We start from the raw sequence: 55825 nt of genomic DNA on the forward strand, positions 1-55825 counted from the left end.
CATTCTACTCGAATTCGCCGTCCGTGCAACCTTTATTTTCGTCTAACTTCTTGTTTAATAAGGAGTTTTCAGATCAGACCGCGCCGGAAGTGGTGCGCATTATAGGCCCCCACGAAATCAGGTCAAGGGCTTATTTCAGGTTTATTCGAAGTTTCCGCCCTTCTCCCCGCCAGGCGCGGAATTCGGCGCATTACCGGCGGGATCCGCAGCATCAGCAGCAACCCGCCCATGACGGCATAAACCGCCCATTCTTCGAGGTCGGCCCGCACGACCCACAACATATGCAGCAAGCCGAGCGGCAGAATCAGGTAGATGAAGCGATGCAGCTTCTTCCAGGATTTGCCGAGGCGCCGCTGGCTGTAGCGATTGGAGGTGACCGCCAATAGCAGCAGCCCGAACAGGGCGATAGCGCCGACGATGATGTAGGGCCGCTTGCGCAACTCGACGGCCAGTTGCGACCAGTCCAGGCCGAGGATGAAAACCGCGTACGCAATCAGGTGCAGCACGCCATAGGCGAAGCACCAGAGACCGAGCTGACGACGCACGGCCATCCACCCGGACCAGCCGCTGAGTTTCTGCAGCGGCGTCATGCTCAATGTAATGAGCAACAGGATCAGCGTTCCCAACCCCAAGCGTTCGACCAGCACCTTGCCCGGATCCGGCCCCAAGGCGAAGAGCCAGGCCTGGTACAACCAATAGAGCGGCCAGACCGCAACCAACAGGAACACGCAAAGCCGCCATACCGGGTGCCGCATCAATAATTCTTCCGTAGATCGAGGTTGCTATAAAGGCTGGCGACTTCATCGGAGTAACCGTTGAACATCTGAGTCTCGCGAACGTTGGGACTGAACAGCCCACTGGGCAGCCGTCGCTCACGGGCCTGGGTCCAGCGAGGATGGTCGACGGTCGGGTTGACGTTGGCGTAGAAGCCATACTCCTGTGCAGCGATGCTTTGCCAGGTGGTCTGCGGCTGCTCGCTGACCAGGCTGATGCGCACGATGGACTTGATACTCTTGAAGCCATACTTCCATGGCACCACCAACCGCAACGGAGCGCCGTTCTGGTTGGGTAGTTCGCGGCCGTACATACCCACGGCAAGAATGGCCAGCGGATGCATCGCTTCATCAAGCCGCAACCCTTCCACGTAGGGCCAGTCGATCAGGCCGAAACGCGAGCGCTGCCCCGGCATGCTGTCGGGATCCTCGAGGGTTTCGAAGCGAATGAATTTCGCGGCGGAGGTAGGCTCCACCTTATCGAGCAACGCGGAGATGGGGAAACCGATCCAGGGAATCACCATCGACCAGGCCTCCACACAGCGCAGGCGATAGATGCGCTCCTCCAACTGATAGGGCTTGATGAAGTCTTCCAGCGCATAGCGACCCGGCTTGCCGACTTCACCGTCGATCACCACGGACCAGGGTTCGGTTTTCAGGCTGCCAGCATTCGCGGCGGGGTCCGACTTGTCGGGGCCGAACTCATAGAAGTTGTTGTAGTGGGTGGCATCCCGAAAGGGTGTCAGCGCTTCGTCCTTGACGGTCACCGCCTCCCACTTGGTGGCAGCGATGCGCTCGCTCAGCCAGGCCGGCGCCTGCCCGACCTCGACATCCGCGTAGCGCTCGGCAACCGATGCCTGTGCCCACGCAGGCACACTGCCCAGCGCCACACCGGCGGCGGCAGCGGACATGAAGGTACGACGGGAGAGGTAGATGGACTCGGGAGTGACATCCGACTCTTTGCATTCGGATGACGGGGGGAGCTTGATCAGCATGGTGACTCCGCAGTATCGGGACAGGCTTGCCCAATAGACTACGGAGTCTGCAGGAAATTACATCACTCGTTGGTCTGGCGACGACGCAGACGCAGCAGGTACTGGATCGGCCCCGAAGCCGCGTAGGCGAGGAAGATCAGCAGCAGGATGCGCGGTGGATCGCTGAACACCACGGCGAACACCAGTACCACGGCAAGAATCGCCACGAACGGCACACGGCCTTTCAGGTCGAGGTTCTTGAAGCTGTTGTACTTGATATTGCTGACCATCAGCATGCCGGCCGCGGCAACCAGGATCGCCACCACGAAGGACATGTTGGAGCCCTTGATGCCGAAGTCACTGAACGCCCACACCGTACCAGCCACCACGCCGGCAGCGGCCGGGCTGGCAAGACCGATGAAGTAGCGTTTGTCGACGCTGCCTATCTGGGTATTGAAGCGCGCCAGACGCAACGCAGCGCCCGCTACATAGATGAAGGCGACCATCCAGCCGACCTTGCCCATGCTGCCAAGTGCCCACTCGAAAGCCAGCAACGCCGGTGCCACACCGAAGGCGACCATGTCGGACAGCGAGTCGTATTCGGCACCGAAGGCGCTCTGGGTATTGGTCAGACGCGCGACGCGACCGTCGAGACCGTCCAGCACCATGGCCACGAACACCGCGGCGGCGGCCACGTAGAAGTTGCCGTTCATCGCGTTGATGATGGCGTAGAAGCCGGCGAACAGGTTCGCGGTCGTGAACAGATTGGGCAACAGGTAGATGCCGCGGTGGCGAACCTTGCGCCCCTCGTCGTCGTGCCCTTCCTCAATATGTTCGTCGATGGGCAGTAAGCTTTCATCGTCCTTGGACGATTTTGGCTCTTGCGGACGCTCGCTCATGAACAACACCTTGTCGCGGATTTGAATTTTCGACCGAGTCGCCGGGCAAGCGTTCGCCCTAACGTCGGCATTGGCGTCCGGGCTTTATACCAGAAGCCTGCCCCATAACGAAAAAACGCGGCCAGGGCCGCGTTCTTTCTTGATCGAATCCGACTCAGTTCTTGGACTTGTCGACGATCTTGTTGGCACCGATCCACGGCATCATCGAGCGCAGTTGCTCACCGATGATTTCGATACCGTGGGCAGCGTTGTTACGGCGCTTGGCGGTCATCGATGGGTAGTTGGTGGCGCCCTCGCTGATGAACATCTTGGCGTACTCGCCGTCCTGAATGCGCTTGAGTGCATTGCGCATGGCCTGACGGGATTCGGCGTTGATGACTTCAGGGCCGGTCACATACTCGCCGTACTCGGCGTTGTTGGAGATCGAGTAGTTCATGTTGGCGATACCGCCTTCGTACATGAGGTCAACGATCAGTTTCAGTTCGTGCAGGCACTCGAAGTAGGCCATTTCCGGCGCGTAGCCAGCTTCGACCAGCGTTTCGAAACCGGCCTTGACCAGCTCGACGGTGCCGCCACACAGAACGGCCTGCTCGCCGAACAGGTCGGTTTCGGTCTCGTCCTTGAAGGTGGTTTCGATGATGCCGGTACGACCACCGCCAACGCCCGAAGCGTAGGACAGGGCGACGTTCTTGGCGTTGCCGGAAGCGTCCTGGTAAACAGCGATCAGGTCAGGGATACCGCCGCCCTTGACGAACTCGGTACGCACGGTATGACCCGGCGCTTTCGGCGCGATCATGATCACGTCGAGGTCAGCGCGCGGAACGACCTGGTTGTAGTGGATAGCGAAGCCGTGGGAGAAGGCCAGCGTGGCGCCTTTATTGATGTTCGGCTCGATTTCGTTCTTGTACAGCTGGGACTGGAACTCGTCCGGAGTCAGGATCATGACCAGGTCGGCGCCGGCAACGGCGGCAGCAACGTCGGTCACTTTCAGGCCATGGGCCTCAGCCTTGGCAACGGTGGCCGAGCCTTTACGCAGACCGACAGTGACGTCCACACCGGAGTCCTTCAGGTTGCACGCCTGAGCGTGGCCCTGGGAGCCGTAACCGATGATGGCGACTTTCTTGCCCTGGATGATGGAGAGGTCACAATCTTTGTCGTAATAAACTTTCATGTTCTTGGCTCTTTTGAATCGAAAGGGATGGGGTGCTAGCACCGCGACGGAGCCACCTTAAGTGATCCGCCCCATTGCGTAAAATGATATATTTGCAACACAACATGCCGATATATGAAACATCAATGGATAGCCACGCACTCAAGCTCTTTCTCTCTCTGGCAGACAACCTGCACTTCGGCAAAACCAGCCGCGAGCAGCACGTCAGCGCCTCCGCGCTAAGCCGCAGCATCAAGCAACTCGAGGAGGAACTCGGCGCCCCTCTGTTCGTGCGCGACAACCGCTCGGTTCGACTGACCCGCGAGGGGCAGCAGTTCCGCGAGTACGCCAGCGATGTGATGAACGGCTGGCAGGCCATTCGTCAGACCTTAAAGCAGGATCAGCTGGTCCTGCATGGGGAGCTGTCCCTGTATTGCTCGGTGACGGCGAGCTACAGTTTTCTCTACGACATCCTGAGCAGCTTCCGCCAGGCCTACCCGCGCATCGAGATGAAGCTGCACACCGGCGACCCGGCCAAGGCCGTCGAGCGCGTGCAACTGGGGCTGGAAGACCTTGCCATCGGCGCCCTCCCCGACAGCGTGCCAGCCGGCATCGTGTTCCAGTCGATTACCCGCTCGGAGTTGCGCTTCATCGGTCCGCAGTCCCCTCAACTGTTGAGCGAAGAGCAACTGAGACGACCCGGTGCGCAAAGCTGGGAAGACGTGCCAATGATTCTCTCGGAAGAAGGCCTTGCCCGCACCCGCACCGACAGGTGGTTGAAGAGCCACAACATCAAGCCGCGGATCTATGCCCAGGTCAGCGGCAACGAAGCCATCGTCAGCATGGTGAGCCTGGGCTTCGGCATCGGCGTGGTCCCGCAGATCGTGCTGGACAACAGCCCATTGGCCGCACGCATCCGCATCTACGATATTCAGCCCCCGCTGACCGCTTACGACATCGGCCTGTTCGCGCTGGAAAAGCGCCTCAAGGATCCGCTGATCGCCGCCTTCTGGAACCGCCAACGGTAAATTCCAGGCAAAAAAAACCCCGCACGTGGCGGGGCATTTTCAATGCTGCGATCAGATGCTCAGTACCTTGTCGCCACGGGCGATACCGGTGACGCCGCTGCGCACTGTCTCCAGGATCAGCGCGGTGCCGATGGCCTGGATGAAGCTGTCCAGCTTGTCGCTGGTACCGGCGAGCTGGATGGTATAGACGCTCGGTGTCACATCGACGATCTGCCCACGGAAGATGTCGGTGGTGCGTTTCACCTCGGCGCGCTGGGCGCCAGTGGCCTTGACCTTGACCAGCATCAGTTCGCGCTCGATGTGAGCGTTTTCCGACAGGTCCACCAGCTTGACCACTTCGATCAGCTTGTTGAGGTTCTTGGTGATCTGCTCGATCACGTCATCATGGCCAATGGTGGTCAACGTCAGACGCGACAGGGTCGGGTCTTCGGTCGGTGCCACGGTCAGGCTTTCGATGTTGTAGTTGCGTTGGGAGAACAGGCCGACCACACGCGACAGCGCTCCCGGTTCGTTTTCCAGCAGCAGGGAAATGATATGACGCATGTCAGGTACGCTCCGTCTTGCTCAGCCACATGTCGCGCATCGCCCCACCCCGAATCTGCATCGGATAGACGTGCTCGCTGGTATCCACGGCGATGTCGAGGAACACCAGACGGTCCTTCATCGCAAAGGCCTCTTCCATCTTCGGTTTGAGGTCTTTCAGGTCGGTGATGCGGATGCCCACGTGCCCGTAGGACTCGGCCAGCTTGACGAAGTCAGGTAGCGATTCCATGTAGGAGTGCGAGTAACGGCTGCTGTACTGCATGTCCTGCCATTGGCGAACCATGCCCAGCGCGCCATTGTTGAGGTTGACGATCTTCACCGGCAGGTCGTACTGCAGGCAGGTCGACAGCTCCTGAATGTTCATCTGGATGCTGCCCTCACCGGTGACGCAGGCCACGTCGCTGTCCGGGAAGTTCAGCTTGACGCCCATGGCCGCCGGGAAGCCGAAGCCCATGGTGCCCAGACCGCCGGAGTTGATCCAGCGGTTCGGCTTGTTGAAGCGGTAGTACTGCGCGGCGAACATCTGGTGCTGGCCGACATCGGAACTGACGAAAGCATCACCTCTGGTGACTTCGCACAGGGTCTCGATCACGGTCTGCGGCTTGATGATGCTGCCGTCACCCTCGTTGTAAGGGAACAGGCGACCACCGCCGCGCCATTCTTCGATCTGCTTCCACCAGGTGGCTTGCGATTCGCCGTCCGGACGCTGCTCGATTTCCTTGAGTGCGGCGACCATCTCGCTCAGCACGCTGTCGACCGGGCCAACGATCGGAATATCGGCCTTGACCGTCTTGGAGATCGACGCCGGGTCGATGTCGATATGAATGATCTTGGCGTTCGGGCAGAACTTGGCGGCGGTTTCACCATTGATGACCCGGTCATCGAAGCGCGCACCGACTGCCAAGATGACATCGGCGTGGTGCATGGCCAGGTTGGCGGTGTAGCTGCCGTGCATGCCCAGCATGCCGACGAACTGACGGTCGTCGCCCGGGTAGGCACCAAGACCCATCAAGGTGTTGGTGACTGGAACGTTCAGCGCGCGGGCCAGCTCGGTCAGTTGTGCCGAAGCACCACCGAGGATTACGCCGCCACCGGAATAGATGATCGGGCGCTTGGCCGCGATGAGCATTTCCGCCGCTTTGCGGATCTGCCCCGAGTGGCCACGAACCGCCGGGCTGTAGGAACGCAGCTTGACCTTCTTCGGGTAGCTGTATTCGAACTTCTGGGTCGGATCGCCCATGTCCTTAGGAATGTCCACGACCACAGGGCCCGGACGACCGGATTCGGCGAGGTAGAACGCCTTCTTGATCACTTCGGGGATTTCCGAAGGATGCTTGATGATGAAGCTGTGCTTCACGATCGGGCGGGAGATGCCGACCATGTCGACTTCCTGGAAGGCATCGGTGCCAACCACGGTACTGGCCACCTGACCGGAAATGATCACCATCGGGATCGAGTCCATGTAGGCGGTGGCGATACCGGTAACGGCATTGGTCGCACCAGGGCCGGAGGTCACCAGCACGACACCGGCCTTGCCGGTGGCGCGGGCATAGCCGTCCGCCATATGGGTCGCCGCCTGCTCGTGGCGAACCAGGATGTGGGTCACTTCCGGTTCTTTGAACAAGGCATCGTAGATGTGCAGGAGGGCACCACCCGGATACCCATAGATGTACTTCACGCCTTCGTCACGCAACGAGCGGACGACCATTTCAGCGCCGGATAAAAGCTCCACGTTGTTCACCTCTATAACGCCAGAAAACCGCCCTTTTGCAGGTACGGCCCGAGTAGGTTTACTGCCAGCAGAGCATGAGCGACTGTGGTCGCCGACTACGTCAGCTACAACTGAGCAAGTATTGGGAACATCCCTGGTGTGCTTCGGGACTTCCCACCCAGCGCGAGGTAACGCGTTGCGGGTGTAACGAAAGGTCGGCGCGGGTAGCACCTCATGTCTACTGAGCTGAAGCAAGCTTGCGGCTTACCCCACTACAGAGAGCATTCGATTGTTGTTATTCGAAGACGGCAAGTCAAGTGGTCCGTGATGGAATATGCATTTGGCAGGCATATCCACCCTCGACGGAGAAATACAGCGCCCTGTGCCGTGAAAAACCCGTGCCGATGTGAAGCGGCGCAGGATGAACGGGCAACCGATTTGGTTATAGTAATCGGCAGAGACTCCGCGCTGTCGCCAAGAGCGTGCACACTGACCCTGAAATCCCGTTCCGGCCCTGCAAGGTTCGGCAAAACTGCCCTAAAAGGAATTCCCATGCGCCGCATGATCCTCACCACCAGCCTGGCGCTCGCCCTGAGCACAACCGCCATGGCCGGCCAGGTATACAAGTGGGTCGACGCCCAGGGCGTCACCCATTTCAGTGAACAACCGCCGCAGGACCAACAAGCTACCACCGTCAACAAGGCCGCACCGCCACCACCGTCCACGGAGTCGAAGCCAGCGCCGACCTTCAAGGACATCGCCGACCCGGAACAGGCAGCCGCCGACGCCAAGGTCAAGAAGGAAGTGGCCGAACAGCAAGTGCAACTGCGCAAGTACTGCGAGACCCAGCGCAACAACCTCGCGCAGCTGGAGAACAACCCGCGGGTGCGTGTGGAAGATGGTGGAGAAGTGCGCCGTCTCGGCGAGGACGAGCGTCAGAAGCGTATTGCCGACAGCAAGAAGGCGATCGCCGAGAATTGCAAGTAACGAGAAAGGCTGCGGGCTTCAGCCCGCAGTGATCAACCGGTCGAAGTCGCCCAGTGCCTGGAGCAATTCGGCCGCCGCGCGATTGCTCGCGCCGTAGACGTGCTCGGCCATGGGCAGAATGCCAGATACGGCGGGCAGATCGGCACCAGCTTCGATGATGGCCTTCATGCGTGGCAGGAAGATCCATTGCAGCCACTGAGCGAAGTCCAGCGTGTCCACGCAGAACGGCTCCTGACTGGCGAGTGCCTCTTCACTCGGCGGCGTTGCGTCCCACCAGCCCTGTACCCGCAACGCGCGCTCGACCAGCAACAGCTGGTCGGCGATTTGGGTTATCGGGGCAGCCGTCACAGATTGACCCGCGCTCGCTCACGAGCCTGTGCCGCACCTGCTGCGTCACCCTGCTGCTCACGAGACTTGGCGATCAGATCCCACAGGCTGGCCTGCAGAGCCGGACGACCACTGGAGTAGCTCAGACCACGACGGGCGAACTGCTCGGCCTGGGCAGCATCGCCCTGGGCCAGACGAACCTCCGCCAGACGATAGAGCACCTGCGGTTCGCGCGGGGCGATGCGCTGTGCACGCTCGAGGCTGGAAGCCGCGCCGTTGAGGTCGCCGCCAGTCTGCTGCTGCTGGGCGCTGGTCAGCAGCGCCAGCACCGGACCATCGAGCTGCTCATCGGCAGCCAGACCGCCACTGTTGCCTCGCGGAATGCCACTGGGAATCGAAGGCTGCTGAGGCTGGGACTGCGGCGCACTGCCGTAGCCTGGCGAGCCCAGCGGTTCGCTGCTCAGTGGCGGCTCGTCGAAGGTCAGACCGCCACCACTGGCGGGCGCCCCCGCTGGTGCGGCATAGGTATCGATTGGCGCCGACGGATTGCCGCCGCCTGGCACCATGACCACCACACCGGAATCATCCGACGACGGCTGAGCCTGTTGCTGCGGCTGCACGGGCGCATTGCCGTAGCCATTGCCCGGGCGGTCTTCCTGCTCGTAGGCAGACGTACCGGAATCCACGACCGGAATGGAACCACGCGGTACGCTGGCACAACCTCCCAGCACTACCGAGGCAGTCAAAACGGGAATCAACCACTTACTCACGTCAAACCTCTCTTATTCCAACCAGCCTTTTACCCAGTCCATCACCGAGTCGACGGGGGCCTGGATACCACAACCTGGCCCGGGAGCCGGCTCGCTGCCGCGAATATACGGCATCTGTACGGCACCCGGACAATTCTCTGCCGAGCCCTGCCCGGTCGCCGCATCCACCCATGCCTGCACCACGTTGTCCGGCATCGGCATGTCCAGCGGCAGCGGATCGGCCCGGCGCATGAAGCCGGTCCAGGCCTGCAACGCACCGGTCGCACCGGTAAACGGAGTCGGCCCGTTGTCGTCACGGCCCATCCACACCACGGCCAGCAGATCCTGACTGAAACCGGCGAACCAGCTGTCCCGTGAATCGTTACTGGTACCGGTCTTGCCGGCCAGCGTCAGCGAACTCGGCAACTGGCTGTAAACCGAGCGACCGGTACCTTCACGCATGGTGCGCTGCATGGCGTTCTGCAGCAGGTAGATGGAACCGGCGTCGAAACGCTGCTGAATCTGATACGGGTAGCGTTTGAGCGGCTCGCCTTCGGCGGTCAGCACGCTGCGGATACCGCGCAACGGCGTATTGAAGCCACCACTGGCGAGGGTCTGGTACATGCCCGTCACTTCCATGGGCGTCAGCGCACCGGCCCCCAGCAACATCGACGGGTAAGCTGGCCACTGTCGCGACACCCCAAGGCGCTCAAGGGTTTTGAGCACGTTCGGCACACCCAGTTCCAAGCCTAATTTGGCGGTGGACAGGTTGTAGGAGTGGGCCAGCCCCTGATACAGGTAAATGCTGCCGTGAGCCTTGCGGTCGTAGTTCTGCGGTTTCCATACCTGACCATCCTGGCCCTTCACCGAGAACGGCTCATCCAGCACCCGACTGGTCAGGGTGTACTGGCTGGGGCGCTCGAGGGCGGTCAGGTAGATGGCCGGTTTGATCAGCGAGCCAATAGGACGCACCGCATCCAGCGCACGGTTGAAGCCGGCGAAGCGCGGCTGGCGGCTGCCGATCAGCGCCTGAATTTCCCCGGTTTCCGGATTGGTGACCACCATGCCCGCCTCGACCTGATCGGACCCCTTGCGCCCGGCCTGGCGTTTGAAGGTTTCAGCCAGGGCCTCCTCGGCCTTTAGCTGCAGGATCGGGTCGAAACTGGTGAAGATGCGCAGGCCTTCTTCGGTCAAATCCTCGTCGTGGTAATCCTGACGCAGCTGGCGCTTGACCAGGTCGAGGAAGGCCGGGAACGAACCATTGGCCATGCTGCCACGCTGGGTGACGCCAAGCGGACGCTCCTTGGCGGCAGCGGCTTCTTCCGGTGACACCACACCCTGCTCGGCCAGAAGGTCGAGAATCATGTTACGACGCGCCAGCGCCCGCTCGGGGTTGCGGCGCGGGTTATAGAAGGTAGGCCCCTTGACCATGCCCACCAGCAGCGCGACCTGGTCGAGCTTGAGTTCGGACAGCGGCTGGCTGAAGAAATACTGGCTGGCCAGCCCGAAACCGTGCACGGCACGCTGGCCGTCCTGGCCGAGGAACACCTCGTTGAGGTAGGCCTCGAGAATCTCGCGCTTGTCGTAATGCAGCTCCAGCAGCACCGCCATCATGGCTTCGGTGATCTTGCGGGTCAGGCTGCGCTCGTTGGTCAGGTAGAAGTTCTTCACCAACTGCTGGGTCAGGGTACTGCCGCCCTGGCGCAGTTGGCCGGCGGATGCGTTGACCCACACCGCACGGGCGATGCCCTTGGGCGATACACCGAAATGGTCGAAGAAGTCACGGTCCTCGACAGCCACCAGGGTTTCCACCAGATAGGCAGGCACCTGATCGAGCTTGATCAGCACGCGGTCTTCCTGATGCGCCGGGTACAGGCCGCCGATCAGCATCGGCTCCAGACGCGCCACGGCCAGGTCCTTGCCGTCGGCCTTGGTCAGCGAGGCGACGTAATCGCCCGAGAAGCGCACGTTGACCTGTTGCGCCTGCTCGACGCTCTCGTAGAACTGGAAGCCACGCGAGTGCAGGGAAATGTTGTTACCCGACACGGCAACGGCACCCGGACCATTGGCCGTGCTTTCGCGGCGGTATCCGAGGGCGTCCATCTCCTTGAGAAGGTCATCCTTGGCCAGTTTCTGGCCGACGAACAGTTCGAGCGGCCTGGCGTAGACCTTGGCCGGAACGGTCCAGCGCTTGCCGGAGAATTTCTCCTGGACGATGGCATCGAGGTAAACCGCAAAACCGGCGAACAGCACCAAGCCGACCAGGCCAAGCTTTACAGCCCAGCCCAGCAAGGGGCGCATGCCACGGGGGCGGCGTTTGGAACGGGAGCGGGAAGATCGGGTACGAGTCATGGCGCGGCATTATACGCACTTTGCGAAGCGTCGGCAGGCACTGCAGAGAGGCTGTTCACGTTTCGCTACAACCCTGTGGGCGGCGCGGAAAGGCGATTGTCCCCTGGCGATTTGCACCCCCGCGGAGAGGGGTCATAATGCGCGCCTGTCATCTTTCCATACACGCCAAGGATCACCCGTGAGCCAAGCCCTGATTACCGCCTTGCAGAACCCGGCCCTTTATCCGCATCCGGTGGACGGTTTCAGTGTCATCGAGACCCATATTTCCTGGGTCGTGCTGACCGGCCCCTATGCTTACAAGATCAAGAAGCCAGTGAACTTCGGCTTTCTCGACTTCACCTCCCTGGCGTCACGCGAGCACTTCTGCCAGGAAGAGCTGCGCCTCAATCAGCGCCTGACCCGGGATTTGTATCTGGAGGTATTGCCGATCGGCGGCAGTGTCGAAGCTCCGCGCCTGGATGGCGAAGGTTCGGCTATCGAATACGCCCTGAAAATGCGCCAGTTCCCCCAGGAACAATTGCTGGCCCAGGTGCAGGCACGGGGCGAACTGAACGAAACGCATATCGATGCTCTAGCCAAGCAGATCGCCGATTTCCATCTGCACACCCCAACGGTCGCGTCCGATCACTCGCTGTGCAATGCCACCGCCATCGTCGCCCCTCTGCGCCAGAACTTCGAGCAGATTCGCCCGATGCTCAGCGACAAGGCAGACCTGCAGCAGCTGGACGCTCTGGAAGCCTGGGCTGAAACCAGCCTCGAGCGACTGTGGCCGGATCTGGAAGCCAGAGCCCGAGACGGTTTCATCCGCGAATGCCACGGTGACATCCACCTCGGTAACGCCACCCTGCTGGATGGCCAGGCCACGCTGTTCGACTGCATCGAGTTCAACGAACCCTTCCGCCTGACCGACATCGCCCTGGATACCGCCTTCCTGGTCATGGACCTGGAGGATCGCGGCCTCAAGTGCCTGGCACGCCGCCTGCTCAACGGCTGGCTGGAGCACACGGGCGATTACGGCTCACTGAAGGTGTTCAATCTCTACAAGGCGCACCGCGCCCTGGTACGTGCCAAGGTCGCGCTGTTCCGCCTTGGCCAGGAACAGGATGCCGTGCAACGGGCGGTGATCCTGCGCCAGTACCGCGGTTACGCCAGCCTGGCGGAAAGCTACAGTGCCATTCCGGTTCGTTTCCTGGCCATCACCCGCGGCGTTTCCGCGGTCGGCAAGAGTCAGGTTGCGCTGCGCCTGGTCGAGGCACTCGGCGCAATACGCATCCGTTCTGACGTCGAGCGCAAGCGCCTGCTGGGCGAACAGCAGGTGAATGCGGGCGACCCGTTGAATGCCGGCATCTATAGCGACGAAGCCAGCAAGTCGGTGTACGAGCGCCTGAATGAACTGGCCGATCTGGCCCTGCACGCGGGTTACCCGGTAGTGCTCGACGCCACCTACCTCAAGCGTGCGCAGCGCCAGGCAGCTCTGGGTATCGCCGAAGAGACCGGGGTCCCCTTTCTGATTGCCGACTGTCAGGCGCCCGATTCGGTCATCAACAGCTGGCTTTTGCAACGTCAGCAACAGGGCGATGATCCTTCCGACGCCACGCTGCAGGTGATCGAAGCACAACGCGCCGGGCAGGACGCCCTCGACGAAAGCGAGCTGACGCATAGCAAACGTGTGGATACCCACGACAGCGCCAGCCTCAACGAACTGGTCAGTACCATTCGCCAGCGCTTCCCAAACCTGTAAAGCGGGCAAGCAGGGCGGCCAGGCCGCTCTATACTGGCAGTGAGCCCCCTCCCGGATCACTGCCATCATGAGCCAACCACGCCAGCTGGACACCCCGCTCTACCGCCTGTTGCACAACGATGATGTCGCCGCGTTCAATGCGCAGCGTCCACAAGGCGCCGGCATCGATCTGAGCGGCGGCGACTTCCGCGGCCTCGACCTGCGAACCCTGGACGCCGAAGGCATCGATTTCCGCGATGCCTACTTTCGCGGTGCCGACCTGCGCGGGGTCGACTTGCGCACCGCACAGCTGGAGGGCGCCAGCATCGCCCATGCGCAGATATCCGGCGCCTACTTCCCGGCCGAACTGAGCGCTGACGAAATCCTCATGTCGATGAATTTCGGTACACGCCTGCGCTATCGCACCCACCCCAACCACCTGTAGCAGTGTGTAACGCTCCATCCGGGCGTCGCTGCTCAAGGCCGCTACACTTTCTCCCAATGCAGCGGCCAGCCAGCATCCACCTGCAAAACGGCCGCGAAAAGGAGATTCCGTGAACGACGAATTGCAGCACCTCAAGAATCTGGGCAAGACCTCGTCGCAGTGGCTTCACGCGGTGGGCATCCACAACGTCAGCGACCTGCGCCGACACGGCGCGGTCGACGCCTACCGGGCCGTCCGGGCACGGGGATTCAGGGCCTCCAAGGTCCTGCTCTACGCCATCGAGGGTGCACTGCTGGACATTCACTGGAGCGAGCTGCCGCCAACGCGCAAGGAAAGTCTCAACCTGCAGCTCGAAGAAGCGGCCAACGACGACCGGATCTAGTCCACACGGATTACCCGTCACAGAACGCCTGACACCACGGATAACGGGGGCTCGGCCGCGATTGCCCGGAGGCAGAACACGCCTTGGTTCACAACCTCCAGCGAGATCGATTTACCTGGAGCGCGGCGGAGATTATCGTTTCAGGGATTTTCGTGCGCATTCGGCATGAGCAGCTCAAGGAACCATCATGTATCTACTCGGGGAACAACCGGCCTACGCCGACCAACTGATCAGCCGATTGCAGAGCATCCCCGGGCAACTACTCGATGGGCTCAGCCCATGCGGCGCTGCGCTGCACGTGGAGCGCAGCGAGAACCTGGCCGCCCAATTGCCTGGCAATCAGCTGTTCATCATCGACAACGGCCTGCTGCATGCGCTGGTCGACGAGCGCCCGCTGTTCTATCTGCAGGAAGGCGATCTGGTCGGCCTGCGCCAGGGCATCGACCTGCCGACATGCCGCTACACCAGCGATGAACCGATCACCCTGATTCCCTATTCGCGTAGCGAGGTGTTCAAGCACATCTACGCCAGCGAATCTCGTCAGGAACTGTTCATCCAGTACCTGGTGGGCCACACCGCCCTGCTTTCCGACGCCCTGGCACGCATCAAGCAGCCGGAAGTACGCCCCGCCACCGGTTTCAAGCACTTCAGCAAAGGCGACTCGCTGATCCATCAGGGGGACGACGCCGATCACGTGTTCATCATCATCGAAGGACATGCCGAAGCCTTCGTCGATGGCGTGAAGGTGGGCGACGTGCAGAAAGACGAGATCTTCGGCGCCATGGCCGTGTTCACCCATGAAAAACGCAGCGCTACCGTGGTGGCCAGCGAGGCCTGCACGGTGATGGTGATCCCCAAGGATCAGTTCCTCAACCTGATGGAGAGCAACCCGCGTATCGCCCACAGCCTGGTGGAGAGCATGGCGCGGCGCATCGACCTGCTCAACAAGGAAGTCACCGGGCTGCGTCAGCCTGGTTGAGCCGACAGGCCGCCACCGGACCCCGGCCATGTGCCGGGGTTCGTCGTTTCAACGGGCAGCTGAACGCTATGGCCGCGATGAATGAAAATAATTTCCAAATAGCTGTTGACTATGAAATGAGAATTGCTATTATTTGCATCAGCTGGTCGCGAGATCAGCCGATAACCTAAAGAGACCTTAGGTCGGACTCTTCAGATTATCTCCTCATCAGGCTAATCACGGTTATTGACCCGGCTCTTTGCCGGGTCTTTTTTTGCCTGCAGGAAATGCTTCTGCCACGTTTCCCTCGCCGAGCAGTGGACGTCCGTCGCCTCGTTGATCTGCATCAGAGCAGTTCTCCCAGTTGCGGCTAGACTGTCCGCACCTCACTGGGAGTCACCCTCATGGATATCCGGATACGTGCGCTGAAAGGCCCTCTCGGCATTCACTGGCAAGTGAGTCTCGGCAGGCATCAGGTGAGTTTTCGCAGCGAAGCCGAGGCACGCCAGTTCGTGGCAACGCTCGAAGCCAGGGTGCAGGCACCCCACGCGCTGCCGGAAAGGCAACGCATGGCAGGCTGATCCTCGGGTCAGCCGAGAGGGTGCCCGGCGCGCTTCTCCGCCCAGCGGGTGAAGCGCGAAGCCAGCACCGCCAGCACACCGCAAGAGAAGATGACCAGCGCCATCGGTACGGCGCTGCCGTCATGCAGCACGCCAACCATGGACGCGGCAGTCGCCGCGATGGTGAATTGCAGGCTGCCCATCAGTGCCGACGCGCTTCCCGCATGACGCCCCTGCCCCGCCATGGCGCAGGCGGAGGTGTTCGGCAGCAGGATGCCCAGCGACGCGATGCAGCCGAACAATGGCACCATCAGTGGCCAAAGCGAATGGGTATGCACCCACGACAACAGCAGCAACAGCATGCCGCAGCCCAAATAGAACCAGACGATGCGCCTGGCCCAGTAGGCCGGCCCCTGGCGTGACACCAGCCACGCGTTGACCTGCGCCGCCAGGATGAAGCCAGCGGCGTTGGTGCCGAACAACCAACCGTAGTGTTCCGGCGCAATGCCATACAGCTGGATGAACACGAAGGGCGAACCGGCGATGTACGCGAACATACCCGCAATCGCCAGCCCTCCCGTCAGGGCATGGCCGATAAAGGGCAGATCGGCGAACAGCCGGCGATATTCACCGATCGCCCCGCGCAGCGGAGCCGGCTCGACGTCGGGGTTCAGGGTTTCCGGCAGCCAGCGGTACAGGGCAACCAGGCAAGCCGCGCTGAACAGCGTCAGGCAAACGAATATCGACGGCCAGCCGAACAGGTTGAGCAACAGCCCACCCGCCACGGGCGCGAGGATCGGCGCCAGCCCCATCACCAGCATCAGTTGCGAGAACACCTTGGCCGAGCTGATCGGGTCACACAGGTCGCGCACCACGGCGCGCGACACCACCATCCCGGCACAACCACCCAGAGCCTGCACGAAGCGCGCGACGATCAGCCACTCGAGGCTCGGCGCCACGGCACAGGCCAGCGACGCCAGGGTGAACAGCGACACCCCGACGAGCAGCGGAATGCGTCGCCCGAACCGGTCGGCCAGCGGGCCATAGAGCAATTGCCCGATGGCCAGCCCGGCGAAGTAGGACGCCAGGGAGAGCTGGACGTGCTCGGTGTCGGTATCGAAGGCCAGCGCCAGGGCGGGGAAACTGGGCAGATAGAAGTCGATGGCCAGCGGGCCGAAGGCACTCAGTGCCCCAAGAATCAGTAACAGGCGAAGCGTCATGTGCACGGTACTCGACGAGTGTCTCCAGCCTTGGCTGGGTCAACGGGCGGAGCGCTGGAGGCCCCTGAAAGAGTGGATGCCGACAATTACATACAAGTTCGTCTGTAAAACAAACCTTAAGGCGAAAAAATAATTACACTCGCCATTCCCGAACCGATTTGATTCCTGTCGTATGCGTCGAACCAAAGAACAAGCAGAGCAGACCCGCACCACCATTCTGGCCTCCGCCGAGATACTGTTTCTGGAAAAGGGTGTCGCCCACACCAGCCTGGAGCATATCGCCAAGCATGCGGGGGTGACCCGTGGCGCGGTGTATTGGCACTTCCAGAATAAGGCCCACCTTTTTCACGACATGCTCAGCCAGGTCCGCCTGCCCCCTGAGCAACTGGCCAGGCACCTGCAGGAGAGTCAGTCAGGCGACGGCCTGCAGTCACTGCGCGAGCTTTGCGTGGCGGGTATCGCCGGTATAGCCCTGGACGAGCAGAAGCGGCGCATCTTCACGGTACTGCTGCACCGCTGCGAGTTCACCGAAGAACTGCGCGAGGCCGAAGAGCGTCATGAAGCGTTCATCAACCAGTTCATCGACCTCTGCGAGGCGATCTTCGCTCACCCGACCGCGCAACCTCGCCTGCGCCCCGGCATGACCCCACGCCTCGCGGCGCGCACCATCCACGCGCTGATCGTCGGCATGCTCAGCGACTGGCTGCGCGACAACACCCTGTTCGACCCGCAGAGCGACGGGCCGGTGATGATCGACGGACTGTTCCGCGGCCTGATCAGCGACTGGTCTTAGCCGCGGGTACCGCCTCTGCCTTGTAGCCTTCATTGATGATCGCTTCGAGCACCTGATCGACCGGATGCGAGGTCTGCACCCTGACCTCGCCTGCGGCCAGATCCACCTGCACCTGGGCCGACGCATCGATCGCCTGTACGGCACCGGTGATGGCCCGCTCGCAATGTGCGCATGTCATGCCGTCTACCTTGAATATCTGCATCGTCATCTCCTCTGCCCGCCTGGGCAATCAGTGGATTGCTGAAAAAAGTATCGAGCTTGCCACAAGGTCAAGGTCAACCCTCGACCTTGTTGAACCCGCCAACCTCGGCCAAGCTCAGCAAAACTCCATAGCCATCTGGTCTGACCATGTCCCGCCTACTCTTCTCACTGTTTCTCGCTTTGCCCCTGCCCGCCCTCGCCCAGGTACTGCCCTCGCATACCACCATGGGCGATGGCTACGCCGTGCTGATCATCTCCCGCGAGCGCCTGGAAGTGGCATCGCCGTGCGAGTTCGGCGTCTACCTGCAGGACCAACTGGCCGCACGGCTGTTCCAGGGCCAATCGGTGTCCTTCAACCTGCCGCCCGGCGATGTGTCGGTGCGTCTGGGCATGATCGGCACCGAAAGCTGCCAGGCGGGCATCACCCCGCTCGACAGTCAGCGGCTGAACCTGACTGCCGGCGAAATTCGCCGCTACCGCATCGGCCTCAGCCCATCCGGCCCCTACCTGACACCTGCACCGCCAAGCCAGTGACGCCTAATCGCTCCGGGGCTTGACCTTACCCATTGGTCAAGGTTGATCCTGTGCCTTGCCATCAGGATCAACCGGAGATGACCATGCCCACGCCGCCCACCCTCGACCTGCCGATCAGCGGCATGACCTGTGCCAGCTGCGTCGGTCGGGTCGAGCGCGCCCTGCGAGGGGCACCGCAAGTCGATGCAGTCAGCGTCAACCTGGCCAGCGAGCGCGCTCGTGTCGAGGCGCCTGTCGAGCAGTTGCCGGCGTTGATAGCGGCGGTACGCCAGGCGGGCTACGAAGTGCCCAGTGAAAGCCTCGATCTGGCCATCTCCGGCATGACCTGTGCCAGTTGCGCGGGCCGCGTCGAGCGCGTGCTGCGCAGACAGCCTGGCGTGCTGGCGGTCAACGTCAACCTGGCGACCGAGCAGGCCCGCGTGCAGGTGGTCACGGGGGTCGATACCCAGGCGCTGCTGGCTGCGGTGTCGACTGCCGGCTACTCGGCCAGCCCCATGGATGCACCGCAAGTGACGGGTGACGCCAACGATCGCCGCCTGCGGGCCGAGCGCTGGCGACTGGCCCTGGCATTGCTGCTGGCCACGCCGCTGGTCCTGCCGATGCTGCTGGCGCCCTTCGGCGTACACCTGATGCTGCCGGCCTGGGCACAGTTCCTGTTGGCCACACCGGTGCAGTTCGTCCTCGGCGCGCGTTTCTACCGAGCCGCGTGGAGCGCCCTGCGCAGCGGCTCCGGCAATATGGATCAGCTGGTCGCCCTGGGCACCAGCGCCGGTTACGGACTGAGCCTCTACCAATGGGCGATCACCCCGGCGGGGCACACGCCACACCTGTATTTCGAAGCCTCCGCGGTGATCATCGCCTTGATCCTGCTCGGCAAATACCTGGAAAGCCGCGCCAAGCGTCAGACCACCAGCGCCATCCGGGCCCTGCAGGCGTTGCGCCCCGATGAGGCCACGCGCCTGCAGGGCGGCATCGAGCAACGCGTGGCCGTCAGTGCGCTGAGTCTGGGCGACCGGGTACTGGTCAGGCCGGGCGAGCGCTTTCCGGTCGACGGCAAGGTGCTCGAGGGCGACAGCCACGCCGACGAGGCACTGATCAGTGGTGAGAGCCTGCCGCAAGCCAAGGCACCGGGCGACTCGGTGACCGCTGGCGCGATCAATGGCGAGGGCCGTCTGCTGATCGAGACCACCGCCCTGGGGGCAGAAACCGTGCTGTCGCGGATCATCCGCCTGGTCGAGGACGCCCAGGCCGCCAAGGCACCGATCCAGAAACTGGTGGACAGGGTCAGCCAGGTCTTCGTGCCGGTGGTGCTGTTGATCGCGCTGCTGACCCTGATCGTCTGGCTGAGCCTGGGTGCAGGCCTGGAAAACGCGCTGCTCAATGCCGTGGCCGTGCTGGTGATCGCCTGCCCCTGCGCCCTCGGCCTGGCAACGCCCACGGCAATCATGGCCGGCACCGGGGTGGCGGCCCGGCACGGCATCCTGATCAAGGATGCCGAAGCCCTGGAGATAGCCCACGACGTGAAGGTGGTGGCGTTCGACAAGACCGGTACCCTGACCTCCGGCGCACCACGTATCGCCCACCTGCAAACCGTCGACATCGATGCCGACCAGGCACTGCGCCTGGCCGGTGCGCTACAGCAAGGCAGCGAGCACCCTCTGGCCAGGGCGGTGTTGCAGGCCTGCCAGGAGGCTACCCTCATCCTTGCGCCAGTCGCCGCCAGCCAGGCCTTGGCCGGTCGCGGCATTGCCGGCCTGGTCGAGGGCCGATCGCTGCAGTTGGGCAATCGTCGCCTGCTACAGGAAAGCGGCGCCAGCGAGCCGGACGATCTGGCCAAAGCGGCTCAGGCCTGGGAAGTCGAGGGGCGTACCTTGTCGTGGCTGATCGAGCCGGGCTCCCCAGCGCGGGTGCTGGCGCTGTTCGCCTTCGGCGACACCTTGAAAGAAGGCGCCCGTGAAGCGGTCGCCGCGCTGGGCAGCCGGCATATCGTCAGCCACCTGATCAGCGGCGACAATCAGGGCAGTGCACAGGCTGTCGCCAGGCAATTGGGCATCGGTTCGGTTCACGCTCAGGTTCTGCCTGCGGACAAGGCGCGTATCGTCAGTGAGCTGAAAGCCGCTGGTGTCGTGGCCATGGTCGGTGACGGCATCAACGACGCCCCTGCCCTGGCTGCGGCGGATGTCGGCATCGCCATGGGCGGCGGCACCGATGTGGCGATGCAGGCGGCCGGCATCACCCTGATGCGCGGCGACCCACGGCTGGTACCCGCCGCCCTGGATATCGCCCGGCGCACCTACGCGAAGATCCGCCAGAATCTGTTCTGGGCCTTCATCTACAACCTGGTGGGCATTCCCCTGGCCGCCTTCGGGTTGCTCGACCCGATGCTCGCCGGCGCCGCCATGGCGCTGTCGAGCGTGAGCGTCGTGAGCAATGCCCTGCTGCTGAAAACCTGGCGGCCCAACCACCTCGAGGAGTAATGCGATGAATATCGGACAGGCGGCCAAGCACACCGGGCTCAGCGCCAAGATGATCCGTTACTACGAAGCCATCGGCCTGCTGCCCAGTGCGGGGCGCAGCGAAAGTGGCTACCGCCAGTACGACGACGGGGATCTGCAGCGCCTGCGCTTCATACGCCGGGCGCGTGACCTGGGCTTCTCGTTGGCCGAGTCGGGCAAGCTGCTGGCCCTGTGGCACGACCGTGAACGGGCCAGTGCCGACGTCAAAGCCCTGGCCGTGGAGCACATCGATGCGCTCAACGGCAAGATCGCCGAGCTCGAAGCCCTGCGCGATACCCTGCAGACCCTGGTCGACCACTGCCAGGGCGACCACCGTCCCGACTGCCCGATTCTCGATGATCTGCAGGCCGGTAACGGCTGTTGTCAGGCAGCCGGATTGCCCAAGGCCAGACGCTGAAGCGCCGTGCAATCGGCGACGAAGTGATCGCTCAACTCCGGCCAGGGGTTGGTCGGCAGGTTGACCAGCACGGTAGCGCTACCGGCGGCACGGCCACAGGCCAGATCATGGCGATGGTCGCCGACCATGACCATGTCCTGGGGCGCCACCTGCCAGCGGTCGGCCAGGTGCAGCAGGCCGCCAGGGTCGGGTTTCGGCGGCGCCTCGTCACGTCCGAGGATGTCGGCCGGCGCGAAGCAGTCGTCCACGCCGATGGCCTGCAAAGTCAGCAGCGCCAGCTCGCGAGCGTTGCGCGTCAGGATGCCGAGGCGCAGCCCACGTGCGTGCAGGCCGCGCACCAGCGCCACGGCCCCTGCCGCAGGCCGTGCGGCGATGGCCAGCTCGCGTTCGTGCTCGAGCAGCCAGGCGTGCTTGGCCCGCGAAACATCCGGGGGAAGCGCGGCCAGGTGATGCAGGATGTCGTCCTCGGCCGGGATATCCAGCGCCACGCGAATAGCGGCGAAATCATGCACGGCGATGGTCAGGGTGCCGTCCATATCGAAAACCCAATGGGTGTAGCGCTGCAGGCTCATCGCCCCTCCGGCAACTGCAGAATCGAAACCGCAGCATACCTGCTCAGTACATGATGATCACCGTCACGTTATCCGTGTAGGTGCCGACCGGTACGTTGGCCTGGGCAGGGTCGATGATGCCCAGGAACGGCACGCTCTGCTGCAGGCCGTTACCGACCATGGGTTGCGTCTGGGTGGTGGTCCAGACGGTGGTGGTATTGGGGAAATACAGGTTGTAGTTGAGCCGATTGCTGCCGCTGGCCATGCGCCGCCAGGGAGCCTGAAAGTTCTGGCCGTTGTCGAAACCCACGGTATAGCCCTCGGTATTGGTGCAGGTGACACCGATGTTGCGCGTCACCGGCGCGAACTGGCTGACCAGCGCCTGGGTACCGAAATCCATCACCAGTTCGCTGTTGTTGATCACGCAGGTCTTGGTGACCACCAGGGTCACGGTGACCGATACGTTGGCACCTGCGCCCCAGGGGCTTGGCGGGTTGCACGCCAGCACGCCGCAGGAAGGCCTAGCGGCACCTGGGCTGAGCGCCCAGTTGGAGCAGATGCCCGCCACGAAAACGCCCGTACACACCGCGTACTGCCAGTTCAGGTTCAGCGTCGCGGTGTAGGTGCCTGCCGCCACGTTGGCACCGGTGGCGGTGCGATAGTAGAGAGGAAGCGTCCCGGTGCTGCCGCCCAACCCCAGAAGCGTGGCATTGGTCAGTTGAACCTGCTGGCCGGTCTGCAGCCTGTTGCTGTAGCCGATGTCGGTGAACACCTGCAACGGGATCTGCTGCGAACCACTGACCAGCACGGGATTGTTGAGCAGCGTGACGCGGATGAAGTTGGTACCCAGCAGGGTCAGCGTTCCAGTGCATTGCACACCGCCGCTACCTGCCGAGCTCTGCGGCGTACTGATCAGACTCAGCGAATTGCTCGTGCCAAGGCTCACCGCGGCACCCGGCGTGGTGCAGACCGCCCAGGCGGCCCCAGGTAGCAGAGCAGCAAGAAGTAGCAGTGCACGGATAGCGCTCATCGCTCGTTCCTCAACGACATGTCAGTGGTCCCACCAGGGACATTTCCTCATCGAGGCTCTCCAATTCGAACCCCGCGGCGCACTGACCGCCATCGGGCAGCGCCACCTGCAGGCGATTGCTTTTCTGCAGCCCCTCGAAATACACCAGGCCATCCCAGCCAACGGTGGCCTGTCGGTCACGCCCCTCCAGGGTCACCTGGCTGCCACGGGGCAGCACCTCACCGCGGCTGTCGATCAGCACGATGCTGGCGGCCACCACCCGACGCAGCTCGAAGTCGAGCATCGCACCGCTGCCCTCGTGCACCGCGATGCTGCGCTCGACCTCCGGGGTGCGGATATTGGCTGGCAGCCCCAGTGAATCGATGGCGTACTGGCCCGGGTAGTAGGAAGGCACCCAGGGCACCAGCAGATGCCCCCGGGAATTGGTTTCGCCGAGCAGTTGGTGCTCGAAACTCACCGGCACCCCGGCATAGCCATCGGTGCTGACCAGCACGAAGGCGTCGTCGATGCGGTTGCTGGCATACACCCCGCCGCCCATCGCCACCACCGAGCCGCTGACATCGCCCCAGTAGGTGCGCCGCCCGCCATCGTCGTAGACGCCTGCCTGGTACTGGGCATGCCGCGCACGCCAGGTCATGTCGGCCTGAGCGTAGCGGTCGCCATTGCCAGCGGCATAGGCCAGGTTGTAGCCCACCCCGCCTTCACTGGGTGCACTGCGACCGAAGTTGCTGCGCTGCCGATAGCCACCCTCGCGATCACGCTCCAGGCCTACGCTGAAGGTCGAGCGCAGGTCGAAGGGGATCATCCATTGCAGCAGCGCGGAATAGCCGGGTTCACCGATTTCACGGTTGAGCGACAGGAACAGGTTGCTGTTGCCAGGCAGCCCGCGCGACCAGGACAGGTTGACCAGGCGGCTGCGGGTACCGTCATGCATCTGGCTGGCAAAATAGCCGATGCCGATATTGCCGATGCGTCGGGGGTTCAGCGACAGGGTCACCTGGTCGGTGGTCTTCGCCAGCCCCGAAATCCCACGGCTGCTCTGCAGCGCGCTGATCACGCTGAGGTCGGCATAGGCTTCGTCGCGCTGCACGCGCTGCATGGCAAGGCCGAACAACGGCGAGTAATAGCTGTAGCCCAAGCTCAGTTGCTGGCCGCGCTGGCCATCGTGCGCGCTGTAGGAAACCGAGGTTCCCAGGGTGCCCCAGGTGCCTACCGCGAAGGTGCCGCCCACACCGCCCAGGCGCAGGTCATCAGCGCTTTCAGCATGGCTTTCCAGAGTGAAACCATCGCCCACGCCATAGCGGAACGTGCCACTGGCGGCCTGGCTGCCGTAGGCGAAGTTCTCCACACCGTAGTCCTGGCGCAGCTTGCCGACGGACAGCGAGTAATCGTAGAGCCCCTTTTGCAGCAGGGTATTGGTCACGTAGAACGGCACGTCGGTGGCCACCTGGCGCCCCAGTGCATCGGTGGCCACCACGGTCGCGGTGCCGGCGCCGCTGATGAAGGGCACGCTGCTGATGGTGAAGGGGCCGGGGTTGAGCATTTCGCTGCTGACCCGACTGTTGTTGATCAGCAGATCCACCGAGGTCGGTACCGCGGCATCGCCGCTGAAGCTCGGCAACGGGTAGGTGATCAGGTCCGGGCGCAGACCGAAATTGCGCGATAGCTGCACCCCGCCAATGCGCACCGCGCGATTCCAGGTCAGCGCGCCGGTGATCAGGTCACCGGCCTCGTAGCTGAGCATCCGCTGCTGGTCGTTGTAGCGCCAGAAGGTGTCGTAGCGAATATAGCCATCACCCTGGGCACGGTTGCCTGCGAAGGCATGCCGGTATACGCCGCTGTTGCTGAGCCGCCCCATGCTGCCGAACACCCGCTGTTCCAGCCAACCGTTGAGCAGGCGCGAGCCCTCGTCACTGTCGCTGTAATAGAAGTCGTAGTTGAGCAGCGCTCCGAACGAGCTCTGGGCCGCCACCCCTTCATAAACCTGGGTCTGCCCCACCGTCTGGTCGGGCAGCCAATCGCTGGGCAGGGTCAGTTTCAACTGCTGGAATTCCTGCTGGTAGTCGCTCTGCAGCCCCGGGATAACGGCCAGATCCTGCAACCCGCTGGCGTCCTCGGCCAACGGCACACCGACAGCGCGCAATTCGTCGCTGTCGACCAGATAACGGCCGGCGCGATAAGTCACCGGCACGATCCGCTCGGTCGACAGTTCATTGACCACCAGCTCCAGATAAAGAACGTACTCATCGGGCATCTGTTGTGCCTGCCCCGCCTGCCCCGCCAGTAGCAGCAAGACGCCGAGCCAATGAGCCAGGGCAGCGCGCATCCCTGAGGGCATCGTTCAACGACCACCGAACCGCATGCTCACTGCCCGGGTATCGACAGGGGCTCTTTGCGCTCATTGATCATGGCCTCCAGCACCGCGCCATCAGCGCCCACCCCCGGTGGCAACGGCCAGCGCATCTGCGCGCCGGGCAACACGTAGCCGAGCAGGCCCTCGGCCACCACCTGCTGCTTGCCACCGCTAGCGAACTTCACCGCCGACAATCGCGCATGGGCAGTGCCGTCGTTGCGCAGTTGCAGGAAGCGTGTGCCGCCTTGCTGCTGAATCCGGTACCTGAGTTTTGGCGCCAGGCTCTGCACGCTCTTGCCAGCCTGCTCGGTGGCGCTCTCCGGCGCTGCGCCGCTGCCGAATACGAACAGGGGAATCGAATAGCGCATCTGAAACTTCACACCCAGCTGCGGATCGGGAGCCGCATTGCTGTCGAGCATCTCGTCGATCAGCACCCGGTAGGCTCGCTGCACCCCGACCTGCGGCGCCTGCATGACCATCAGGCGGATCATCTGCCGCTTGCCCGGAGCGATGGTCACCACCGGTGGGCTACCGACCACCTCACGCTGCGCGTCGAGGCGATCCTCGAAGTCCGACTGTTTCCAGTCCATCACCCGTATCTGCAGATTGACCGGTGCCTGGCCGCGGTTTTCCAGCCACAACGCCACCGCTTTCTGCTCGGCCTCGATCACCGGGTTGATCGGCCAGATCAACACCGAACTGGCTGCCCCCACATGGCCCGCGAACATCAGTAGTAGAACTAAAGCCCCTGCCCTGGCATGAAGAAAATCGAGGTGCTGCCATGCCGCACGGGCCATGTGGATCTCCCTGTTCAATAACTCACGGTAACGGTCACCACGTCGCTGTAAACACCTGCGCTGGGCATCGGCGTAACGCTGAACAGCCGGGCATAGACCGGATAACTCTGAGTACCCCCAGCAGAGGGAAACGTCGCGCTGAGAGCCGTGGCACCGTTGTTGCCGTCCCCCCAGACATTGCTGAAGGCACTGTCCTTGTATAGTTGATAACGCAGAAGTTCGCCGCCTTTGGCCAGAAAACGCCCGTCTGTCACGCTGCTGGCGTTGGCCCCGGCACCAATGCCGATGGTCAGCGCGATGCCCGGCGTGCACTGCAGCACGATGCTGCCGCTGCCGGGTGTACTGGTGCGGTTCACCGGGCTGCCAAGGCTGCCGAGCGGCCCGAAGTTGATGTTGCCGTAGCTGGCCACATCGCTGCCGCCGCTACCGAGCAGGCAACCGGCGGTGATCACCGCACGAACCTGAAATTGCCGGTCGACGCGTAGCTCGTTGGTTCCGGTATCGGCGCGCGCATCCAGTGCAGCGAGCAGCATCGCGAGCGGCCAGGCACGTCGCAGCGACGTCACCATTTCACCGTGACGGTAACCGTATCGCGGTAGATGCCCGCCGCCGGGGAACGCTGCGCCGGAACCCGGCCATACACCGGCAGCCATTGATCCTGGCCAGTACCGGTGCGGCTGATGCCCACCGTGTTGTCCCAGACGGTCTGGTAGCTCGCCGAGGTGTAGAGGTTGTAGGCGATCTGCGCACTCGGCCCCTGCAGGCGCCGGGCATTGACGTTGCCACTGCCACCTGCGCTGATCAGCACCTGATAGGGCGTATTGCTCAGGCAATTGACCCGCAGCGCGCCGTTACCCGGCTGGCCGACCACGTCGAGCTGGCTGCGCAGAATGGAGTGGGTGCCGAGGTCGAAGGTGCCGAACTGACCAAGATCGTTCGCTGCGGTGCTGCCCGCGCTGCAGGCCGGCAGTATCTCGGCGAACAGACCGATGGTCGCGGTCTTGCTGGCAGCGCAGAGCAAACCGGGGGCGAGCGCAAGCAGCGCCACGAATTGAACGGGCCGGTAGCCGTACATGGCAATTCCCTGACAGAAAGCGGGGGGTTGGCAGGCGACCGGACGAACCGCCTGCTGGCGTTTACCAGGCCACCGTCACCTGTACGGTATCGGTATAGGTACCCACCGACGGCACGGCCGCACGGGGCGGCACCTGGCCATACACGACGATCTCCTGGACCTCGCCATTGCCGGTCGAATCCAGGGTATCGCCGCCGTTGCTGCCGTCGCCCCAGGGCGTGGTACGGCCAGCATCCTGGAACAGGTTGTAGGCGATCAGATCGGTGCCGTTGCTCATGTTGCGCTGACCGCCAGCGGGGTTGCCGCCACTGTCGAGGGTCACGCTGTAATCGGTGCCGTTGTTGCACGTCACGCTGAACGAGCCACCGCCGCCAGAACCCACGGACTGCGCCTCCAGCGGCGCGGTGATGGCGGCAACGCTGCCGAAATCGATATTGCCGAAGGTCCCGCCGGCAGAACCGCCGTTACCCACGGTGCAGCCATCGGTGATGACCAGTTGAATGCCAAGCTGACCGGTAACGGTACCGGCTGCATTCGCCGTTGAGCCAATGGCCAACGCCAGAAGGGATGAAACCAGTAGCGCTGAACGCCGCATAACCGTCTCCTGCAGACTCGAGAAACTCCCATGCTCAGAAACCCGGATCGTCACATCCGGGTATTGAGAGGGACACAGGACAAGGGTCGACCACGTTCAGGCGATTGCACGCGTCAATGAATCAGGCATGTTTTCACCAACCCCTCAATGCCATGCGCAACAGATTGATTGAAATGAAGAATATTTTTTGACGTAGGAGATAAGCGGGCAGACATGGGGCAGATGTCCTACAGAACAAAAGGACACCCGCTATCAGCGGACATGGAAAACTGTCTGACAAGTCAAGATGATGGCGTCATCGGGTTATCGTTTCAGCGCCAGTCTTCACGCAGTCGGATCAGGCCCTCCTGGGCCACGGAGGCGACCAGTTGGCCCTGGCGGTTGAACACGCTGCCGCGAGAAAAACCGCGGGCATTGCCAGCCCAGGGGCTGTCCATGGCGTAGAGCAGCCAGTCGTCCATGCGCAGGTTGCCGTGGAACCAGATGGAGTGATCGAGGCTGGCCACCTGCATGAACTTCTGCCACACCGATACGCCGTGGGGCAGCATCGAGGTGGTCAGCAGATTGAAGTCCGAGGCATAGCCAAGCAGGTACTTGTGGATGGCAGGTGTGTCCGGCAACTCACCGTCAGCGCGGAACCACACGTACTTGACCGGCTCGCTGACCTTGGGGGCGAACGGATTATCGACGGTCACCGGGCGAATCTCGATGGGCTTGTCGAACAGCACACGCTCGCGCACCCGAGGCGGCAGCGAGTCGGCTACCAGGCTGGCCAGTTCGGTTTCCGAACGCAGCCCTTCCGGGCCCGGGACGTCAGGCATCTGCGCCTGATGGTGGAGCCCTTCTTCGAGGTACTGGAACGAGGCGCTGCAGGTGAAGATCGCCTTGCCCTTCTGCACCGCCGTTACCCGGCGGGTGCTGAAACTGCCGCCGTCACGCACGCGGTCGACCTGATAGACCACCGGCAATGCGGCATCGCCCGGGCGCAGGAAGTAGCCATGCAGCGAGTGCACATGACGATCGGCCTCGACCGTCTGGGTGGCCGCCGACACGCACTGGCCCAGTACCTGACCGCCGAAGAGTTGGCGAAAACCGAGATCCTGGCTGACGCCACGGAACAGGTTTTCCTCGATGGCCTCGAGGCTCAGCAGCGCCACCAATTCTTGCAGGACTTGACTCATACGGTTCTCCACGGCCCCTACCCAGGGCAATACTGCGACACGCGCGGGGTGCGCGGACGGTGAATGGTAATGCCTTTGCCGCCTGTCAGGAATCGCGGGATGGCGACGGAGGCGACAGGCTCAGCCCCGCTTCGGCCATTCGCCACGCGTGATCCGATACAGCAGGTGCTGGCGTAGCCGGTGACCGGGCGCCAGTGCCGGATGCTCGAAGCCGCCAGCCGGCTGCATGCCGAGCGCCTGCATGACCCGCTGCGAGGGCACGTTCACGGCGGCCGTGAAGGACACCACATGCGGCAGCTCAAGGCGCTCGAAGGCGCAGTCCAGGGCCGCACGAGCAGCCTCCTGGGCGTACCCCTGCCCCCAGTGCTCCGGCAGCAATCGCCAACCGATCTCCACCGCCGGCGTGAAGGCGGCCTCGAAGCCGACATGGGCCAGCCCGGTCATGCCAATGAAGCGCCCGTCGTGGCGATGCCGCAGCGCCCAGAAGCAAAACCCATGCTGGCTGAAGTGCTGCTGCAGGCGCGCCAGCAATGCCTGGCTCTGCTCAAGGCTCAAGGGCGCCGGAAAATGGCGCATTACCTGCTCGTCAGCGCACAGGGTCGCCAGGTCGGCGAGGTCGTCATCACGCCAGGCGCTCAGGTACAAGCGCGGCGTTTGCAGCTCGATCACATCCATTTCGCTTCTCGTGCATACTGCCCAGGGTTCACCAAACGCCGCCATTGTATGCCCCTGCCGCTGATCTACCACGACGACTACAGCCCGCCCTTTCCGGAAGGCCACCGCTTCCCGATGGAGAAATTCCGTCTGCTGCGCGACCACCTGGTGGACAGCGGCCTGACCCGGGATGCCGACCTGCTGCGTCCGCAAATCTGCCCCGCGGACATCCTCGCCCTCTGCCATTGCCCCGCCTATATCGAGCGTTACCTGAGCGGCGAGCTGAGCCATGAAGATCAGCGCCGTCTCGGGCTGCCGTGGAGCCCGGCGCTGGCACGTCGCACCGTGCGGGCAGTGGGTGGCTCGCTACTGGCAACCGAGCAGGCGCTGCAACATGGCCTGGCCTGTCACCTGGCGGGCGGCACCCACCACGCTCACTACGATTACCCGGCAGGCTTCTGCATCTTCAACGACCTGGCCGTGATCGCCCGCTACCTGCTGGAAAGCGGCAAGGCGCATCGCGTGCTGATCTTCGATTGCGACGTTCACCAGGGTGACGGCACCGCGCGGCTGCTCGAACACGTGGACAACGCCGTCACCGTGTCGCTGCACTGCGAGCAGAACTACCCGGCGCGCAAGGCCCGCAGCGACTGGGACATCCCGCTGCCTCGTGGCCTGGGCGACCGCGACTACCTGAAAGTCGTCGACGACACCCTCGACTACCTGCTGCCCCTCTATCAGCCGGATATCGTGCTCTATGACGCCGGCGTCGACGTGCACCGCGACGACGCCCTCGGCTATCTGCAACTCAGCGACGCCGGCCTGGCTGCCCGCGACGAAGCCGTGCTGCATCATTGCCTGGGCCGCGACATTCCAGTGGTCGGCGTGATCGGTGGCGGCTACAGCAAGGATCGCCACGCCCTGGCCCGCCGCCATGGCATCCTCCATCACAGCGCCGCGCGGGTATGGCAGCAACGAGGGCTCGGGTAGCTCCGCCCCCCCATAGGAAAGCACCCGGCTCACAGAATCACAGCCAACTGCTATCACCCGCCTCTGCCCACTGCTAGAGTCGCCGCCTTTCTCACAAGGATGTTTCCATGCAAGCTCATGCCTACCAGGCGCCCGGCGCCAATCTCGAAGTAGAAAGCGTGTTCTGCCGTAATTGCGGCTCGTCCATCACCGCCACTGCGCAGACCTGCTCGCACTGCAGCGCCAACCAGAATCTCAACCCTCGAAGCAAGATCACCGCGGGTCTGCTCGCGCTGTTCCTTGGCGGTCTCGGTTTTCACCGTTTCTATCTGGGCCAGTGGTGGGGGCTGTTCTATCTGCTGTTCTGGGGCACCGGCATTCCCAGCCTGATTTCGCTGATTGAGGCCATCGTATTCTTCTGCACCAGTGACCAGAAATGGAACGCCAAGTACGGGCGCACCAAGGGCAGTGCCTGGCTGATGGGCCTCGCCGGCGTCTTTGCCATACTGGTCATGATCGGTACCCTCTCTGCCATTGCCATCCCCGCCTACCAGAAATATGTTGAGCGGGCCAAAGCCGCCCAGGCCAGCATGCAACAGCAGGCCGAGCCACAATTGCGTCAGCAGTAGCAAGCAACACGGGCGCCGACCTGTGCGGCGCCCATGCCCGATGGCGGAGCCTGCGTTAGAATGCGCGCCAGCCCAACTTCGCCAAATCTTATGACCCAGAACTCCCTGTCCGCCGTCATCATCGGCGGCGGCCCCGCCGGCCTGATGGCCGCTGAAACCCTGGCGCTCACCGGCGTGCGGGTCGACCTCTACGACGCCATGCCCTCCGTGGGCCGCAAGTTCCTCCTGGCCGGCGTCGGCGGGATGAACATCACCCATTCCGAAGCCTACCCGGCGTTCGTCAGCCGTTACGGCGAGCGCCAAGGGCAGGTCGACGAACTGCTGCAAGGCTTCGACGCCGATGCCCTGCGCGCCTGGATTCATGGCCTGGGTATCGACACCTTCGTCGGCACCTCGGGCCGCGTGTTCCCCACCGACATGAAGGCAGCGCCGCTACTGCGCGCCTGGCTCAAACGCCTGCGCGAAGCCGGGGTGCACCTGCACACCCGGCACCGCTGGCTGGGCTGGAATGACGACGGCAGCCTGCGCGTGGGCACCCCCGAAGGCGAGCGCGCGGTGCACGCCGATGCCGTATTGCTGGCCCTCGGCGGCGGCAGTTGGCCACGGCTCGGTTCCGACGGCAGCTGGGTCGCCCACCTGCAACAGGTCGGCGTGCCCATCGCCCCGCTGCAACCGAGCAACTGCGGTTTCGACGTGGCCACCTGGAGCCCGCTGTTGCGCGAGAAATTCGCCGGGGCACCGCTGAAGAACGTCGCCCTGGGTCTGAGCGGTGAGGCGCAGCGCCAGGGTGAGTTCGTGCTCACCGCCACCGGTATCGAGGGCAGCCTGGTGTACGCCCTGTCCGCCGGCATTCGCCAGCGCATCACCCGCGACGGTAGCTGCACGGTGCACCTCGACCTGCTGCCACAGCGCAGCGAAGACGCCTTGAGCAAGGCCCTGAGCAAGCCCCGTGGCTCGCACTCCATGGCCAAGCACCTGCATCGTCAGGCCGGGCTGGATGGCGTCAAGGCCGCGCTGCTGCGCGAGCTGACCGCCGCCGAGCACTACGCCGATCCCCAGCGCCTGGCCGCCTCGATCAAGGCCCTGCCCATCGAACTGCGCCAACCGCGCCCCCTGGAGGAAGCGATCAGCAGCGCCGGTGGCGTGCCTTTCGAAGCCCTCGACAAGGGGTTGATGCTGACCGTACTGCCCGGCACGTTCTGCGCGGGCGAAATGCTCGACTGGGAGGCGCCCACCGGCGGCTACCTGCTCACCGCGTGCTTCGCCAGTGGCCGTGTGGCCGGCCAGGGCATCGCCCGCTGGCTGCGAACCAAAAACCGATAACCCCGGATCAGGAGGATCCCCATGCTGACCAGCGTCGAACTCAAGACCTTCATCCCGGCCAAGGACTACCCGCTCAGCCAGGCCTTCTACACCGCACTGGGCTTCAAACCCGGCTGGCAATCGGACGAGATGAGTTACTTCAGCAACGGCGAGCACAACGCCTTTCTGCTGCAGAACTTCTACGTCAAGGAGCAGGCGGACAACTTCGTCATGCACCTGCTGGTCGACGACGTCGAAGCCTGGTGGGCCAACGTGCAGAAGGAAAAGCTCAGCGAGCGTTTCGGTGTGCGCACCATCGAACCGCAAGACCAGCCCTGGGGCATCCGCGAATTCATCATCTTCGACCCGAGCGGCGTGCTGTGGCGGATCGGGCAGAATATCTGAGCGGAAAAAAGCACGAAGCCTGAATTGAGCGCAGCGATACCCAGGAGCGCTCTCGCACTGCACCGTCTAGCTTTCGAGCGAAATCGCCTTTCGAAAGAACACCCGGGCGTAACCGTCTTCAACTGCCCGGCGCGTTTCCCGGTACCCCAAACGCGGGTAGAAGAGGATGTTCTCGGTCATCCGCTCGTTGGTGTACAGCTCGATGGCCACGCAACCCAGTTCCCGAGCCTGGTCTTCGGCGAAGCCCATCAGTTGCCTGCCCAGCCCCTGGCCACGGGCCTGATTGCAGACCGCGACGTTCTGCACATGCAGCACATCGCCCTCATGCTCCAGCACCAAAACGCCCCTCACCGCACCGTCCGCCTCCAATACGAACACCCTGTACCCTGCAATGACCTGGCGATAGTCATCGAGCATCGGCGCCGGCTGCCTGCCGATCCGTGGAATATAGGGGGCGTAGGCGTCGTGGACTATCGACGTGATGGCCGCGACATCAAGGAGCGTGGCACTGCGGATAAGTGAGCGTGAGTTCATTAGTCGCGCCTGTGGGAAACTTCGACAGTCTTACCGAATAGTGGATTGCTTCGCCGGCGGGTCGCCGGTGGTTACGCCAGCTTCTTGGAGCATGTCCAGCAAGCGCTCCGGCCAAACCCGATCCCTGGTTGACTGCAACTCGCTGACAGTCCACCAATGGTGGTCGCGGATGACCTCGACCTCCTGCGTAGTCCACTGCGAGCGATTCAGGTTTTCGCTCTGCGCTAGCACACAAAAATACTGTTCCCGCGCCTCGACCCTTTCGCCATCGGGCATGCACATTGGGAAATCTCGGTAACCCACCGGCAGACCGACAGACAGGATCTCAATGCCGGTCTCCTCGTACAACTCCCGCCTGGCTGCAGCTTCGAAGGTTTCCCCATCTTCAAGAGCACCACCGGGGGTGGCCCAATAGCTAGTGCCCCTCAACGCTCCCTGGTCATGGGAAAACTTGAATAGAAGAATCCTTCCAGCAGGGCTGACGACCAACAGTCTCGCCGACTTTCGCTCCCGCATGATCTTCCTAACGCCTGCCCTTCGGCTTGCCACCGAAACTCGGCACCTTGCGGATGGCCTTGACCGGCGGTGCGGCAGGTTCGTCGCTCTCCATCCAGCGGCCCAGGCTGCCGGACTTGCCGCCCCCCACCACCTTGGGCTTTTTCGGCTTCTTCGGTTTTTTCACCACCAGACCGCCAGCCACGGTCTGCGGCACACGGTGGTCGGGGATGAAGTCCGGCTCGTCGACGCGCTGCACGATCTGCTGGATCAGCGCTTCGATGGCCGAGAGCAGTTGCACCTCGTCGGCGCAGACCAGCGACACGGCCTGGCCGCTGGCCCCCGCGCGACCGGTACGACCGATGCGGTGCACGTAGTCTTCGGCGACGATGGGCAGGTCGAAGTTGACCACCAGTGGCAGGTCATCGATATCCAGGCCGCGGGCGGCCACATCGGTGGCGACCAGCACGTCGACTTCGCCAGCCTTGAAGCGCTGCAGTGCGCGCAGGCGGGTCGGCTGCGGCTTGTCACCGTGGATCGCATCGGCACGAATGCCTGCGGCCAGCAGTTCCTGCTCGAGTTCATCGACGCCCTTGCGGGTCTTGACGAAGACCAGCACCTGCGACCATTTCTTGCTGCGGTACAGGTGCAGGAACAGCTCGGCCTTGCGCTTCTTATCGACCGGAATCAGCCACTGCTTGACCGACTTGGCGGCGGCGTTGCGCGGGCTGACTTCGATGCTCAGCGGGTCCCGCAACATTTCGCCGGCCAGGGTGCGAATGGCCTCGGAGAAGGTCGCGGAGAACAGCAGGGTCTGGCGCTTCTTCGGCAAGGCGGCGAACAGGTCGTCCAGCTCGCGGGCAAAGCCCAGGTCGAGCATGCGATCGGCTTCGTCGAGCACCAGCACCTGCAACTGGGAAAACTTCACCGCGTTCTGGCGGTACAGGTCGAGCAGCCGGCCAGGGGTGGCGACCAGTACGTCGAGACCTTTGCGCAGCTTCATCATCTGCGGGTTGATGCTCACGCCACCGTACACCGCATAACTGCGCAGGGGCAGAAACTGCGAGTAGGTCTGCACGCTTTGCTGCACCTGCTCGGCCAGCTCGCGGGTCGGCACCAGTATCAGGGCGCGCACCGAGTTGCTGGCGACGGTCGGGCCTTCCATCATCAGGCGCTGCAGGATCGGCAGGGTGAAGGCGGCGGTCTTGCCGGTGCCGGTCTGCGCCGCGGCCATCAGATCGCGGCCCTTGATGATCGGGCCGATGGCCTGCGCCTGGACGGGCGTCGGGGTCTTGTAATCGAGGCCGTCGAGGCAACGCAGCAGGGGTTCGATCAGGCCGAGGGAAGCGAAGGTCATGGCGGGCAACGTGGTGGGCAATGGAGATGCCGCACAGTTTATCCTGTCCGGGTAGCGGCCGCTCAGTTGCAGCGCGGCGCTACCCGGGGATGAACACCCTGGGTAGCGCTTCGCTCAACGCCAGGCCACGAGTTCCGGCATGCGACTCAGAACTCACCGCGCAAGGTGAACATGTAGCTGCGCGGATCGCCGTAGTAATTGCCGCGGCGCAGCTCACCCACGGACTTGTAGTACGTCTTGTCGAACAGGTTCTTGGCATCGAGGCCAATCGTCCAGTGCTGGTCGATTTTCCAGGTGGCCAGGGCATCGTAGACCGCACGACCGGCGTTGCTCACTTCAGGGCCGTAGGTATCGGTGCTGTAGCCACTCTGCGCGGAAACGGCGCCGCCGACGGTCAGGCGATTGAGCGCACCAGGCAACTGATAAGTGGTCGAGGCGCGCAGCAGGTGCTTGGGTGTCTGGTAATCGGTGGGGCCGCCGCTGGCCTTGCTGGTCTGGTTGAAGGTGTAGCCGGCTGCCACCTGCCAGCCGGACAGCAGTTCACCACTGGCCTCCAGTTCGTAACCCTTGCTGCGCTGGATCTCGGCATTCAGGTAGCACAGGCCATCGATGTTCGAATCGCAGAGCGCGCCACTGGGGTCTTCTGCCGCCACGTCGTCCTGCTTGATGTAGAACAGCGCAGCGGAGAGATTCAGGCGTCCGTCGTACAGCTCGCCCTTGATACCGGTTTCGTAATTGACGCCAACGGCCGGATCGAGCAGCGAGCCCGCTGCCGTGCGGTAATCGCTTTGTGGCTGGAAGATGTCGGCGTAGCTGGCGTACCACGACCACTGGTCGTTGAGGTCGTAGATGACGCCGACGAAGGGCGTGAACTCGTGATCCTGACGATTCCCTGCCTTGGTTCCGCTGAGGGTCTCTTCGGTCTCGTATTCGTACCAACTCAACCGTCCACCCAGCACCACGCTCAGTGGCTCGCTCAGGTACAGCCGCGTATTGGCGTAAACCCCATAACGAGTCTCGGCGCTGTCGTTGATCGACGTCCAGGCGGCACGCGTCGGCCTGGCCAATGCCTGATGGTTCGGGTCGAACACGTCGATGGCGCCGACGCCCGCAGCGGTATTGATATTGGCGTTCTTGCTGTACTGCTCCTCGCGGGACCAGTTGCCGCCGACCATCAGCGTATGGCGCAGGCCGAAGGCTTCGAAGCTGCCGGAAAGGTTGCTGTCGATACCGGTGTTGGTCACGTCATCACTGCGGTACAGCGTTCGGAACAAGCGCGAGCCCGTATTGGTGGCCGGGTTGATCGCGCCTTGAGGCAGTGCCGAACGCTGATCGAAGCCCCCTTCAGCGCGGGTCAGCGAGGTCTTGCTGGTCCAGTCCTCGCTGAGGCGATATTCCAGGTCGGCGAAAACTTCGGTCTGCTCGCTTTCGTGGCGGTTCCAGTCCTGCGCCAGCGAGGTGGAACGGGAAACGCCGAGGGCCTTGCCATTGCTGTAGCGCGGCAGGCCGAAGATCGAGTAGCCGCTGGTGACGCCCGTCTGCCGGCGCAGGCCAACGGAAAGAGTCGAGGCGTCATTGAGGTCGGCTTCGACGATGCCGTAGAACAGCGGCTTGCGGCTGGCTTCGCGGTCGTAGAAATACTGGCGATCTTCGTAGGCCACCAAGGCACGACCGCGCAGGGTGCGGGACTCGTTCAGCGCGCCGCTACCATCCAGGTCCATGCGGTAGAAATCGTCGGAGCCGGCGCGGGTGGTCACCGAGAAGCGCGGCTCGGCAGTCGGCCGCTTGCGCACCAGATTGACCGCGCCGCCCGGGTTGCCGTTGCCGACCAGCAGGCCGGCGGCGCCACGAAGAATCTCCACGCGGTCGTAAACGGCGGTGTCCGGGGTCATCCAGCCGGTGGGGCTGTGAATCACGCCGGGCATGCCATCGACCAGATAGGCATCGGCGCCCAGCTCGAAACCCCGGGAATTGTACTGATGGTCGCCGAAGTTGCGCGTCTGCAGGGTGATGCCCGGTGCGCTGTAGAGCACCTGATCCAGGGAGGTGAAATTACGATCGTCCATCTGCTGGCGGGTGATCACGCTGACCGACTGCGGGGTTTCACGCAACGACTGCGCGCCCTTGCCCAGGGTGACCGCACGGGTGGTGTAGGAACCGCTACCCTCGGTAGCGCTGCTCGCCAGATCACTGCTGATGGTGGTGGCCTGCAGGTCGAGCGCGGCGGACGGCCCGTGCTCCATGATCAGCCAGACGTCGCCGCTGCGCTGCACCACCAGCCCCGAACCGGCGAGCAGACGACGCAACGCATCATCGATGGCGAAGGTGCCCTTCAGCGCAGGCGCCGAGCGGCTTGCGACCAGGCGATCATCGACGGCGAGGGTCACCCCGGCCTGGCTGGCCAGCTGCTTCAGGGTGGCAGCCAGCGGTTGCGCCGGCAGATCCAGTTCGACGGGGGCTGCCTGTACGCCCAGTGCCAGCGTCAGGGCGCTGGCGGTGACCAGTGTTTTCAGGGATGTGCGCAGCATGAGGGGTCTCGTGATGATCTCGGATACCCCTTGACGAAGCAGGCTGCGAAAAGCCCAACCTGGAACGCGAAAATTTTCAGCGCGGCAGCAACAGGGTGCCGTCGGCACGCTCCTGCAGGCGTACCCCGGCAAGCTGCGGCAAGGCCTGAACGAATGCCTCGATATCGGCCACCTGTACCACGGCGGTGAGGGTCTGCGGCATGACCGGCTGCTCGAGGCGCAGCGGCTTTTCGCGATAACGGGCAAGGCCGGCCACCACCTCCCCCAGGTCGGCCTGTTCGAAAACCAGGCTGCCGCTGCTGAAGCCAAAAGCGCCCGCCGCCTTGCGATCCGAACGCCGCAGCCCGACAGACTCACGATAAAGGCCGACCTGATCGGCGCCCAGCTCGATGCGCTGCTCGCCGCTGGTCATCGCGACCCGGCCACGGGCCACGCTGACCTGCACGCGCCGGTCGAACGTCTCGACCACGAAACGCGTCCCCAGCACCCGCACCTGTGCCGCGCCGGCATCCACCACGAAGGGGCGTTGCGGGTCGTGGCGCACGTCGAAGATGGCCCGCCCACGCAACAGCGTCAGATGCCGCACGCGATCATCGAAGAGCACCTGGATGCGTGTATCGGCATCCATCTGCACCTCGCTGCCGTCGGCCAGCTGCATGCGCCGCAACGCACCGATGCCGGTGAACAGTTGCAGTTCCTGGCGCGCGGCATGGCGGGCCAGCAGCCAGGCACCCAGGCCGCCGAGCAGCAAGCCGCCGAGCATGCCGTTGCGCAGGAAGCGCCGGCGCCCGACGTTCTCCATGGCGCCAGCCAGGGCACGGGTCTGATCGGTGCTGGAGAAGTCGCCCCACAAGCGCTTGAAGCTGTGAAATTCCTGAGCGTTGCGCGGGTCGGCGGCCAGCCAGTTGGCGAATACCTGGCGTTCGGGGTGATCGTCCGGCAACTCGAGCAGTCGCGCGAACCAGTGCGCCGCCTCACGACGCCGCGCGCTCATGGGCAGAGCAGCTCGCGGGCCTCGTGCAGATCGAGCAAGGCACGCACCAGGTGGCGCTCGACCATGGTGGTGCTGATCTGCAGCATCGCGGCGACCTCCACCTGGCGGTGCCCTTCGATACGCACCAGCCAGAACACCTCGCGGCAACGCGGCGGCAGGCAATCGAGAATGCGCTGCAGGGCATCCAGACGCTGCTGGAGGTCGGCCAGATGTTCGGCCGAAGGGACGAACGACGCGCCCTCGTCCAGATCCATGCGCGGCTCGCTGCCAGCCTCGGGAAACGGCTGATAGCGCGAAGCGTCGCGGTAATGGTCGATCAGAACGGAATGGGCGATGCGCCGCAGGTAGGCGTTGGGCTGTTCGATGACGCCACGCTGGTTGGCGAGCACGAAGCGAATGAAGGCATCGTGCAGCACGTCATAGGCACGCTGCACGCAATGGGTACGCCGGCTCAGGCTCAGCAGCAGATCGGTGTAGGCCCAGCGCAAATTGATTCCGCCCCACTCCATCATCCACCTCGGCCATGTTTCGACGGCGTCAGCCATCAGGGGGCGGGCAGTATAGAGAGCGCCACGAGGCAAAGTAAATGAGAACTATTAGTAGCCGACCGGCAACTGCGACGGCCGTTAACTCAGGGCACCGAGCAGCGCACGCACCTTGGCTGCGGACATGCCTTGCAACTGACGCAGGAAGTCGTGATCGACCACGCTGCGGCCGTATTGCTCGCGCAGCAGGCGACACAGATGCAGCGTCAGGTTGGCGGCCATTTCCGCGTCGGCCAGCGCCCGGTGAGCCTTGCCGGTGTCCGGCAGGCGCGCCCAGCGATTGAGGTTGCCAAGCTTGTGGCTCGGTGCGCCAGGCAGCAGACGCCGCGACAGCAACAGCGAGCAGGCGAACTGCTGGACACGCGTGCGGCCGATCAGGCCCAGCTCGGCGTCCCAGAACTTCTGATCGAAGGAGGCATTGTGCGCCAGCATCGGAATGTCGCCGACGAACTCGGCGACCTCGTGCATCACCTCGGCTGCCGGGGGTGCGCTGCGCAGCATGGCATTGCTGATGCCGGTCAGTTGCTCGATGAACGGCGGCACCCAGGCACCGCTGTTCATCAGGCTCTGGTAACGCGCGGTGATCTGCCCGTTCTCGATGATCACCACGCCGATTTCGGTGGCGCGGGCCTGCTGGGCCGGCGACATGCCGGTGGTTTCGAAGTCGATGACAGCAATGGGTTTCACGTAAAGCCTCAGTGTTTCAGCAACAGATGCCCCTCGATGGGCACATAACGAGTGGCCGCGCGCACCAGCGACTGCGCGGTGAGCCCGGGAACGCCGTAGGCCACGGCTTCGACGCCATGACGTTGGCGAATGCGTTCGAGCAGCAGATCGAAATCGCCGTCACCGGAGGCCAGCACCACGCTGTCGACGTTCGCCGCCGCGTCCATCACGTCGATGGTGATGCCCACGTCCCAGTCCCCTTTTGCCGAACCGTCACTGCGCTGGATGTAGGGTTTCAGCTTCACGGTGAAGCCGAGGTTGCGCAGGATCTGCTGGAACTGCTGCTGCTTCGGATCGCCACGGTCGATGGCATAGGCGTATGCCTCGACGATCTCGCCGCCGCCGGCCAGCTCGGCCCACAGCGCGGTGTAATTGAAGTGACAGCCATAGGCCTGGCGTACGGTGTAATAGAGATTCTGCACATCGGCGAACACGGCTATTTTCTTCACCGGACATCCTCACAAGGGCTCGCGCGGGGTGCACGGGTGGCCAGTATGCCAGTCTCGCGCCCCTCAGGTCGAAAGACGCGGCCCGATGGTGACCACGACTCGTCTCGTGGCTGGTCGAGAAACCGACGCCCTCGTATGATGGCGGCCTGTTTTTCTGGCCGCGACTTTCCATGAATCCCCTCGACGCCCTGCGTGACGCCTGGTTCTTCTTCCGGCAAAACCTGCTGCAGATCATTCTCCTGTGCCTGCCCTTCCTGCTGCTCGAAGCCGCGCTGAGCATGCAGCTCGAAGGTCTGGTCGCAGCCGCCAAGGTGCCGCTCTACGATGTGCTGCTCGGGCTGCTCTTCTATCCGCTGTACAGCGCCGCGCTGATCCTCTTCATCGACGCACGCAGCCGGGGCGAGCAGCCGGCCAGGGGCGCGCTGGTCGCCATGAGCCTGAGCCTGTGGCCGCGCTTCGTGCTGCTGGCCGGCATCGGCACCCTGGCGATCATGCTCGGCGCCTCGCTGTTCATCCTGCCGGGGTTGTGGCTGATGGTGCGCCTGGTGTTTTCCGACTACCTGCTGGTGCTGCGCGGGGTGTCGCCGCTGCAGGCGCTGCATCAGAGCCTGCAACTGACCCAAGGCCATTTCTGGCCGATTCTGACCTGCGTGATGCTGGTCATGGTGCCGCCGTGGCTGGTTGGTTTCTGGGCCGGCGATATTGCCGCGGAGCCTGCCGGGCGCCTGCTGCTGGACCTGCTGCTCGGTCTCTTTCAGCTATTCACCACGGTGGTGGTGTTCCGCCTGTACATGCTGCGCACGGGCGACAACATCGCGCCGCTGCCGTAATCTGCCGGACAACCCACCGTTCAAGACCGAGACGACCACGTGGCAAGAAAATCGCGCAGAGAGCTGGCCAAAGACCGCGGTGACCTCGGCGACCTGCCGATCACGGTCAAGGATGTGGCTCTCAAGGCCGGTGTCTCACCGATCACCGTGTCGCGGGCGATCCAGCGCCCGGAGCTGGTCAGCGATGCCACCCGCACCCATGTGCTGGAAGTGGTGCGTGCCATGGGTTACGTGCCCAACCTGATGGCCGGCGGCCTGGCGACCAGCAAGAGTCGCCTGGTGGCCATCGTGCTGCCGACCATCGCGAACTCGATCTACGCCAGCGTGGTGCAGGCGATCATGGACCGTCTCGCCGAGGCCGGCTATCACGCCCTGGTCGGCCCGAGCGGCTACACCCCGGAGCATGAAGAAGCCCTGCTGGCCGCCATTCTCGGCCGCCGCCCGGATGGCATCGTGCTGACCGGCACCTTCCACACCCAGGCCAGCCGTGAGCGCCTGGCGTCCGCTGGCATCCCGGTGGTCGAGGCCTGGGACCTGAGTGAAGACGGCCTGGACATGCAGGTGGGCTTCTCCCATGAGCAGGTCGGCACCGCGGTGGCCGAGCACTTCTTCGCCAGGGGCTACCGGCGCTGGGCGGTGATCGGCGTCGACGATCCCCGTGCGCTGCGCCGCTGCAATGCGGTGATCGAGCGCCTCACCGCCCTGGGTGTCGACGCCGTGGCGGTACAGACCTTGCCCCTGCCGGCGACCTGGGAAGTCGGCCGCAAGGGCCTGGCCGCGTTGCTCGATGGCGGTGAGCAGCCGGATTTCATCTTCTGCAGCTCGGACACCGTCGCCCTCGGCGTGCTCACCGAAGCCGCCAGCCGCGGCCTGAAGGTACCTGGCGACCTCGCCGTACTGGGCTTCGGCGATACCCTCAACGGCCAGTTCGCCAGCCCTGCCCTCTCGACGGTCAGCGTGAATGCCGCGGAGATGGGCAACCAGGTCGCCGAGGCACTGCTGCGCCGCTTCGACGGCCAGGGTGCCGAGGCGCGCGTCGATACCGGCTTTGCGATCATCGAGCGTGAAAGCACGGGCTGACAGGAAGCCGCTTCCCGCAGCCAGGGTTGAGCGCAGCGATAGCCGGGAGCGGGGTATCAACCCAGGCCACATCTAGAAAACGATTCACGGTTCCCATGTAGGAGCCCGCTTGCGGGCGATCCATCTCGAATCACACCCACGCCATCACCTCCATCGGCCAAGCCTTTCAGGTGCCCCAATCACCCCAAAGGCATCTTCCGCAACCGCCAATCTGTATATTCACGCTTGAATGATAACGTTATCTGTTTATGATGATAGCGTTATCTTCTCTACCACCAGCGACACCCGAAGCGATCCGTTACCGCTGCACAAACAAGGCAGCCAGACCATCCGCAACGCCGGCGACGGCAACAGGAGTCAAGCGATGAACAATAACAATATCCACACAGGCACCCCGGTCATCACCTCACTGGAGGTCATCCCGGTTGCCGGCCACGACAGCATGCTGCTCAACCTGAGCGGTGGCCACGCCCCTTTCTTCACCCGCAACCTGCTGATCCTGCGCGACAACGCCGGACATGTCGGCGTCGGTGAAGTGCCGGGCGGCGAAGCCATTCGCCAGACCCTGGAAGATGCCCGCCAACTGCTGCTCGGCCAATCCATCGGCCAGTACCAGAAACTGCTCGGCCAGGTACGCCAGACCTTCGCCGACCGCGACTCCGGCGGCCGCGGCCTGCAGACCTTCGACCTGCGCATCACCATCCACGCCGTCACCGCCGTGGAGGCTGCCCTCCTCGACCTGCTCGGCCAGCACCTGGAAGTACCGGTCGCCGCCCTGCTTGGCGAAGGCCAGCAGCGTGATGCCGTGGAGATGCTCGGTTACCTGTTCTACGTCGGCGACCGCAAGAAAACCGACCTGCCCTATCGCCAGGAAGCGGATGCCGACAACGCCTGGTTCCAGGTACGCAACGAAGAGGCGCTGGACGCCCAGGGCGTGGTGCGCCTCGCCGAAGCCGCCTACGAGCGTTATGGCTTCAAGGACTTCAAACTCAAGGGCGGCGTGCTGCGCGGCGATGAGGAAATCGAGGCGGTCACCGCACTGGCCGAACGCTTCCCCGATGCACGCATCACCCTCGACCCCAACGGTGCCTGGTCGCTGCAGGAGGCCATCCGCCTGTGCCGCGACCAGCATCACGTGCTCGCCTATGCCGAAGACCCCTGTGGCGCCGAGAACGGCTACTCGGGCCGTGAGGTGATGGCCGAGTTCCGCCGTGCCACCGGCCTGCCGACCGCGACCAACATGATCGCCACCGACTGGCGTCAGATGGGCCACGCGATCCAGCTGCAATCGGTGGACATTCCCCTGGCCGACCCGCACTTCTGGACCATGCAGGGTTCGGTACGCGTGGCGCAGATGTGCAACGACTGGGGCCTGACCTGGGGCTCGCACTCGAACAACCACTTCGACGTCTCGCTGGCCATGTTCACCCACGTGGCTGCCGCCGCGCCGGGCAAGATCACCGCCATCGACACCCACTGGATCTGGCAGGACGGCCAGCGCCTGACCAAGGAGCCATTCCGTATCGAAGGGGGTCTGGTCAAGGTGCCGCAGAAGCCGGGACTCGGCGTGGAGCTGGACATGGACGCCGTGGCCAAGGCCCACGAGTGCTACAAGGGCATGGGCCTGGGCGCGCGCAACGACGCCGTGGCCATGCAGTACCTGATCAGCGGCTGGACCTTCGATAACAAGAAGCCCTGCCTGGTGCGCTGAGCACGCTCGCAGTGCGGCCAACTGGGTGGGCTGAAGCGGATCGCCGCCCGGCCCGCCCTACGGCCGAACGCAGGCCTTTGTGGGAGGGCGCCATGCGCCCGAATCGCGAGCATGGACCAGGCGTCCCCGCCCGCTCCCAGGACTTGCAGTGCTGGCAGCCTAGCCGGGGTTCAGCTGGGCCTTGAGGCGGTCGCGGAAGCTCTGGATCAGCGGTTCGCGGGAGCGGCCGCGGCGCAGGGCCAGGGTGAAGGGGGCCTGGTAGCCGAAGGTGGTCGGCAGCAGCACTTTCAGGCGTTTCTGATCCACCCATTGCTGCGCGTGGTGTTCCGGTAGATAGCCGATGTAGGCGCCGGAGAGCACCAGAATCAGCTGCGCTTCCATCGACTCCACCGTTGCGGCGCTGTGCTTGAAGCCGTGGCGGGCCAGTTCGGCCTGGCTCCAGTAGCCACGGCCAACCATGCGCTGCTGGGTGATCACTTCAGCAGGGATCCGCCGCTGGGCGTACAGCGGATGCCGGTCGCTGCAGTACAGCCAGTGCTGCTCACGGTACAGCGCCTGATAGACCAGCCCGTTGGTGCGTACCGAGAAGGCGCCGATGGCAAGGTCCAGACGATTCTCCAGCACCCCCAGTTGCAGTTCGGCAGGGCTGAGCACCGCCAGGTGCAGGTGCACGGCAGGGTGTTCCTCGCTGTAGGCACCGATCACCTCGGCCAGCGGCAGGGCCGGGTCGCTGACGGTGGAGTCCAGCACACCGAGGTTCAGGGTGCCGCGCAGCTCGCCCTTGAGCGCTGCCGAATACCGCTCGAAGCCTTCCAGCTCGGCCAGCAGCCGCAAGGTTTCCTGATGGAACAGTTCGCCCTTGCTGGTCAGGCTGAAACCACCCCGCCCCCGGTGACAGAGGACGATGCCGAGCAGCGCTTCCAACTGGCTCATGTAGGTGCTGATCGCCGACGTGGAGAGGTTCAGCTCCTGCTGGGCGGCCGCGAACCCCTGGTTGCGCACCACACAGGCGAAGATGCGCAGCAGCTTGAGATCGGGCAGTGCGGACGACATGAAGAGGCTCCAGCAGGTTCATCGACGCCGCCAGTCTACCCGCCGATAGTTCAGAAATCTCTGAACTGATTATTTGCCCACAGGGATTTGTCGCACCCCGTTCCCTGAACAGAATCGCCTCACGACAACCACAAGAAAGAGTGAGGCCACCGTGGACAACGTTCTCCACCAACCCCTGGGCGGCAACGAAATGCCCCGCTTTGGCGGAATCGCCACCATGCTGCGCCTGCCCCACGTGCAGACGCCCGACGAGCTTGGCAAACTCGACGCCGCCTTCATCGGCATCCCCCTCGATATCGGGACCTCGCTACGCTCCGGCACCCGCTTCGGGCCCCGGCAGATCCGCGCCGAGTCGGTGATGATTCGCCCCTACAACATGGCTACCGGCGCCGCGCCCTTCGACTCCCTGAACGTGGCGGACATCGGTGATGTGGCCATCAACACCTTCAATCTGCTCGACGCCGTGCGCATCATCGAAGCGCACTACGACGCCGTGCTCGAACGCGGCATCATCCCCCTGACCCTCGGCGGCGACCACACCCTGACCCTGCCGATCCTGCGGGCCATGAAGAAGAAGTACGGCAAGGTCGGCCTGGTGCATGTCGATGCCCACGCCGACGTCAACGATCACATGTTCGGCGAGAAGATCGCCCACGGCACCACCTTCCGCCGTGCCCAGGAAGAAGGCCTGCTCGACAGCGAGCGCGTGGTGCAGATCGGCCTGCGTGCCCAGGGCTACACCGCCGACGATTTCAACTGGAGCCGCCGCCAGGGCTTTCGCGTGGTGCAGGCCGAAGAGTGCTGGCACAAATCGCTCGCGCCACTGATGGAAGAAGTCCGCGCCAAGGTCGACGGCGGCCCGGTGTACCTGTCTTTCGACATCGACGGCATCGACCCGGCCTGGGCGCCCGGCACCGGCACCCCGGAAGTCGGAGGGCTGACCACCATCCAGGCGCTGGAGATCATCCGCGGCTGCCAGGGCCTGAACCTGGTGGGCTGCGACCTGGTCGAGGTGTCGCCGCCCTACGACACCACCGGCAATACCGCACTGCTCGGCGCCAACCTGCTTTACGAAATGCTCTGCGTGCTGCCCGGCGTGGTGCGCCGATGAGCCGCGTGGCCGAGGTTCGCGCGGCCGCCGCCGAACTGGTGGACGCCTTCGCCAGCAATGACACGACGCGCTACTTCGCCTGCTTCAGCGAGGATGCCACCTTCGTTTTCCACACCCTGGCACAGCCACTGCAGTCCCGTGAGGCCTATCAGGCGCTGTGGCGAAGCTGGCAGGCGGAGGGTTTCGCGGTGCTCGGTTGTCGCTCCAGCAATGCCCACGTCAGCCTGCAGGGTGAGGCAGCCATCTTCATCCACGACGTCGCTACGCACCTGCGGGTGGGCGGCGAAGAACTGCACCTCAGCGAACGGGAAACCATCGTGTTCCGCCGCGAAGAAGAGCGCTGGCTGGCTTGCCACGAGCATCTGTCAGCCCCAAGCGCCAGCTGAAAACGAACGGACATCAGCGAGCCATCCGAAGCTCGCCGTGCCGGATACACCCTTGCGGGTTTGGAGCCCTGTCGGTTCCACGCGGCCTTGCCGCACTGCCAACGCACCACCACCCGATGACTGTCGGGGGTGAATAACGGGGTCAGCGTGCCTAGGGTCTGTTGACGTTTCAGAGCGAGCCGCGTTGCCGCGAGAAATCTCGCCAGGCTAGGCGGAGGACGCAGGGAATGGTGTTCCCTTTTCAAGTCCTCCAACGACGCATGGCGAGATTTCCCGCGCAACCCGCAGGGCCGGGCCGGTTTTGCCGCGATGCGGCGTTTCTCGCCGGCTCATTTAGCCCGCTAAACCTCGCGGCTCGTGCCTTGCCTCGCGGCAAAACGGGCTCCGGCGCGGCCGTGCGTGAAACGTCAACAGACCCTACACCGCCCTAATAAAAATCGTGACAGGCGCTGGAGAAACACATGAGCCAATCGACGCGTATCGAAACCTTCGGTGTCGAACAGATTCCCGACAATCAACGCGGCGCCACCCCCATCGATCTGTTCCGTCTGATCTTCGGCGGCGCCAACACCTTCGCCACGGCGGTACTGGGCAGCTTTCCGGTGCTGTTCGGCCTGTCGTTCCAGGCTGGCGTGTGGGCGATCATCCTCGGCGTGGCGGTGGGCGCGGTGATTCTCGCGCCCATGGGCCTGTTCGGCGCACTGAACGGCACCAACAACGCCGTATCGTCCGGTGCCCATTTCGGCGTGCACGGGCGCATCGTCGGCTCCTTCCTGTCACTGCTCACCGCCGTGGCCTTCTTCTCGCTGTCGGTATGGAGTTCCGGCGATGCCCTGGTCGGCGGTGCCAAACGGCTGATCGGCCTGCCCGAGAGCAACCTGACCCTGGGCCTGGCCTACGGGCTGTTCGCGGTACTGGTGCTGGTGGTGTGCATCTACGGTTTCCGCTTCATGCTGTGGGTCAACAAGATCGCGGTGTGGGCATCCAGCCTGCTGTTCCTGCTCGGCCTCTTCGCCTTCGCCGGGCCCTTCGACGCGGGCTATGCCGGTGCCGTCAGCCTCGAACAACCGGGCTTCTGGGCCGCCTTCATCGGCGCCGCGCTGCTGGCCATGAGCAACCCGGTTTCCTTCGGCGCCTTTCTCGGCGACTGGTCGCGTTACATTCCGCGGCACACGCCCAAGCGTCGCATCATGCTGGCCGTGCTCGCCGCCCAGGCCGGCACCCTGATTCCCTTCCTGTTCGGCCTGTGCACCGCCACGCTGGTGGCCAGCCAGGCGCCGCAGTACATCGAAGCCAACAATTACGTCGGCGGCCTGCTGGCCATCTCGCCGACCTGGTTCTTCCTGCCGGTGTGCCTGATCGCCGTGATCGGCGGCATGTCCACCGGCACCACGGCGCTGTATGGCACCGGCCTGGACATGTCGAGCCTGTTCCCGCGCCTGATGAGCCGCGCGGGCGCCACCCTGCTGATCGGCGTGGCGGCCATCGCCTTCATCTTCATCGGCCGCTTCGCCTTCAATCTGGTGCAGAGCGTATCGACCTTCGCCGTGCTGATCGTCACCTGCACCAGCCCCTGGATGGTGATCATGATCCTCGGCCTGATCGTGCGGCGCGGCTTCTACCACGCCGATGACCTGCAGGTGTTCACCCGTGGCGAGCGTGGCGGCCGCTACTGGTTCCAGCATGGCTGGAACTGGCGCGGCCTCGGCGCGTGGATTCCCAGCGCGGCGGTGGGCCTGTGCTTCGTCAACCTGCCCGGCCAGTTCGTCGGTCCCCTGGGCGAGCTGGCGGGCGGCATCGACGTCAGCCTGCCGATCACCCTGAGCATGGCCGCCGTGCTCTACCTCGCCCTGCTCCATCTGTTCCCCGAGCCGGCCAGCGTCTATGGCCCCGCCGGCCCGCGCTGGATACGCCTGAAAAGCAACGCTGCGCCCGCCCTGAACGATGCCGGGATCGCCTGAGCGCGCCCTCGACCGCTTCGCACACCGGGCGCCAGGCGCCCGGATCACAGCCAAGAAAAACGAGAACGAAACCATGATCCTGGATATATCCGTAGTCATCGTTTACGCCGCCGGCATGCTGCTGCTCGGCTGGTATGGCATGCGCCGAGCGCGCAATCAGGAAGATTACCTGGTGGCCGGGCGCAACCTCGGCCCGGCCTTCTACATGGGCACCATGGCCGCCACGGTACTTGGCGGCGCCGCCACCGTGGGCACCGTACGCCTGGGGTACGTGCATGGCATTTCCGGGTTCTGGCTGTGCGCCGCCCTGGGTGCGGGCATCATCGTGCTCAACCTGTTTCTCGCCAAGCCGCTGCTCAAGCTGCGCATCTTCACCGTCACCCAGATTCTCGAACGCCGCTACACGCCCATGGCGCGGCAGGCCAGTGCGGTGGTGATGTTCGCCTATGCGCTGATGATCGCCGTGGTCTCCACCCTGGCCAGCGGCACCGTGCTGCAGGTGTTGTTCGACCTGCCCTTCTGGGTCGCCATCCTGCTTTCCGGTGGCGTGGTGGTGATCTACTCGAGCATCGGCGGCATGTGGTCGCTGACCCTCACCGACATCGTCCAGTTCGTGATCAAGACGGTCGGCCTGATGTTCGTGCTGCTGCCGATCTGCCTGTACCGGGTCGGCGGCTGGGACGCACTGGTGGCGAAGCTGCCGGACACCGCCTTCAGCCTGACCACCATCGGCTACGACACCATCCTCACCTACTTCCTGATCTACTTCTTCGGCATCCTCATTGGCCAGGACATCTGGCAGCGCGTGTTCACCGCGCGCAGCGAGGGCGTGGCCCGGGTGGCCGGCAGCCTGGCCGGTGTGTACTGCGTGATCTATGGCCTGGTCGGTGCGCTGATCGGCATGTGCGCCAAGGTCCTGCTGCCCGACCTGGCCAACGCCAACAACGCCTTCGCCTCGATCGTGCAGAGCGCTTTGCCGGATGGCATTCGCGGCCTGGTGATCGCCGCCGCGCTGGCCGCGATGATGTCCACCGCCAGCGCCGGTCTGCTCGCCGCCTCCACCACGGTGACCGAAGACCTGCTGCCCAAGCTGCGTGGCGGTCGCCCGTCCAGCCTGGGCATGGCGCGCACCTTCACCTTTCTCACCGGGCTGGTGGTGCTGGTCATCGCACTGATCGTCAGCGACGTGATCGGCGCCCTGACCCTGGCCTACAACCTGCTGGTCGGCGGCATTCTGATTCCCATGCTCGGCGCCATCTACTGGAAACGCGCCACCACCACCGGCGCAATCGCCAGCATGGCGCTGGGCTGCGGCACGGCACTGGTGTTCATGTTCCGCGATGGCCTGGAAGCCAATACGCCGATCTACTACAGCCTGAGCATCGGCCTGCTCGCCTTCGTGGTGGGCAGCCTGCTGACCCGGCCTCAGACGAGAGCCACGCGCATCGCCTGAGGCCTGCCATCGACTGCATGCCAGCGTGCCGGCTCGCAGCCGCCGGCACGTCAATATCCACTAAAAGGAAACTGCCATGACCACCTGCGGGGAATTCCTCGTCAAGCAACTGCAGGCCTGGGGCGTCGACACCGTGTTCGGCATTCCCGGCGTGCACACCGTCGAGCTCTATCGCGGCCTGCCGGACAGCGGCATCCGCCACGTCACCCCGCGCCACGAACAGGGCGCCGGCTTCATGGCCGACGGCTATGCACGGGTGAGCGGCAAGCCCGGTGTGTGCTTCATCATCACCGGGCCGGGCATGACCAACATCGCCACCGCCATGGGCCAGGCCTATGCCGACTCCATCCCCATGCTGGTGATCTCCAGCGTCAACGAGCGCGAGCGCCTCGGCCTGGGCAACGGCTACCTGCACGAGTTGCCGAACCAGCGCGCGCTGGTGGCCGGAGTCGCCGCGTTCAGTCATACCCTGATGAGCGTCGAGGAACTGCCCGACGTGCTGGCCCGTGCCTTCGCGGTGTTCGATGGCCAGCGCCCGCGGCCGGTACACATCGAATTGCCCTTGGACGTGATCACCGCGCCAGCCGACCACCTGAACGTACAACCCCGGCTGATCGCTTCACGCCCCGCCCCGCCACCCGCGCTGATCGCGCAGGCTGCACAGCGTTTGCGCCAGGCGCAAAGCCCGCTGCTGCTGATCGGCGGAGGCTGCGTGGCGCAGCCCGAGGCGGTACGCCAGCTGGCCGAGGCGCTGGATGCTCCCACCGCACTGACCATCAACGCCAAGGGCCTGCTGCCTGCCGAACACCCACTGCTGCTGGGCAGCAACCAGTCGCTGTCGCCGGTACGCCAACTGGCGCTGAACGCCGACGTGGTACTGGCCATCGGCACCGAGCTGGGCGAGACCGATTACGACGTGGTGTTCGACGGCAACTTCCGCATCGGCGGCGAGCTGATCCGTATCGACATCGACGCCGACCAACTGACCCGCAACCAGCAGCCAGCGCTGGCGATTCACAGTGACGCGGGCCTGGCCATCGAGGCGCTGCTGAGCGAACTGCCACACCGCGCCGGGGAAGTGCAAGGCAGCGGGGCCAAGCGGGCCAGCGCGGTTCGCCAGCAACTGGCCGAGGAATTCAGCGGCTGGGCCCACTATCGCCGCCTGTTCGATTGCATCCTCGAGGTATTGCCAACGGCGCGCTTCGTTGGCGACTCGACGCAAACCGTGTACAGCGGCAATCACCTGGTCGAACTGGACGGCCCGCGGCGCTGGTTCAATGCCTCCACCGGCTACGGCACCCTGGGCTACGGCCTGCCGGCGGCGATTGGCGCCAGACTGGCCGAACCGACGCGCCCGGTGATCAGCCTGATGGGCGACGGCGGCATCCAGTTCACCCTGCCGGAGCTGGCCAGCGCCGTGGAGGCGCGGGTCGGCATCGTCGTGCTGCTGTGGAACAACCAGGGCTATGGCGAGATCAAGCGCTACATGGAGCGCCGCGACATCACCCCGCTGGGTGTGGACATCTACACCCCGGACTTCCTGACCATCGCCCGCGGCTTCGGTTGCCTGGCCGAGCGTGCCCGCGACCACGCGCACCTGCAAGCCCTGCTGCGCGAGGCACCGGATGACCGCCCGCTGCTCATCGAACTCGCCGAAGCGCCGCCTTTCGCCCCCTGAATCACTCGACCTTTCCACCGCGCTCAGGCGCGGCTACCGGAGCATGATCATGAACACGCCGCACTACATCGCTGGCCGCTGGGCCGCAGGCGAAGGCACCGAGATTCTCAGTGTCGTCGACCCCGCCCTCGCCCAGCCTTTCGCCGAGCTGCGTGCCGCCAGCACCGCTCAGGTCGACCAAGCCGTGGCCGCCGCCCGCCAGGCCCTGCCCGCCTGGAAGAGCAGCGCGCCAGCCGAGCGCGCCCGCTACCTGAGCGGTTTCGCCGCAGCCATCGGCGGGCGGCGCGATGCGCTGATCGAACTGCAGATGCGCAACAACGGCAAGCCGCGCCACGAGGCCGAGGTGGACATCGATGATGCCGTGGCGACCTTCGCCTATTACGCCGATCTCGCTGCAGGCCTGGCCGACCAGCAGAACCGGCCAGTTGCTCTGGCAGCCCCCGGCTTCAGCTCGCACACGCGGTTGGAGGCCATCGGCGTGGTCGGCCTGATCGTGCCCTGGAACTTCCCCCTGGTGACCAGCGCCTGGAAGATCGCCCCGGCCCTGGCAGCCGGATGCACCCTGGTATTGAAACCCTCGGAGGTCACCCCGCTGATCGAACTGGCCTACGGCCAGATCGCCGACGAACTCGGCCTGCCTGCAGGCGTGCTGAACATCGTCGGCGGCAAGGCGGAGGTTGGCGCGGCGCTGAGTGCCCATCCTCAGATCGACAAACTGTCCTTCACCGGCAGCAATGCCGTGGGCAGCCGCGTCATGCACAGCGCCGCCGAGCATTGCCGGCCCGTGACGCTGGAGCTGGGTGGCAAGTCGGCGATCATCGTGTTCGACGACTGCGATGTCGATCAGGCCATCGAATGGATCATCGCCGGCATCTGCTGGAATGCCGGGCAGATGTGCTCGGCGACCTCTCGCTTGCTGATCCAGAACGGCATCGCCGATACCCTCCTGCCGCGCCTAGCCGACGCGCTGAATGCCGTGCGCGTCGGTAACCCGCATGTCGGCAACCCGCTCAACGAGGAGATCGACATGGGCCCGCTGAGCAGCGAAGCACAGTGGCACAAGGTCGGCGACTACCTCGCCATCGGCCAGCAGGAACAGCTCAACTGCCTGGCGGGCGGCCAGCCCCTGGCAAGACAGGGCTGGTTCGTGGCGCCGACGCTGTATGCCGATGTGCCCACCGACAGCCGTCTATGGAACGAGGAAATCTTCGGCCCGGTGCTCTGCGCGCGGCGCTTCGATAGCGAAGCGCAGGCCATAGATTTGGCCAACGACAGCCGCTTCGGCCTGGTCGCCACCGTGGCCAGCGCCGACCTGCAGCGTGCCGAGCGCGTCGCCGCGGCACTGGAGGTCGGCCACGTGTGGATCAACTCGGTCCAGGCGGTGTTCGTGGAAACCTCCTGGGGCGGCACCAAGGGCAGCGGTATCGGCCGAGAGCTCGGCCCCTGGGGGCTGACCGCCTATCAGTCGGTGAAGCACGTGACCCGCTGCCTGGGCTAAGCCATCTGCAGCACGCTACTTGCGCGGTTTCGCCCGCGCCGTGGGCTCGGCGATCAATGGGTCGTCGGGCCAGTAGTGCTTCGGGTAGCGGCCTTTCAAATCCTTCTTCACCTCGGCGTAGGTGGTGCGCCAGAAGTTGGCCAGATCCTGGGTCACCTGCACGGGCCGCCGTGCCGGGGATAGCAGATGCAGCAGCACCTGCTGCCGGCCATTGGCAATGCGCGGCGTCTCGGCCAGGCCGAACAGTTCCTGCAAGCGCACCGCCAATACCGGTGGGTGTTCGCTGTAATCCAGGCCGATGCGCGAGCCGGAGGGCACCGGCAGGCTGCGCGGTGCCCATTCGTCCAGGCGCTGGGGCAACGGCCAGGGCAACAGGGTCTGCAGCATCGACGGCAGATCGAGGTTGCCGAAGTGGCTCAGCCGGGTGACCTTGCCCAGGTAGGGCGCCAGCCAGGCATCCAGGCTGGCGAGCAGTGCCGAGTCCGAAACGTCCGGCCACTCGCTGCTCGCCTGGCTCTGCAGATCGAGCCCGCGCAGCAGCATGATCCGCGCCTGCCATTGGCGCAGCTCGGGCGTCCACGGCAGCAGCGCCAGGCCCTTGCGGCGCACCAGATTGACCAGCGCGGCGGTGCGCGCCTCGGCGCTCAGTCCGGCCAGCGCTTCACTGGACAACACCAGATCGCCCACCTTGCGCTGCCGCTCGGCACGCAGCACACCTTCGCGCTCATCCCACTCGAGCAGATCCTGGCTGGTCACCTGTTCGGCCAGTACGGAGTCGAACAGCGCCGGCTCCAGTTCGGCGGCCAGGTAGATGCGTTCTTCACGCTGGCCCTGGCGGCTGCCCAGGTCGGCAACCACCAGCCAGGCGTGCTTCATCAGCGCATCGGCTTCGTTGAACAGCGCCGCACGGCCATTGGCCAGGCGGTATTCGGCGCCGCCCTCGCGACGCTGCCGGGCGACACGATCCGGGTAGGCGAAAGCCAGCAGCGCTCCGAGCCAGCGACCGCTCTCGGGGTCGCTCACTGCCTCACTGACCGGCACCCGGCGCAGATAACCCTGAAATTGCTTGGCCAACTGCCGCGCTCGCTGCACGCCGCCAGCAGCGCCGCGTGCCGCCCGGCTCTCGCCCGATAGCAACGCCAGGCGACTGTGCAAGTCGGCACCAGCGCCGCACTGGCCGCCGCGCACTATGTCGCGCTCGCCCAGCAGCGCCGCGAGATCACAGGCCAATTCGCCCAGCCCCAACGCCTGACCGCGCAGCAGCAGATGAGCGATACGCGGATGGGCCGGCAACTCGGCCATGGCCTGGCCGTGGGCGGTCAGCACGCCGCGCTCGTCGAGGGCGCCGAGGCGCAGCAACAAGTCGCGCGCCTGGGCGTAGGCAGCGGCAGGTGGTGGGTCGAGCCACACCAGCTCGTCGACTTCGACGCCCCAGCGTGCCAGTTGCAGCGCCAGCCCCGCCAGGTCGGCCTGGAGAATTTCCGCCGAGGAATAGGCAGACAACTGCTCGTGCTGAGCCTGTGACCACAGCCGGTAGCACACGCCGGGTTGCAGGCGCCCGGCACGGCCAGCACGCTGGGTGGCCGACGCCCGGGAAATGCGCCCGGTATCCAGGCGGGTCATGCCGCTGCCCGGGTCGAAACGCGGCACCCGCGCCAGGCCGGCATCCACCACCACGCGTACGCCGTCGATGGTCAGGCTGGTCTCGGCGATATTGGTCGCCAACACCACCTTGCGCAGCCCGGCCGGTGCCGGTTCGATGGCCGCACGCTGGGCCGACAGCTCCAGCTCACCATGCAGCGGGCAGACGCGCACGTCGGACCGCCCAGCCAGCGCCTCGCCCAATTGTTCGGCCACCCGCCGGATCTCTGCCTGGCCAGGCAGGAACACCAACAGGCTGCCCGGCTCATCGGCCAGCGCCTGCAATACGGTTTGCAACACTTTCGGCTCCAGCCATTCACCGGCCTGCCAGGGGGCGCCCCAGCGAGTATCCACCGGGTACATGCGCCCCTCGCTGCGCAGCACCGGGGCATCGTCGAGCAGCCCGGCCAAGCGCTCGCCCTCCAAGGTGGCCGACATCAGCAACACCTTGAGCGGCGCTTCACCGCTGTCGGCGCCGCGAAACATCGCCCGGCCGTTGAGGGTCAGCGCCAGGGCCAGATCGGCGTCCAGACTGCGCTCGTGGAATTCATCGAAGATCACCAGCCCCACCCCCTCCAGCGCTGGGTCGTCCTGCAGGCGCCGGGCGAGGATGCCCTCGGTGACCACCTCGATACGCGTGCGCGGGCCGACCTTGCTGTCCAGGCGAATGCGATAGCCAACGGTCTCGCCGACCACTTCGCCGAGCTCGCTGGCCAGCCGCTCGGCCGCGGCACGCGCGGCCAGACGACGGGGTTCGAGCATGATGATGCGCTGCCCGGCCAGCCACGGCTGATCGAGCACGGCCAACGGCACGCGGGTGGTCTTGCCGGCGCCGGGCGGCGCTTCGAGCACCACTTCATCGCGGTCGGCCAGGGCACGGCAGAGGTCGGGCAGCAGGGAATCGATCGGCAGGGTATTCATCGAGGCTCCATCATTGGCCGGCGATTATACGGCGAACCGCCTCCCGGCTTCGCCGGTCAGATGGCATCGGAAGCTGCGTGTTCGCAGCGCCACAGCAGCTTTGCAATCCGTGCC

At 64.3% G+C, this 55825-nt stretch carries 54 protein-coding genes; 24 read left to right on the plus strand and 30 right to left on the minus strand.

Annotated features, from left to right (window positions below; translation table 11 throughout):
- Positions 1 to 122 precede the first annotated feature (122 nt).
- The 4 genes from msrQ to ilvC form a co-directional block, all read right to left on the minus strand.
- A complete protein-coding gene (msrQ, locus tag ACT9T4_RS10215; RefSeq protein WP_499116949.1) occupies positions 123 to 755 on the minus strand; it encodes a protein-methionine-sulfoxide reductase heme-binding subunit MsrQ in 633 nt (210 codons plus the stop codon).
- Entirely contained in the window at positions 755 to 1768 is a 1014-nt protein-coding gene (gene msrP, locus ACT9T4_RS10220) for a protein-methionine-sulfoxide reductase catalytic subunit MsrP (protein ID WP_042553035.1), read from the minus strand. The genes msrQ and msrP overlap by 1 nt, the downstream gene beginning before the upstream one ends.
- A gap of 62 nt (positions 1769 to 1830) precedes the next feature.
- Complete coding sequence (gene pssA / locus ACT9T4_RS10225) at positions 1831 to 2646, minus strand: CDP-diacylglycerol--serine O-phosphatidyltransferase (protein WP_042553034.1); 816 nt, start codon at positions 2644 to 2646, stop codon at positions 1831 to 1833.
- 154 nt (positions 2647 to 2800) lie between these two features.
- Positions 2801 to 3817, minus strand: a complete 1017-nt coding sequence (gene ilvC / locus ACT9T4_RS10230; RefSeq protein WP_499116802.1) for a ketol-acid reductoisomerase — start codon at positions 3815 to 3817, stop codon at positions 2801 to 2803.
- A gap of 125 nt (positions 3818 to 3942) precedes the next feature.
- Here ilvC and ilvY point away from each other — a divergent pair, with 125 nt between their 5' ends.
- Positions 3943 to 4824, plus strand: coding sequence for an HTH-type transcriptional activator IlvY (gene ilvY / locus ACT9T4_RS10235; RefSeq protein WP_179539037.1), 882 nt, complete (start codon positions 3943 to 3945; stop codon positions 4822 to 4824).
- Between the two features lie 51 nt (positions 4825 to 4875).
- On the opposite strand, the gene ilvN is transcribed toward ilvY, so the two are convergent.
- Together ilvN and ACT9T4_RS10245 are read right to left on the minus strand one after the other, a co-directional pair.
- Positions 4876 to 5367: an acetolactate synthase small subunit gene (ilvN, locus tag ACT9T4_RS10240; RefSeq protein ID WP_042553031.1), complete on the minus strand. Its 492-nt coding sequence runs from the start codon at positions 5365 to 5367 to the stop codon at positions 4876 to 4878.
- A 1-nt stretch (position 5368) separates the two neighbouring features.
- Positions 5369 to 7099 (minus strand): acetolactate synthase 3 large subunit, encoded by a 1731-nt coding sequence (locus ACT9T4_RS10245; protein ID WP_042553045.1) that lies wholly within the window; start codon positions 7097 to 7099, stop codon positions 5369 to 5371.
- Between the two features lie 531 nt (positions 7100 to 7630).
- Between ACT9T4_RS10245 and ACT9T4_RS10250 the strand changes: the two genes are divergently transcribed.
- Entirely contained in the window at positions 7631 to 8065 is a 435-nt protein-coding gene (locus ACT9T4_RS10250; RefSeq protein ID WP_042553030.1) for a DUF4124 domain-containing protein, read from the plus strand.
- A gap of 18 nt (positions 8066 to 8083) precedes the next feature.
- On the opposite strand, the gene ACT9T4_RS10255 is transcribed toward ACT9T4_RS10250, so the two are convergent.
- Genes ACT9T4_RS10255 through mrcB form a run of 3 tightly spaced genes read right to left on the minus strand, consistent with a single transcriptional unit; the run spans position 8084 to position 11493 of the window.
- Entirely contained in the window at positions 8084 to 8413 is a 330-nt protein-coding gene (locus ACT9T4_RS10255) for a YqcC family protein (RefSeq protein WP_499116806.1), read from the minus strand.
- Entirely contained in the window at positions 8410 to 9162 is a 753-nt protein-coding gene (locus ACT9T4_RS10260) for a tetratricopeptide repeat protein (RefSeq protein ID WP_499116808.1), read from the minus strand. Before ACT9T4_RS10260 ends, ACT9T4_RS10255 begins: the two co-directional genes overlap by 4 nt.
- A 12-nt stretch (positions 9163 to 9174) precedes the next feature.
- Positions 9175 to 11493: a penicillin-binding protein 1B gene (gene mrcB / locus ACT9T4_RS10265; RefSeq protein ID WP_156152675.1), complete on the minus strand. Its 2319-nt coding sequence runs from the start codon at positions 11491 to 11493 to the stop codon at positions 9175 to 9177.
- Positions 11494 to 11671: 178 nt separating this feature from the next.
- Between mrcB and ACT9T4_RS10270 the strand changes: the two genes are divergently transcribed.
- The 5 genes from ACT9T4_RS10270 to ACT9T4_RS10290 all read left to right on the plus strand — a co-directional run bounded on the left by ACT9T4_RS10270 (position 11672) and on the right by ACT9T4_RS10290 (position 15579).
- Positions 11672 to 13234 carry a bifunctional aminoglycoside phosphotransferase/ATP-binding protein gene (locus ACT9T4_RS10270; protein WP_499116810.1) on the plus strand — a complete coding sequence of 521 codons (1563 nt, stop codon included), beginning with the start codon at positions 11672 to 11674 and terminating at the stop codon, positions 13232 to 13234.
- 67 nt (positions 13235 to 13301) lie between these two features.
- Positions 13302 to 13658, plus strand: a complete 357-nt coding sequence (locus ACT9T4_RS10275; protein ID WP_042553025.1) for a pentapeptide repeat-containing protein — start codon at positions 13302 to 13304, stop codon at positions 13656 to 13658.
- 109 nt (positions 13659 to 13767) lie between these two features.
- Positions 13768 to 14040, plus strand: coding sequence for a TfoX/Sxy family protein (locus ACT9T4_RS10280; protein WP_042553024.1), 273 nt, complete (start codon positions 13768 to 13770; stop codon positions 14038 to 14040).
- Positions 14041 to 14227: 187 nt separating this feature from the next.
- Positions 14228 to 15019, plus strand: a complete 792-nt coding sequence (locus ACT9T4_RS10285; RefSeq protein ID WP_042553023.1) for a Crp/Fnr family transcriptional regulator — start codon at positions 14228 to 14230, stop codon at positions 15017 to 15019.
- A gap of 383 nt (positions 15020 to 15402) precedes the next feature.
- Positions 15403 to 15579 carry a hypothetical protein gene (locus ACT9T4_RS10290; protein ID WP_179539040.1) on the plus strand — a complete coding sequence of 59 codons (177 nt, stop codon included), beginning with the start codon at positions 15403 to 15405 and terminating at the stop codon, positions 15577 to 15579.
- Between the two features lie 8 nt (positions 15580 to 15587).
- On the opposite strand, the gene ACT9T4_RS10295 is transcribed toward ACT9T4_RS10290, so the two are convergent.
- Positions 15588 to 16778: a multidrug effflux MFS transporter gene (locus tag ACT9T4_RS10295; RefSeq protein ID WP_179539041.1), complete on the minus strand. Its 1191-nt coding sequence runs from the start codon at positions 16776 to 16778 to the stop codon at positions 15588 to 15590.
- Between the two features lie 172 nt (positions 16779 to 16950).
- Between ACT9T4_RS10295 and ACT9T4_RS10300 the strand changes: the two genes are divergently transcribed.
- Positions 16951 to 17571 (plus strand): TetR family transcriptional regulator, encoded by a 621-nt coding sequence (locus ACT9T4_RS10300; RefSeq protein WP_042553021.1) that lies wholly within the window; start codon positions 16951 to 16953, stop codon positions 17569 to 17571.
- Here the strand turns inward: ACT9T4_RS10300 and ACT9T4_RS10305 are convergent.
- On the minus strand, positions 17555 to 17773 hold the full coding sequence (locus ACT9T4_RS10305; RefSeq protein WP_179539043.1) for a heavy-metal-associated domain-containing protein: 219 nt from the start codon (positions 17771 to 17773) through the stop codon (positions 17555 to 17557). The two genes, ACT9T4_RS10300 and ACT9T4_RS10305, sit on opposite strands and share 17 nt — an antisense overlap.
- A gap of 146 nt (positions 17774 to 17919) precedes the next feature.
- Between ACT9T4_RS10305 and ACT9T4_RS10310 the strand changes: the two genes are divergently transcribed.
- The 3 genes from ACT9T4_RS10310 to cueR all read left to right on the plus strand — a co-directional run bounded on the left by ACT9T4_RS10310 (position 17920) and on the right by cueR (position 21219).
- A complete protein-coding gene (locus ACT9T4_RS10310; RefSeq protein WP_042553019.1) occupies positions 17920 to 18306 on the plus strand; it encodes a hypothetical protein in 387 nt (128 codons plus the stop codon).
- A gap of 83 nt (positions 18307 to 18389) precedes the next feature.
- Positions 18390 to 20783, plus strand: coding sequence for a heavy metal translocating P-type ATPase (locus ACT9T4_RS10315; protein ID WP_499116813.1), 2394 nt, complete (start codon positions 18390 to 18392; stop codon positions 20781 to 20783).
- A 4-nt stretch (positions 20784 to 20787) separates the two neighbouring features.
- Complete coding sequence (gene cueR, locus ACT9T4_RS10320; RefSeq protein ID WP_042553018.1) at positions 20788 to 21219, plus strand: Cu(I)-responsive transcriptional regulator; 432 nt, start codon at positions 20788 to 20790, stop codon at positions 21217 to 21219.
- Here cueR and ACT9T4_RS10325 read toward each other — a convergent pair.
- The 9 genes from ACT9T4_RS10325 to ACT9T4_RS10365 all read right to left on the minus strand — a co-directional run bounded on the left by ACT9T4_RS10325 (position 21186) and on the right by ACT9T4_RS10365 (position 29476).
- Positions 21186 to 21791 carry an HAD family hydrolase gene (locus tag ACT9T4_RS10325; RefSeq protein ID WP_042553017.1) on the minus strand — a complete coding sequence of 202 codons (606 nt, stop codon included), beginning with the start codon at positions 21789 to 21791 and terminating at the stop codon, positions 21186 to 21188. The genes cueR and ACT9T4_RS10325 overlap by 34 nt on opposite strands.
- A 43-nt stretch (positions 21792 to 21834) precedes the next feature.
- Positions 21835 to 22800 (minus strand): Csu type fimbrial protein, encoded by a 966-nt coding sequence (locus ACT9T4_RS10330; protein ID WP_499116817.1) that lies wholly within the window; start codon positions 22798 to 22800, stop codon positions 21835 to 21837.
- Between the two features lie 10 nt (positions 22801 to 22810).
- Positions 22811 to 25126, minus strand: coding sequence for a fimbria/pilus outer membrane usher protein (locus ACT9T4_RS10335; protein WP_231570130.1), 2316 nt, complete (start codon positions 25124 to 25126; stop codon positions 22811 to 22813).
- Between the two features lie 38 nt (positions 25127 to 25164).
- The gene (locus tag ACT9T4_RS10340) at positions 25165 to 25950 is read right to left on the minus strand and encodes a fimbrial biogenesis chaperone (protein WP_082045745.1); all 786 of its coding nucleotides are present in this window, start codon (positions 25948 to 25950) and stop codon (positions 25165 to 25167) included.
- A gap of 14 nt (positions 25951 to 25964) precedes the next feature.
- Complete coding sequence (locus ACT9T4_RS10345) at positions 25965 to 26483, minus strand: Csu type fimbrial protein (RefSeq protein ID WP_499116951.1); 519 nt, start codon at positions 26481 to 26483, stop codon at positions 25965 to 25967.
- Positions 26484 to 26512: 29 nt separating this feature from the next.
- Entirely contained in the window at positions 26513 to 27025 is a 513-nt protein-coding gene (locus ACT9T4_RS10350) for a Csu type fimbrial protein (protein ID WP_499116820.1), read from the minus strand.
- Between the two features lie 61 nt (positions 27026 to 27086).
- Positions 27087 to 27620 (minus strand): Csu type fimbrial protein, encoded by a 534-nt coding sequence (locus ACT9T4_RS10355; RefSeq protein WP_042553014.1) that lies wholly within the window; start codon positions 27618 to 27620, stop codon positions 27087 to 27089.
- 311 nt (positions 27621 to 27931) lie between these two features.
- Positions 27932 to 28801: an acyl-CoA thioesterase II gene (gene tesB, locus ACT9T4_RS10360; RefSeq protein WP_042553013.1), complete on the minus strand. Its 870-nt coding sequence runs from the start codon at positions 28799 to 28801 to the stop codon at positions 27932 to 27934.
- 120 nt (positions 28802 to 28921) lie between these two features.
- Complete coding sequence (locus ACT9T4_RS10365) at positions 28922 to 29476, minus strand: GNAT family N-acetyltransferase (RefSeq protein WP_499116823.1); 555 nt, start codon at positions 29474 to 29476, stop codon at positions 28922 to 28924.
- Between the two features lie 48 nt (positions 29477 to 29524).
- Between ACT9T4_RS10365 and ACT9T4_RS10370 the strand changes: the two genes are divergently transcribed.
- The 4 genes from ACT9T4_RS10370 (at position 29525) to ACT9T4_RS10385 (ending at position 32760) form a co-directional block, all read left to right on the plus strand.
- Entirely contained in the window at positions 29525 to 30445 is a 921-nt protein-coding gene (locus ACT9T4_RS10370) for a histone deacetylase family protein (protein ID WP_042553012.1), read from the plus strand.
- A gap of 107 nt (positions 30446 to 30552) precedes the next feature.
- On the plus strand, positions 30553 to 31053 hold the full coding sequence (locus tag ACT9T4_RS10375; protein WP_499116825.1) for a TM2 domain-containing protein: 501 nt from the start codon (positions 30553 to 30555) through the stop codon (positions 31051 to 31053).
- Between the two features lie 90 nt (positions 31054 to 31143).
- On the plus strand, positions 31144 to 32376 hold the full coding sequence (locus ACT9T4_RS10380; protein WP_499116827.1) for a TIGR03862 family flavoprotein: 1233 nt from the start codon (positions 31144 to 31146) through the stop codon (positions 32374 to 32376).
- 21 nt (positions 32377 to 32397) lie between these two features.
- On the plus strand, positions 32398 to 32760 hold the full coding sequence (locus ACT9T4_RS10385) for a VOC family protein (protein WP_179539051.1): 363 nt from the start codon (positions 32398 to 32400) through the stop codon (positions 32758 to 32760).
- Between the two features lie 66 nt (positions 32761 to 32826).
- On the opposite strand, the gene ACT9T4_RS10390 is transcribed toward ACT9T4_RS10385, so the two are convergent.
- The 8 genes from ACT9T4_RS10390 to ACT9T4_RS10425 all read right to left on the minus strand — a co-directional run bounded on the left by ACT9T4_RS10390 (position 32827) and on the right by ACT9T4_RS10425 (position 40388).
- Positions 32827 to 33294 (minus strand): GNAT family N-acetyltransferase, encoded by a 468-nt coding sequence (locus ACT9T4_RS10390; protein ID WP_499116829.1) that lies wholly within the window; start codon positions 33292 to 33294, stop codon positions 32827 to 32829.
- A gap of 30 nt (positions 33295 to 33324) precedes the next feature.
- Positions 33325 to 33810, minus strand: a complete 486-nt coding sequence (locus ACT9T4_RS10395; protein ID WP_499116831.1) for an NUDIX hydrolase — start codon at positions 33808 to 33810, stop codon at positions 33325 to 33327.
- 7 nt (positions 33811 to 33817) lie between these two features.
- A complete protein-coding gene (rhlE1, locus tag ACT9T4_RS10400) occupies positions 33818 to 35146 on the minus strand; it encodes an RNA helicase RhlE1 (RefSeq protein WP_499116833.1) in 1329 nt (442 codons plus the stop codon).
- A gap of 146 nt (positions 35147 to 35292) precedes the next feature.
- On the minus strand, positions 35293 to 37674 hold the full coding sequence (locus ACT9T4_RS10405; RefSeq protein ID WP_042553007.1) for a TonB-dependent siderophore receptor: 2382 nt from the start codon (positions 37672 to 37674) through the stop codon (positions 35293 to 35295).
- 76 nt (positions 37675 to 37750) lie between these two features.
- Complete coding sequence (locus ACT9T4_RS10410) at positions 37751 to 38668, minus strand: FecR family protein (protein WP_179539054.1); 918 nt, start codon at positions 38666 to 38668, stop codon at positions 37751 to 37753.
- Complete coding sequence (locus tag ACT9T4_RS10415) at positions 38665 to 39156, minus strand: sigma-70 family RNA polymerase sigma factor (RefSeq protein WP_197076973.1); 492 nt, start codon at positions 39154 to 39156, stop codon at positions 38665 to 38667. The genes ACT9T4_RS10410 and ACT9T4_RS10415 overlap by 4 nt, the downstream gene beginning before the upstream one ends.
- A gap of 138 nt (positions 39157 to 39294) precedes the next feature.
- Entirely contained in the window at positions 39295 to 39900 is a 606-nt protein-coding gene (locus tag ACT9T4_RS10420) for a 3'-5' exonuclease (RefSeq protein WP_042553004.1), read from the minus strand.
- 8 nt (positions 39901 to 39908) lie between these two features.
- Positions 39909 to 40388: an NYN domain-containing protein gene (locus ACT9T4_RS10425; RefSeq protein WP_042553003.1), complete on the minus strand. Its 480-nt coding sequence runs from the start codon at positions 40386 to 40388 to the stop codon at positions 39909 to 39911.
- Positions 40389 to 40558: 170 nt separating this feature from the next.
- On the opposite strand from ACT9T4_RS10425, the gene ACT9T4_RS10430 reads away from it, so the two are divergent.
- The 3 genes from ACT9T4_RS10430 (at position 40559) to gudD (ending at position 44009) form a co-directional block, all read left to right on the plus strand.
- Positions 40559 to 41218, plus strand: a complete 660-nt coding sequence (locus ACT9T4_RS10430; RefSeq protein WP_499116837.1) for a YciC family protein — start codon at positions 40559 to 40561, stop codon at positions 41216 to 41218.
- A gap of 39 nt (positions 41219 to 41257) precedes the next feature.
- Entirely contained in the window at positions 41258 to 42298 is a 1041-nt protein-coding gene (locus ACT9T4_RS10435; RefSeq protein WP_179539055.1) for a LacI family DNA-binding transcriptional regulator, read from the plus strand.
- A gap of 364 nt (positions 42299 to 42662) precedes the next feature.
- Positions 42663 to 44009: a glucarate dehydratase gene (gudD, locus tag ACT9T4_RS10440; RefSeq protein ID WP_499116839.1), complete on the plus strand. Its 1347-nt coding sequence runs from the start codon at positions 42663 to 42665 to the stop codon at positions 44007 to 44009.
- A gap of 159 nt (positions 44010 to 44168) precedes the next feature.
- Here gudD and ACT9T4_RS10445 read toward each other — a convergent pair whose 3' ends face one another.
- A complete protein-coding gene (locus tag ACT9T4_RS10445) occupies positions 44169 to 45062 on the minus strand; it encodes a LysR family transcriptional regulator (RefSeq protein WP_042552998.1) in 894 nt (297 codons plus the stop codon).
- Between the two features lie 151 nt (positions 45063 to 45213).
- Between ACT9T4_RS10445 and speB the strand changes: the two genes are divergently transcribed.
- The 6 genes from speB to ACT9T4_RS10475 all read left to right on the plus strand — a co-directional run bounded on the left by speB (position 45214) and on the right by ACT9T4_RS10475 (position 53149).
- Positions 45214 to 46173 (plus strand): agmatinase, encoded by a 960-nt coding sequence (speB, locus tag ACT9T4_RS10450; RefSeq protein ID WP_179539056.1) that lies wholly within the window; start codon positions 45214 to 45216, stop codon positions 46171 to 46173.
- A complete protein-coding gene (locus ACT9T4_RS10455; RefSeq protein ID WP_179539057.1) occupies positions 46170 to 46559 on the plus strand; it encodes a YybH family protein in 390 nt (129 codons plus the stop codon). Before speB ends, ACT9T4_RS10455 begins: the two co-directional genes overlap by 4 nt.
- Before the next feature lie 461 nt (positions 46560 to 47020).
- Positions 47021 to 48520, plus strand: coding sequence for a purine-cytosine permease family protein (locus tag ACT9T4_RS10460; RefSeq protein WP_499116842.1), 1500 nt, complete (start codon positions 47021 to 47023; stop codon positions 48518 to 48520).
- A 73-nt stretch (positions 48521 to 48593) separates the two neighbouring features.
- Complete coding sequence (locus tag ACT9T4_RS10465; RefSeq protein WP_179539058.1) at positions 48594 to 49973, plus strand: sodium:solute symporter family protein; 1380 nt, start codon at positions 48594 to 48596, stop codon at positions 49971 to 49973.
- A gap of 76 nt (positions 49974 to 50049) precedes the next feature.
- Positions 50050 to 51651 (plus strand): 5-guanidino-2-oxopentanoate decarboxylase, encoded by a 1602-nt coding sequence (locus ACT9T4_RS10470; protein ID WP_499116844.1) that lies wholly within the window; start codon positions 50050 to 50052, stop codon positions 51649 to 51651.
- Between the two features lie 49 nt (positions 51652 to 51700).
- The gene (locus ACT9T4_RS10475) at positions 51701 to 53149 is read left to right on the plus strand and encodes an aldehyde dehydrogenase family protein (RefSeq protein WP_499116846.1); all 1449 of its coding nucleotides are present in this window, start codon (positions 51701 to 51703) and stop codon (positions 53147 to 53149) included.
- A 15-nt stretch (positions 53150 to 53164) separates the two neighbouring features.
- Here the strand turns inward: ACT9T4_RS10475 and hrpB are convergent, their stop codons facing one another.
- Positions 53165 to 55711 carry an ATP-dependent helicase HrpB gene (gene hrpB, locus ACT9T4_RS10480; protein WP_499116848.1) on the minus strand — a complete coding sequence of 849 codons (2547 nt, stop codon included), beginning with the start codon at positions 55709 to 55711 and terminating at the stop codon, positions 53165 to 53167.
- Between the last annotated feature and the right edge of the window lie 114 nt (positions 55712 to 55825).

It is taken from the genome of Pseudomonas sp. SZ40 (assembly GCF_052958135.1).

What these genes read in the sequence shown, in the direction of transcription:
- msrQ (WP_499116949.1), bottom strand. Translation starts at nt 755, where the DNA reads ATGCGGCACCCGGTATGGCGGCTTTGCGTGTTCCTGTTGGTTGCGGTC.
- msrP (WP_042553035.1), bottom strand. Translation starts at nt 1,768, where the DNA reads ATGCTGATCAAGCTCCCCCCGTCATCCGAATGCAAAGAGTCGGATGTC.
- pssA (WP_042553034.1), bottom strand. Translation starts at nt 2,646, where the DNA reads ATGAGCGAGCGTCCGCAAGAGCCAAAATCGTCCAAGGACGATGAAAGC.
- ilvC (WP_499116802.1), bottom strand. Translation starts at nt 3,817, where the DNA reads ATGAAAGTTTATTACGACAAAGATTGTGACCTCTCCATCATCCAGGGC.
- ilvY (WP_179539037.1), top strand. Translation starts at nt 3,943, where the DNA reads ATGGATAGCCACGCACTCAAGCTCTTTCTCTCTCTGGCAGACAACCTG.
- ilvN (WP_042553031.1), bottom strand. Translation starts at nt 5,367, where the DNA reads ATGCGTCATATCATTTCCCTGCTGCTGGAAAACGAACCGGGAGCGCTG.
- ACT9T4_RS10250 (WP_042553030.1), top strand. Translation starts at nt 7,631, where the DNA reads ATGCGCCGCATGATCCTCACCACCAGCCTGGCGCTCGCCCTGAGCACA.
- mrcB (WP_156152675.1), bottom strand. Translation starts at nt 11,493, where the DNA reads ATGACTCGTACCCGATCTTCCCGCTCCCGTTCCAAACGCCGCCCCCGT.
- ACT9T4_RS10275 (WP_042553025.1), top strand. Translation starts at nt 13,302, where the DNA reads ATGAGCCAACCACGCCAGCTGGACACCCCGCTCTACCGCCTGTTGCAC.
- ACT9T4_RS10285 (WP_042553023.1), top strand. Translation starts at nt 14,228, where the DNA reads ATGTATCTACTCGGGGAACAACCGGCCTACGCCGACCAACTGATCAGC.
- ACT9T4_RS10290 (WP_179539040.1), top strand. Translation starts at nt 15,403, where the DNA reads ATGGATATCCGGATACGTGCGCTGAAAGGCCCTCTCGGCATTCACTGG.
- ACT9T4_RS10295 (WP_179539041.1), bottom strand. Translation starts at nt 16,778, where the DNA reads ATGACGCTTCGCCTGTTACTGATTCTTGGGGCACTGAGTGCCTTCGGC.
- ACT9T4_RS10300 (WP_042553021.1), top strand. Translation starts at nt 16,951, where the DNA reads ATGCGTCGAACCAAAGAACAAGCAGAGCAGACCCGCACCACCATTCTG.
- ACT9T4_RS10305 (WP_179539043.1), bottom strand. Translation starts at nt 17,773, where the DNA reads ATGCAGATATTCAAGGTAGACGGCATGACATGCGCACATTGCGAGCGG.
- ACT9T4_RS10310 (WP_042553019.1), top strand. Translation starts at nt 17,920, where the DNA reads ATGTCCCGCCTACTCTTCTCACTGTTTCTCGCTTTGCCCCTGCCCGCC.
- ACT9T4_RS10315 (WP_499116813.1), top strand. Translation starts at nt 18,390, where the DNA reads ATGCCCACGCCGCCCACCCTCGACCTGCCGATCAGCGGCATGACCTGT.
- cueR (WP_042553018.1), top strand. Translation starts at nt 20,788, where the DNA reads ATGAATATCGGACAGGCGGCCAAGCACACCGGGCTCAGCGCCAAGATG.
- ACT9T4_RS10325 (WP_042553017.1), bottom strand. Translation starts at nt 21,791, where the DNA reads ATGAGCCTGCAGCGCTACACCCATTGGGTTTTCGATATGGACGGCACC.
- ACT9T4_RS10330 (WP_499116817.1), bottom strand. Translation starts at nt 22,800, where the DNA reads ATGAGCGCTATCCGTGCACTGCTACTTCTTGCTGCTCTGCTACCTGGG.
- ACT9T4_RS10335 (WP_231570130.1), bottom strand. Translation starts at nt 25,126, where the DNA reads ATGCGCGCTGCCCTGGCTCATTGGCTCGGCGTCTTGCTGCTACTGGCG.
- ACT9T4_RS10340 (WP_082045745.1), bottom strand. Translation starts at nt 25,950, where the DNA reads ATGGCCCGTGCGGCATGGCAGCACCTCGATTTTCTTCATGCCAGGGCA.
- ACT9T4_RS10345 (WP_499116951.1), bottom strand. Translation starts at nt 26,483, where the DNA reads ATGCTGCTCGCTGCACTGGATGCGCGCGCCGATACCGGAACCAACGAG.
- ACT9T4_RS10350 (WP_499116820.1), bottom strand. Translation starts at nt 27,025, where the DNA reads ATGTACGGCTACCGGCCCGTTCAATTCGTGGCGCTGCTTGCGCTCGCC.
- ACT9T4_RS10355 (WP_042553014.1), bottom strand. Translation starts at nt 27,620, where the DNA reads ATGCGGCGTTCAGCGCTACTGGTTTCATCCCTTCTGGCGTTGGCCATT.
- tesB (WP_042553013.1), bottom strand. Translation starts at nt 28,801, where the DNA reads ATGAGTCAAGTCCTGCAAGAATTGGTGGCGCTGCTGAGCCTCGAGGCC.
- ACT9T4_RS10365 (WP_499116823.1), bottom strand. Translation starts at nt 29,476, where the DNA reads ATGGATGTGATCGAGCTGCAAACGCCGCGCTTGTACCTGAGCGCCTGG.
- ACT9T4_RS10370 (WP_042553012.1), top strand. Translation starts at nt 29,525, where the DNA reads ATGCCCCTGCCGCTGATCTACCACGACGACTACAGCCCGCCCTTTCCG.
- ACT9T4_RS10375 (WP_499116825.1), top strand. Translation starts at nt 30,553, where the DNA reads ATGCAAGCTCATGCCTACCAGGCGCCCGGCGCCAATCTCGAAGTAGAA.
- ACT9T4_RS10380 (WP_499116827.1), top strand. Translation starts at nt 31,144, where the DNA reads ATGACCCAGAACTCCCTGTCCGCCGTCATCATCGGCGGCGGCCCCGCC.
- ACT9T4_RS10385 (WP_179539051.1), top strand. Translation starts at nt 32,398, where the DNA reads ATGCTGACCAGCGTCGAACTCAAGACCTTCATCCCGGCCAAGGACTAC.
- ACT9T4_RS10390 (WP_499116829.1), bottom strand. Translation starts at nt 33,294, where the DNA reads ATGAACTCACGCTCACTTATCCGCAGTGCCACGCTCCTTGATGTCGCG.
- ACT9T4_RS10395 (WP_499116831.1), bottom strand. Translation starts at nt 33,810, where the DNA reads ATGCGGGAGCGAAAGTCGGCGAGACTGTTGGTCGTCAGCCCTGCTGGA.
- rhlE1 (WP_499116833.1), bottom strand. Translation starts at nt 35,146, where the DNA reads ATGACCTTCGCTTCCCTCGGCCTGATCGAACCCCTGCTGCGTTGCCTC.
- ACT9T4_RS10405 (WP_042553007.1), bottom strand. Translation starts at nt 37,674, where the DNA reads ATGCTGCGCACATCCCTGAAAACACTGGTCACCGCCAGCGCCCTGACG.
- ACT9T4_RS10410 (WP_179539054.1), bottom strand. Translation starts at nt 38,668, where the DNA reads ATGAGCGCGCGGCGTCGTGAGGCGGCGCACTGGTTCGCGCGACTGCTC.
- ACT9T4_RS10430 (WP_499116837.1), top strand. Translation starts at nt 40,559, where the DNA reads ATGAATCCCCTCGACGCCCTGCGTGACGCCTGGTTCTTCTTCCGGCAA.
- gudD (WP_499116839.1), top strand. Translation starts at nt 42,663, where the DNA reads ATGAACAATAACAATATCCACACAGGCACCCCGGTCATCACCTCACTG.
- ACT9T4_RS10445 (WP_042552998.1), bottom strand. Translation starts at nt 45,062, where the DNA reads ATGTCGTCCGCACTGCCCGATCTCAAGCTGCTGCGCATCTTCGCCTGT.
- ACT9T4_RS10455 (WP_179539057.1), top strand. Translation starts at nt 46,170, where the DNA reads ATGAGCCGCGTGGCCGAGGTTCGCGCGGCCGCCGCCGAACTGGTGGAC.
- ACT9T4_RS10460 (WP_499116842.1), top strand. Translation starts at nt 47,021, where the DNA reads ATGAGCCAATCGACGCGTATCGAAACCTTCGGTGTCGAACAGATTCCC.
- ACT9T4_RS10465 (WP_179539058.1), top strand. Translation starts at nt 48,594, where the DNA reads ATGATCCTGGATATATCCGTAGTCATCGTTTACGCCGCCGGCATGCTG.
- ACT9T4_RS10470 (WP_499116844.1), top strand. Translation starts at nt 50,050, where the DNA reads ATGACCACCTGCGGGGAATTCCTCGTCAAGCAACTGCAGGCCTGGGGC.
- ACT9T4_RS10475 (WP_499116846.1), top strand. Translation starts at nt 51,701, where the DNA reads ATGAACACGCCGCACTACATCGCTGGCCGCTGGGCCGCAGGCGAAGGC.
- hrpB (WP_499116848.1), bottom strand. Translation starts at nt 55,711, where the DNA reads ATGAATACCCTGCCGATCGATTCCCTGCTGCCCGACCTCTGCCGTGCC.